Below are 57,671 nucleotides of genomic sequence, written 5' to 3'. Positions count from 1 at the left end.
TGGCGGTATGCTAATGGCTCCGTGGTTTGACAGACCGCTTTCGGTTGCTGGAAGAGTTGTTGTTAGTGAGGAATGTGACGAGGCAGGAGGCCAGGTTAGACTAAGCACTAAGCTTGTCAACATCGACCGTGATCTCCTTATGATTCCAAATCTTGCAATCCACATGAACCGTAAAGCAAACGACGGAATCGCGTTCAACGTGCAAAATGATATGTTACCGCTTTTTTCTCAGATGGGATCAAAGGGTGAGTTCATGGAGCTAGTAGCGGATTCTGCCGGTGTATGTAAGGATAATATTGTCGGAAGTGATCTGTTTCTGTATAGCAGGACGAAGCCGACTTTCTGGGGAGCGAAGAACGAATTCTTCTCAGCTCCGCACATCGATGATCTGCAGTGCGTTTACTCTGCTCTGCAGGCAATCTTAACCGCGGAGAGCAAGGATTCTATCCCGATGCTGGCGGCCTTTGATAATGAGGAGGTCGGAAGTGAAACCAAGCAGGGAGCAGGGTCAACCTTCCTAAGCGATACTATAAGCAGGATAGGTGAAGCTTTCGGAAAGAGTGTTTCGGAGATTGCAAAGCTTGTGGCTTCTAGCATGATGGTCTCAGCGGACAACGCGCATGCGGTACATCCAAATGCCTCATCAAAGGCTGACCCTATAAACAGACCGGAGATGAATAAGGGCATAGTGATAAAGCACAGTGCTAACCAGAAATATACGACGGACGCAGTTTCAGCTGCTATGTTCAAACAGATTTGTAAAAGGGCAGAGGTTCCCTACCAAGAGTTTGCAAATCGCTCAGATATGGCGGGCGGTTCGACACTCGGAAATATATCTAGCGCTCAGGTATCATTAAATACAGTCGACATAGGACTGGCACAGCTTGCGATGCATTCGCCATACGAAACGGCAGGCAGTGAGGATACAGATTATTTGATCAAAGCGCTAAAATGCTTCTACGAGACCAGTGTGGTCTTTGAAGGAGCAGGAAGTTATTCACTAAGTTTTTAACTAAGATACTTAACTCGGATATAGGAGGAAACAAATGGAAACCTACGGACTGGAAACATCCGGCATTATTAATACAAAGGCAATTTATCGCAATCTATCACCTGCCAAGCTCACTGAGCATGCTTTGAGAAGAGGCGAGGGTAAGCTCTCAAATACGGGAGCACTAGTTGTAAAAACTGGTAAATATACAGGAAGAAGTGCAAATGACAAATTCATCGTTGACACGCCAGCAGTTCACGATGAAATCGCTTGGGGAAAGGTTAATCGCCCAATCGAGGAATCAAAATTCAATGCGCTAAAAGCTAAGATAGTAGCATACTTGCAGAACAAAGAAGTGTTCATCTTTGATGGATTTGCAGGTGGAGACGAAAGATATAGACAGTCATTTAGAATCATAAATGAGCTTGCTTCACAGAACCTATTCATTCATCAACTTTTGATGAGACCTACTGCTGAGCAACTTGAGAGCTTTAAGCAGGACTATACAATCTATGTAGCACCTGGATTCAAGTGCGTCCCTGAGGTTGACGGAACAAACTCAGAAGCTGCTATCATAGTAAACTATGAATCGCATGAGGTTTTAATCTGCGGAACATACTACTCAGGAGAAATCAAGAAATCTGTCTTCTCAATCATGAACTACGATCTTCCTAAGATGGATGTTTTCCCAATGCACTGCTCGGCAAATGTCGGAAAAGATAATGACAGCGCAGTGTTCTTTGGTCTTTCAGGAACAGGAAAGACGACGCTTTCAGCAGATCCTAATCGCAAGCTTATCGGTGATGATGAGCACGGCTGGTCCGATGATTCAATATTCAACTTTGAGGGTGGATGTTACGCGAAGTGCATCAATCTTTCTGTAGAGACCGAACCGGAAATCTATAACGCTATTAAGGCTGGCGCTTTGGTGGAGAATGTTGTTATGGACGAGGAGACAAGAGAGTTTGACTTCTTTGATGATTCCCTAGCAGTAAACACAAGAGTTGGATATCCTATTGAGCATATACCAAATGCAGAGCTTTCGGGAATATCTAAGAGCGTGCCTAAGACTGTAATCTTCCTTACAGCAGATGCTTACGGAGTACTTCCTCCAATTTCTAAGCTAGATAGAAATCAGGCTATGTACTATTTCGTTTCGGGCTTTACATCAAAGGTGGCTGGTACGGAAATCGGCATAATCGAGCCCGTTCCAACATTCTCAACATGTTTTGGAGAGCCGTTCCTACCGCTAGATCCTTCTGTTTATGCTAGAATGCTAGCCGAAAAGGTAGAAAAGTCAGGTGCTAATGTTTACCTAATAAACACAGGATGGAATGGTACTGGCAAGAGAATGAAGCTATCATATACAAGAGCAATGGTAACAGCTGCTCTTACAGGAGAGATAGAGAAGTCTGAGTTTGTTAAAGACGAGACCTTTGGTGTATCAGTTCCTACGAGCATAGAAGGAGTTCCTTCAGAGCTTCTAATTCCTGCAAATACATGGGAAGATAAGAATGCTTATGAGGAGAGATGTCAGAAGCTGGCTTCAAGCTTTGTTGAAAACTTCAAGAAGTACAAAAAGATGGATGCAGAGGTTGTAGCTGCAGGACCTAAGCTAAAATAAAATGTAAGAGTGTATGAGATTCTCATGCACTCTTTTTGATGAAAAAGCCCTGCATTTGATGCAGGGCTAAGTTTATTTTTCTGTGATTATCTTTGGAAGCGCAATGTCATGTGGCTGAGCAAGTATTCTCTCTAGCCTCTGGCAATCAAAGGCAACTCCTACGACCTTTGCTAATCCAGCTTTCGCAAGAAATCTATCGTAGTATCCACCGCCCATTCCTATGCGATTTCCAGCTTCATCAAAGCCAGCCAGCGGACATATTATGAGGTCTAGCTCGCTCGGTTTAGCTTCGCTAGATCCGTCTTCACTAGGCTCTGATATTCCGAAAGAACCCTCTTTCCAAACTGTATCTTGACCTGGTTTTAGGGCTAGCATTTCACCCTTACTTTTGCAGAGTGGGTAATATATCTCCTTACCAAGGGACAATGCTTTTTCTATCAAATCATCAAGCCTTACCTCACAAGCTACAGCCTTGTAAACGAATATCTTCTTAGCGCTTTGAAAGTCATCGCTAGAGATAAGCTTTTCGCAGATTGCATGAGATGCCTTCTCTATATAGTCACTGCTGAGTGAGTTTCTTGCAGCTAGAGCTTCTTTTCTTTGCTTTTTCTGAAGTACTTTTGCAGCGCTTTTTCTAAGTTCTCCTGCAAGGTATAGTGATCCGAATGCCATTACAGGCTGTTCACCTGCAGTATCTAAAACTTCAGATAGGCAATCTTCGCTTGAAGCGTATGCCTTAGCGTTTAATCCTTTTGACCTAATCAAACCTGCAAGTTCGCCAGCTGCCATTGCTCTATCGCTATCTGGCGCAAGGCAGTAGAACTCGCTTACCTTAGGTGCAATTATATCTATGACCTCGCTGACGTTTTTGTCTGCAAGCATTCCAATCACAAGTTTAAGCTTCTGCTCAGGAAGATAGTCTGAGATTGCCTTAGCAATGGAACTGGCGCACTGTGGATTATGCCCTCCGTCTAAAATGAATATAGGGTCAAGTGACAGTATCTCAAATCTTGCTGGCCATTTAGCGTCGCGGAGGCCTTGCTTTAGGGACTCGTCAGAGACTGTCCATCCTCTTGAGCGGAGCGCTTTAATTACCTCTATTGCGACAGAGGCGTTTTTGCACTGGTGCTCGCCGAGAAGGGATATTGAGTATTCTATGCCATCGTAGCTAAAGGATTGAGATTTCAGGCTTTGGTTTAGATACTTTAGGCTATCAAACTTTGATATATGAAGAGGAGTGTTTAGCTCCTTGCATCTGTTTTCTATGACTGATAGCGCCTCGCTAGCCATTTCGTAGCAAACTACCTCGCAACCGGGCTTAATAATGCCTGCTTTGTTTTCTGCTATTTCGGCAAGAGTGTTTCCGAGGAAATCTGTGTGGTCTAGGCCGATGTTACAGATTACGGCAACTTCTGGAGCATTTATAACATTGGTGCTGTCTAGGCTTCCCCCCATGCCAACTTCGAGAACGACGATGTCACAGCCCTGAGTCTTGAAGTAGAGAAAGGCTATGGCGGTCGAAATTTCAAACTGACTAGGATGGTCGTCTAGGCTGTCCGCAGCGGCTGCAACCTTCCTTGTTATATCTATGAAATCCTCTTCAGCGATTTGTCTTCCATTTATCTGAAAACGCTCGCAGAAACTGAAAAGGTGAGGGGACAGATAGAAACCTGTCTTAAATCCAGCCTTTGACAGTATCGATGAGAGCATTGCGCAGGTACTTCCTTTACCGTTGCTTCCGGCTACGTGGACAAATTTAAGTGAATCCTGTGGGTTTCCGAGCGCATCAAGTAGCTCGTAGGTTCTCGAAAGACCTAGGCGAGTCTTGCTCCATGTGTAGTTTTCGATGTAGTTTAACGCATCATCGTAGGTGAGGATTTGCTCAGCCTTCATTCTTTTGTTTGTGTTTTCCATTTTACTCTAATCTTACTTTGATATTTTCTGAAGTGGCTTCACTATCTGAGGTGCGATTACTGAGAATGCGATTCCCTTTGCAACGCAGAGTCCAAGTCTAGGAAGCAGAAGTCCTAAAATCAAAGCAGGAGTGTAGTAGCCGTAGATGTGGCTATCTATATAGAGTGAAATAGTGTTGATTACTGTAATCAGAAGCTCTCCTGACATTATGATGAAGAATGTTTGCTTAGTGCTTAGCTTGAAGCCGTGACGCTTTGCATATAATCCCACATACAGTCCGTAGAGAGTGTATGGTAGAATCCAAAGTGGTGTTGTGAATGTGATGCCGAATTTGAGCAGCTGGTAGATTACGGTACCTAGTGTACCGATGGCAACTCCGCTTAGCGGTCCGAATAACAATGCGCCGATGAGAACGGGGAAACTCTCAAAGGTGATCTTCATTCCCTGCGTTGAGATTGCAAGGAAGGCTAGAGTTGCGCAAATAGCGGCTAGAACTGAATTCAGCGTCATTTGTTTTGTGTTTGTTTTCATTAAAAAAACTCCTTTCATGGCTATGCCACAAAAGAAGAATCTAAAGTGGCAGCGGATGCGGAATTGGCACCGCAGGAATAAATTCCTTTCGTTCGCAGACAACTCCCATCCTGCGACACTTAACGCGCCAAATCCTACTCTGACATTAAACTTATTAAACTAGTACAAATTATTGTTCTATCTAGTGCACGCTTGTTTAGCTGCGGCTTCAACAACATGCTTAACTAGTATGGTTGATGTGACGCCACCAACACCACCAGGTACTGGGGTTATGGAAGCGACCTTATCTGAGACTGCATCAAAATCTACATCTCCGCAAAGCTTTTGCTTAGCTTCACTATAGCTGACGCCTACGTCTATTATACACTGATTTGGATTAACATACTCAGGTCCTACACTCTCTGGCTGGCCTGTGCATGCGATAAGGATATCCGCTGAGCGTGAAAGCTCCTCTATATTCTTGGTTCTGCTGTGGCAGATTGTTACGCTGGCATTCTTTCTGAGAAGCATCATTGCAACAGGCTTTCCGATAACTAGAGAGCGGCCTAGTACAACTGCATTCCTGCCACTTAGCTCAACTCCATAGAAATCTAGTATTTCCATTGCTGCAGAAGCGGTGCAAGGCGGAAATCCTACATCGCTATCAGTGAAGATGCCTGCAAGAGAAGCATCGGTTGATCCGTCTACATCCTTTGATGCCGCAATCAAATTGCGAGCCTTCTCACCATCTATATGTGATGGAAGAGGTCTAAACATCAGTATGCCATGGACATTGCAGTCAGCGTTTAAATTCTCTAGTTCAGCGTAAAAATCCTCTGCAGGGATGTCCTCTGCAAGCACTACCTGTTTTGCTACTACGCCAATCTTTTCACAGCGCTTAAGAATTGTGTTTTCATAGCTTATGTCATTAGGCTTTGCACCAACTCTAACTATGGCAAGGCAAGGCTTGATGTTTTGCTTTGATAGCTCCTTAACCTTAGCGATTAGCTCAGAACAGAGCTTATCAACGAGGGGTGCTCCCTTTAATATATCTGTCATTTAAAATCTCTCCAATATGTTATAGAAAATCTCCTCTGAAAGCTTGCAGTACTGTTCAGCAAGGGCATCTGCCTCCGCATTAATCATATCTGCATAGCATCTATCCTTCATGAGCTTGGTGTTTACCTTCACATTAACCAGTGCACCCATAAGTGAGGCGCGGCAAAGTGCGACGCCTGTTGCAGCATCTGAGATGACAAGTGGGCTTCCGACAATTGCGAACTCTCTCTGAATCTCTATAGCCTGAGCTGCTAATTGCATGATGCGTAATGGAACTGATGCAGCTTGCTGAAGGCAGCCCTCCATAATCTGATCTCTACCAGGTGTCTCTTTTGGCAATGAATAGCACCTTGCTAGTGGAGCAAAGGCATCAGCGTCCTTTTGGATGCAGTCCGTAAGACTTTTACTTAAATCATCTGCATGCTTAAGCAAGAGGTCTATCTCGCCTTGAACATGTTCGTATTTTTTCTTACCACTGGTTAGGGCTCCAACCATGTGACCTAGTGAAACACCAATTGCGCCTACTAGAGCGCTGGCACCCCCGCCACCTGGAGTCGGACTTGATGAAGATAAAACTTCTAGAAATTCTTCTATGTTATGTGATTTTGTCATTATTATACCCCTAAATCTGAGAAGGCAGAGCTTCTTCAGATAGCATATACTGAAACTGCTAAGCTTTGAAAATCATCTCTGAAAACTAGAATAGTCCAGTGATCTTGCCATCGTTATCGATATCGATTCTCTCAGCTGCTGGTCTCTTTGGAAGTCCCGGCATGGTCATGATATCTCCTGTAAGGGCAACGATAAATCCTGCGCCGGCAGAAACCTTGAGATTTCTGACAGAGATACTGAAGTTCTTAGGTGCTCCGAGCAAATCTGGATTATCTGAGAAGGAATACTGTGTCTTTGCCATGCAGACAGGAAGATTTCCGAAGCCAAGAGCCTCAAGTTCCTCAAGCTGCTTAGGTGCCTTCTCGACAAAGTTCACTGAATCAGCGTGATATATCTTCTTAGCTATTGCTTCGATCTTTTCTTTGATTGAGAGTGAGTCATCGTAAGCAAATTGGAATTCGTTTGGCTTTTCACAGAGCTTGATTACTTCTTCAGCTAGCTCTCTTCCGCCAGCGCCACCCTTTGCCCAAACTTCGCTAAGGGCAACGTTTACGCCTAGCTCTTCACACTTTGTTCTGATGAGGTTTAGCTCAGCTTCTGTGTCTGTAGGGAAAGCATTTATTGCAACTACTGCAGGAAGCTTGTAAACGCCAGTGATGTTTGATACGTGCTGTAGAAGGTTAGGAAGTCCTTTCTCTAGAGCTTCTAGGTTCTCGTTGTTAAGCTGATTCTTTGGAACTCCACCGTTGAACTTAAGCGCTCTTACGGTAGCTACGATTACAACTGCATCTGGCTTTAGGCCTGCTATACGGCATTTGATATCTAGGAACTTCTCTGCACCTAGGTCTGCACCAAAGCCTGCCTCGGTAACTGTGTAATCGCTGAGAGCAAGCGCCATGCGAGTAGCTGTGATAGAGTTGCAGCCGTGAGCAATGTTAGCAAATGGTCCGCAGTGAACAAAGGCTGGTGTGCCCTCGAGTGATTGAACAAGGTTAGGCTTGAGTGCATCCTTTAGGAGTGCAGACATTGCGCCCTGAGCATTGAGGTCGCCTGCAGTTACTGGCTTGTTGTCGTATGAATATCCAACGATTATTCTTGCGAGTCTATTCTTTAGGTCTTCGATATCGCTTGATAGGCAAAGAACTGCCATTATCTCACTTGCAACTGTTATATCAAAGCCATCTTCTCTAGGTGTTCCGTTAGCCTTGCCACCTAGTCCAATTACGATGTTTCTGAGCTGACGATCGTTCATGTCTACGGCTCTGCGCCATGTGATACGGCGTGGATCTATGTTTAGCTCGTTGCCCTGCTGGATGTGGTTATCAAGCATAGCTGCAAGCAGGTTATTAGCTGCACCAATAGCGTGGAAATCACCAGTAAAATGTAGGTTGATGTCCTCCATAGGTACTATCTGAGCATATCCGCCACCTGCGGCACCACCCTTGACTCCGAAAACAGGTCCTAGGGAAGGCTCTCTGATAGCCATCATTGAGTTCTTGCCTAGCTTGCGAAGAGCGTCTGCAAGACCGACTGTAGTTGTGGTTTTTCCTTCACCCGCTGGTGTAGGATTTATAGCTGTAACAAGAACTAGCTTACCCTGTTTTTGGTCAGCGTCCTTGAGCAATTTATAGTTTATCTTTGCTTTGTAATTACCATATAGCTCTAGATATTCCTCGTTGATTCCGGCAAGCTTTGCTATCTCGGTTATCTTCTGCATTTCACATGCTTGAGCAATCTCAATATCAGATTTGAAAGTCATCTAAATCCTCCGTATTTTTCACTGGCTATAACATTACTAAAGTATATCACATATTATATGTTAATTAAACAGAAACTGTGTATCAAAAGAATATAATAAATGGTATAATCAAAGCGTAGTAATGCACGATAATTAATGGAACTTTTTTATAAAATTTTTCGAGGTGGAAATATGGATATTACAAAGCTAAAGGTATTGTATCCGGTAGTTGCAGATATGGCAGATGCTAAGGAAGTTTTCTGGTTAAATGAGAGAGCTGACGAGGATAGAAAGCTCGAGTTTGGAATGAGCGATATCGAAGATGCAGAGGCGAGATTAGCTCGCTTTGCTGCGTACATACAGGCCGCTTTTCCAGAGACCGAAAAATCAAAGGGAATAATCGAGTCACCACTCAGAGAGATACCTGAGATGAAGAAGGAACTCGAGAAGATGACAGGCTGTGATTTTGAGGGAAGACTATTCCTCAAGATGGACTCGCACCTACCTGTTTCTGGCTCTATCAAAGCCAGAGGAGGCATATACGAGGTTCTAAAGTTCGCCGAGAAGGTAGCTATGGAGCACGGACTCCTAAAGGAAGATGATGACTACTCAAAGCTTATGAGCGATGAGTGCATGAAGCTATTTTCTGATTACAGCGTTGCAGTGGGTTCAACTGGTAACTTAGGGCTTTCGATAGGAATAATCAGCGCTAAGCTTGGTTTTAAGGTGACTGTTCATATGTCAGCTGATGCGAGAGAGTGGAAGAAGGCTCTTTTAAGGTCTAAGGGAGTTACGGTTGTTGAATATGAGGATGACTACCAGAAGGCTGTTGCAGAGGGTCGTAAGATTGCAGCAGGTGACGACAAGTGCCACTTCGTTGACGATGAGGGCTCGCTTGATCTATTCATGGGATATTCTGTTGCAGCAAAGAGAATCGTAAAGCAGTTTGAGGATGCAGGAATAGTTTGTGATGATGAGCATCCAGTCTTTGTTTACATACCTTGCGGAGTTGGTGGTGCACCTGGCGGAGTTACCTTTGGACTTAAGGAAATCTATGGAAAGAACATGCATGTTCTCTTTGCAGAGCCTACTCATGCACCTTGTATGACTCTAGGTCTTGCTACGGGACTGAACGATGGCATAGCTTGCTCAGATATAGGCTTGGATGGAAAAACGGCTGCCGATGGACTTGCTGTAGGTAGAGCATCTAGACTAGTTGGAGATATAATGTCAACCTTGCTAGAAGCGTGCTTTACAATAGAAGATGATAAGCTTTATCCATTCCTAACAAAGCTTGCTGACTCTGAGGGCATATTTATCGAGCCTTCTGCATGCGCTTCCTTCACAGGCCCTATGCACGTGACTGAGAATCTAGAAAGACTTAGCGATAAGAATCTGAAATCAAAGATGAAGAACGCAACTCACATCCTTTGGGCTACAGGCGGAAGCATGGTTCCAGAAGCTGAGATGAGAAGCTACTACAATCAGGGCAAATAGATTTATGAAAATACTTGTTATTAGCGATACACATGGCGATATCAAAAGGGCTATCAATCTGGTGAATAGTATCAAGGGGATAGACATGATAATTCACTGCGGAGACAATAAGAGGGATGCAGAAAAACTAGCAGATAGATTTTCTGATATTGAGGTCGTAGCAGTAAGCGGCAATTGCGACATGCATATGGGCGTGGACTTTACGATTGTTGAAACCGAGGCTGGGGATATTTTTGTGACCCACGGCCATGACTATGGAGTGAACTATGGGCTTAGCGACATAGTCGAAGCGGCGAAGGACTACGATTGCAGTGCTATTTGTTTTGGGCATACGCATAAGCCGCTGTGCATGGAGCACGATGGTGTTTTGATTGTAAATCCTGGTAGCCTAAGTGAGCCTAGGGGCGGAAGTGAAAATTCCTGCGCTGTGATTACGACAGAGGGTGATAAGCTCTATGCGAATATTGTTCTTTACGGAACTGTTTGCGGGGCGAGGAGCGAGGCGAAAAAAAGCGGCAAGCTTAGGGATATGCTTAACTATAGCGACGGATTTTAAGAACTTGATGCTTAGCTTGATTTTGTGGCTATTTGATTTGATGGATATAAGTGATTAATTGATTAAGAAGAAGGAGTTTAGGGTGAAAAGACTACTCGAAAACAAACATGCAAGGCTGATGTTTATGATTTTTATCGTCGGGGCGCTTTTGATTATTTTCAATCAAATCGTGGGAAACTACGAGTCCTTTAGCGAGGGTGTTGGCACGATAAAGACCATAATCTCACCATTTATCTATGGTTTTGTAATGGCATATCTACTTAGTCCGATATATAATGCGACGGTTAGGGGGCTATATAAGCTACTTGGAAAATATTTTAAGAATAAGCAGAGGCTCTTTTCTTTCTGCAAGTTAGTAGCTTCAGTTGTTGCTGTGGTTTGCCTAATTGGCGCTGTTGCAGGGCTGATTGCTTTGATAGTTCCGCAAGTTATAGAGAGTCTTACGGGTATTTTGAAGAGCCTTCCTCAGAGATTGACACAGCTAAGCGCTTTGTTTAATGACATCACAAGCAAGATGGATAACAAAAGGCTAGCTATGAAGATGAGCGAAATCTATGCTCAGGTCCAGACTAATTTGATAGAGCTTGCTCAGACCAAGCTACTTCCTGGCATGGGCACGCTTGTTGGTCAGGTCTCTACACAGGTGATTTTGACTCTGAAAACAATGATGAATGTTATGATTGGAGTCATGGCATGTGTGTATATGTTAAATAGCAAGGAACGCTTCCAAGGACAGTTCAAAAAGGTAATTCTAGCAACGCTTCCTAAGGAAAAGGCAGAGGCTGTATTTGATTTTGCGAAGTTTACAAACAGGACCTTTGGTGGATTTATCAACGGTAAGATAATCGATTCTATAATCATCGGAATCATTTGCTTTATACTTATGAAAATCTTTGGCTTCCCATATCCGATTTTAATAAGTGCCATTATAGGAATAACTAATGTAATTCCTTTCTTTGGACCTTTTATCGGAGCGATTCCGGCGGCAATAATAATTCTGCTCGTGAGCCCTATCCATGCGCTGTACTTCCTGGTTTTAATCTTCGTTCTTCAGCAGGTTGACGGAAATATCATAGGACCTGCAATACTAGGAAACACTACAGGCATTGCAAGCTTTTGGGTGCTTTTCTCCATCGTAATCGGTGGCGGACTCTTTGGATTCATTGGTATGGTTCTTGGAGTTCCAGTGTTTGCAATTATCTACTACTATTTCTCGCGCAGCATAAACAAGAGACTTGAAGCAAAGGGACTTGAATTTAGAACTGATAGCTATGAGGATCTCAATAAATATAAAATCGACAAGGAGGAACTCCGTTAATGGAAATATTGAACAACGCGCCTATGTCAAAGTATACAAGCTTCAGATGTGGTGGCAGTGCAAAGAGACTTGTAATCTGTGAGACGGTTTCTGAACTCAAAGATATTATGAATGAGATTACAGAATCAAAGGAAAACTATCTCTTTCTTGGAAACGGAAGCAACACTCTGTTTTTAGATAGTGGGTACGATGGCACTGTGGTTACTCTTGGAAAGGGCTTTGATGATGTAGAACTCATCGAAGAGGAGGATGGGCCTCGTCTAAAGTGCATGGCGGCAAGTCTTTTATCAAAGATTGCCAAGAAGGCGCTCGCAGAGAGCCTTGCTGGTTTTGAATTTGCATCAGGGATCCCAGGAAGTATAGGCGGTGCAGTTTTCATGAATGCTGGAGCCTATGGCGGAGAAATCGTAGATGTGCTTGAATCCGTAGAACTTCTTTCCCCTAACTCTGAGGGCAAATGGGAGCTAAAGACTGTACCTGCAGAGGAATTAGAGCTAACATATAGACACAGCAGGCTTCAGGAAACAAAGGAACTTGTCGTTTCGGCAACCCTAAAACTTCCAAGAGGCGATAAGGCTGAGATTGAGGAAAAGCTAGCTGAGCTAACAAAGAAGAGAACCTCCAAACAACCGCTAGAATTTCCAAGTGCTGGAAGCTTCTTCAAAAGGCCTGATGGCTACTTTGCGGCAAAGCTGATAGAGGATGCTGGCCTTAAGGGCGTAAGTGTAGGTGGCGCTCAGATTTCAAGCAAGCACTGCGGATTTATGATTAACACAGGTGGAGCAAGGGCAGATGATATAGTAGATCTAATGCACCTAGTTCAAAATACTGTCTTTGATAAGTTCGGTGTAAAACTCGAACCGGAGGTGAGGATAATTGGCTTATAGTTTAAGTGATTTAGAAAATAAGGTATCGCAGTATCGCATGACCTTTGATTATCATACGCACACGACATTCTCGCACGGAAAGGGCTCCATTGAGGACAATGTCAAGGTTGCAATATCAAAGGGGTTAAAGGCACTTGCGATTTCCGACCACGGGCCAGGACATCTGACCTACGGAGTGAAGAGGTCTGCAATCCCTGTGATGAGGGCTGAGATAGATAGACTCAAGGAAGTATATCCTGAGATTGACCTCTACCTTAGTGTGGAGGCAAATGTTTTAAACTGTGGAAATCATGTAGATGTAAATGCTGAGGATCTAAAGTACCTCGACTTTCTGCACGCAGGCTATCACTACGGTGTTTTACATGGCTACTGCGTTGGAAACTGGCTAGATTTTAGGCATGCTTACCCAGAAAGCTGGGGTAAGAAGATGCTTGTAAAGAACACGGATATGTGTGTTAAGTGCATATATGAAAACGACCTGAAGATATTCACACATCCTGGAGACAAGGGAAGGTTCGACATTGCCGAGATTGCAAGGGCATGTGAGGACAAGGGAACATGGCTTGAGATAAATATGAAGCACCCCTTCCTAGACTACGAGGGAATTAAGACAGCATCAAAGTACGATGTAAGCTTCGTTATCAGCAGCGACGCTCATAGACCTGAGAATGTGGGGCTATATGAGGGCGGGCTTGGCAGAGCCTATATCGCTGGACTTGATTTTGATAGAATTGTAAATATAGAGCATATTTAAGAGGTTGTTTAAATGGAAAAAATGAAGGTTGTAGTTGTAACTGGCCTTTCTGGAGCAGGAAAGACCAATGCTATGGACTGGTTTGAAGACAGGGGATTCTATTGTGTTGACAATATGCCTCCTGCTTTGATTGCGAACTTTATCGAGCTTACGAAGTCGTCTAAGAAACAGATTGAAAAAGCGGCTTTTGTTTTCGATGCGCGTGGCGGTGCTTATTTTTCTGACATGAAGGAGTATATAAATCTCCTAAAGTCCGATGAGAATATCGACTGCAGAATCCTATTTATCGAGGCGTCGGAGAGAACTTTGATAAAGCGCTTTAATGAGACAAGAAGGGCCCACCCTCTAGCAACGGGAAGTACAACAAAGGAGGTCATCGCAGCAGAAAGAGAAGAGCTCAAAGAGATCAGAGACCTTTCAGACTACATCATAGATACTACAAACCTAAAGGTTGCTGAACTTAAGCAGGAGATTAGCAAAATCTTTGAAGAGGGAAGCGGCAAGTCGTCATTTTTGATAAATATAAAATCATTCGGATATAAGAGGGGTATTCCTATCGAAGCTGACCTAGTGCTAGATATGAGATTTATTCCTAACCCCTATTATCTACCGAGTCTAAAGAGACTCACGGGTAACAATAAGAAGGTATCCTCATATGTTCTCAGACAGAAGATTACTCAGGACTTTATTAAGGCTGAACTAGAGATGTTAGAAATGCTTATTCCAGCATACATCAAAGAGGGTAAATACCACCTAAATATAGCCTTTGGATGCACTGGAGGACAACATAGATCTGTGGCTACAGCAGATGAGGTTGCAAAGGAACTAAGGGCAAAAGGTTATAGAGTAACTCTTGAACATAGAGACATTTGATGTTATAATGAATCTATAAAAACAAGTGAACCAAAATCGAATCACTTTTATGATATCAGGTTTAATTCGGTAGATTTAAGGAGAGAGAAATGGAAAAACTAATTATCAGCGCTTGTATCTGCGGTGCAGAGGTTACTAAAGAACAGAATCCAGCGGTTCCTTACACTGTAGAGGAAATCGTTAGAGAGGCTAAGTCAGCTTACGATGCAGGAGCTGCTTTAATTCACCTTCACGTTAGAGAAGATGATGGTACACCTACACAGAGCAAGGAGAGATTCCAGGTATGTGTAGACGCTATCCGTAAGGAGTGTCCAGATGCAATCATTCAGCCTTCAACAGGTGGTGCAGTTGGAATGACAGACCTTGAGAGACTTCAGTCAACAGAGATCGTTCCTACACCAGAGATGGCTACACTAGACTGTGGTACTGTTAACTTCGGTGGAGATGAGGTTTTCACAAATACAAACACAACAATCGAGAACTTCGCTAAGATCCTTAAGGAGAGAGGAATCAAGCCTGAGCTTGAGGTATTCGATAAGGGTATGATCGACCTAGCTCTAAGAGTTGCTGATCGTAAGGGACTTCTCGTTCATCCGCTTCACTGGGACTTCGTTTTAGGTGTTCAGATGGAGGCATCAGTTAGAGACCTAGTATACATGGCAACATCAATTCCTGCAGGTTCAACATGGACAGCTACAGGTCTTGGTAAGAATGCATGGCACATCGCAGCAGCTACAATCTCAATGGGTGGACACGTAAGAGTAGGCTTTGAGGACAACCTATACCTAGAGAAGGGTGTTCTAGCAAAGAGCAATGGTGAGATGGTAGAGAAGGCTGTTAAACTAGCAAAGCTACTCGGAAGAGAGATTGCTACACCAGACGAAGCAAGAGAAATTCTTGGTCTTCCTAAGAGAACTTGGTAATATATAAACTTAAATACATGTGGATAAAAAAGTGGTGCTTGGGGATTTTCCGAGCACCACTTTTGCTTTAGGATTTCTCTTGCGTAAATTTTGTGCTCCAAGTATAATATATTTGTGAATATGTGCAGCAAAACAGAACTTCTGGGAATACGGTGAGAATCCGTAGCAGTCTGCGCTACTGTATGGGGGACGAGAATGCAAGATGCCACTATTTAAGGCTTGCTGATAGGTAGGATGATTAGATGGGAAGGCGCATTTGAGGACGAACCTTAGTCAGGATACCAGATGTTTTGCATTTAGATATTCAAAGCTTCGACAGTAAGGTTTTGATATTGCGCCACATGATATTTGGATGCAATTGAGAAGAAACACTTATCAGATAACGGTCGAAGCACCGTTATTTTAATTTAGGGCAATAATATATGCGATGCTCGATTTAAGAAAAGGAGAAAATAGGTGAGAGATTTTAAAAAGGTATTTAGAAGACTAGCCGTTACAGCGGTATTAGCTGTTTTCGTAATGGCTAGCGCGATTCCGTCGCTTGCGGCGACATATCAGGATGGAACATACAGCGTTCCAGTAAGTTTGAGCGAAGGAAGAATGTCACATAATGCTATAGTTTCGCCGTGTTCTGTGACAATATCTGGGGGTCAGATTTATGCAACAATAGTGTTTAAAAGAGTTTCAGATGACGGGATTCCCCAGTACTCATACTTTACAACAACGGCTGGAACGGTTTATCCTCAGCAATATGGGGCACATGCACAGATATTTAACAGTGCACCACTTCCAAGCCTCGGAAGTGTCAATGTAACAATGGAAACAACGGCAATGTCAACCCCACATACTCTAAACTATACATTATACTTTGATGACTCTGCAATTCCAACGGTAGGTGGAGGAAGCACTGGTGATAATAGTGCAGCATCAAATAGTGCTAGTGGAGATGCAAAGGCATCCGAGAAGAATGACGATAAGAAGGATGATAAGGCTAAGGAAGATTCTAAGGACGATAAGAACTCCAAAGCAAGCGATAAGTCAAAGAAGGCTGATAAGAAAGCAGCAAAGAAAGCTGATGATAAGAAACAGACTTCTGCAAAGGCTTCGGAGCCAAAGAATAGTAAGCTACCTTTATACATCGGAGGCCTCGTTGTTTCACTAGGAGTAGCAGGAGTAGGTATATTAATGATACTTAAGATAGGAAAGAAAAAATAATATGGCAAAGAAAAACAAAGCTATTTTAATAGGCGTGGTTGGACTAGCTATTGCGATAGCAATAGGCTTTATGGTTCTGATATTTGCAGACCTAGGTTCTAGTGGATCAAATGAAAGCGGCGCGCCTGCTTTTGAAGGACTAAAGTTTAAGGAAAAGGTTAAACTTAAATACGCTAACCAATTTTCTATATATAAGTACGAAGGTGGTTATGCCTATCTTGAGATTGTCGATGGGGATAAGCTTCTCGTTGTGCCTAAGGGCAAAGAAGCTCCAAAGAATCTAGATAAGGACATCATAGTTGTAAAACAGCCACTTAAGAATATATATCTTGTTTCTACTGCGGTTATGGCGCTATTTGATTCGCTCGATTCACTAGATAACATTAAGTTCGTAGGTACCGACCACTGGTACATAGAAAACGCTAGAAAGGCAATTGAAGAGAAGAAGTGGATTAATGCAGGTAAGTATAATGCGCCTGACTATGAGACTTTGATTAATGGAAAGTGTGAGCTTGCTATCCAAAACACTATGATTCTTCATAATCCTGAGGTAAAAGAAAAACTTATTGAGCTCGGAATCAAGACCATGATAGAAAAGTCAAGCTATGAGTCGCATCCGCTTGGAAGAACGGAGTGGATTAAGTTCTTTGGCGTGCTTTTGGACAAGGAGGAGCTTGCTAACAAGATCTTTGATGAGCAGGCAGAAAAAATAGAAAAACTCAAGGATACAAAATCAACTGGCAAGAAGGTAATATTCTTTTATGTGAACACTAGAGGAAATGTCGTAACATATAAGTCAAATGGATATGTCCCAGAGATGATAAAGATTGCAGGGGGCGAATATGCTTTCTCTGACTTAGGGACAGGTGAAGACAGCAAACTTAGCACGATAAACATGAGCATGGAAGAGTTTTACAAAACAGCAAAGGATGCAGATATCCTAATATATAACTGCAGTATCGTTGAACAGATTTATACGCTAGATGAGCTTCTCGATAAGAGCCCTGTTCTCAAGGATTTTAAGGCAGTCAAAGAGGGAAATGCTTGGTGCACAAGCAGAAGCATGTTTCAGCAGACCAACAAAATGGGAAGCATCATACAGGAGATGAACGCAATATTCTCAGGTGATAAGGAAGCTCAGAAGAAGATGGAGTACCTGTTTAAGCTTAAATAAAGAGGAAGAATATGACACTTCAGCAAAATCATAAAATCAGCGACAGATGGAGATACCTTGCGGTCTTCATCTGTCTCATAATTGCCTTTTTCGTTTTGATTGTATGGAATATCAATTCAGGCGCTGTGGATATTTCCTTTACGGAAATCATGAAGATAATATTCACTAAAAAGGGCGATCAAACAAATGTAAATATCATATGGCAGATTAGACTGCCTAGAATCATAACAGCTGCGATACTCGGTGGAGGTCTTGCGGTTTCGGGATTTCTGATGCAAACCTTTTTCAACAACCCTATCGCAGGGCCTTATGTTTTAGGTATATCTTCAGGATCAAAGCTCTTTGTTGCAGTTGCGATGATTGTAGCATTAAAGTACGTTCATCACACCAATTCATGGATGATAGTCATGGCTGCTTTCGTGGGTGCTTTGATAGCAATGGGCTTTGTACTTCTTGCGGCAAGAGCGATAAAGCAGATGTCTATGCTTCTCGTTGCGGGAATCATGATAAGCTATATTTGTTCTGCAATAACGGAGTTTTTGATTACCTTTGCTCAGGACTCAGATATAGTTAACTTGCACAACTGGTCGCAAGGAAGCTTTTCAGGAGTAAGCTGGAGCGACGTTAGTCTTTCTAGCAAAATTGTGCTAGTTTGCTTTGCTATAGTATTTGCAATGTCAAAGCCTATTGGAGCGTATCAGATGGGCGAATCATACGCACAGAGCATGGGCGTAAACGTAAAGCGCTTTAGGGTGTATCTAATCATGATGTCAAGCCTTCTGGCTGGATGCGTAACTGCCTTTGTTGGACCGATTTCCTTTGTTGGAATCGCAGTTCCTCATGTTGTAAAAATAGGGCTTAAGACGGCAAAGCCAATTCTTGTAATTCCATGCTCATTCATGGCAGGAAGCGTATTCTGTATGTTCTGCGACTATGTTGCAAGAACGGCATTTGCGCCAGTGGAACTTTCGATAAGCACTGTAACAGCAATGTTTGGTGCACCTATAGTTATTGGAATGCTCGTTAAGAGACACGGTACTAAGTACTAGAGAGATCAAATGGAAAACATTTATTTTAGAACATCGGACTTAACGGTCGGATACAATAAAAAACCGCTGATTAAGGATATAAATATAGACGTAGACTTTGGCGAAATCGTGACCATGATAGGACCAAACGGTGCAGGAAAGTCGACCATACTTAAGAGCATAACCAAGCATCTTGAAATGGTTGGTGGAGAGGTTTTTATCGCAGATGCTTCGCTTGCAAACCTAAGTTTTAAGGCGCTCGCTCAGCAGATGTCTGTGGTTTTGACAGAGAAGATTAAGGGAGAGCTCCTAACATGCTTTGATGTTGTTGCAACGGGAAGATATCCGTATACAAACTCGCTTGGAGTTCTTGATGAAAAGGATAGAGTCAAGGTTTCTGAGGCGATGAAAAAGGCTCATGTGGAAGAACTTGCTGGTAGGGATTTCAGCGCTATAAGTGATGGACAGAGGCAGAGAGTCTTGCTTGCAAGGGCGATTTGCCAGGAGCCAAAGATTATAGTTTTGGACGAACCGACATCCTTTCTTGATGTAAAGCATAAGCTTGAGCTTTTGAACATCCTTCACACCATGGCAAAGAAGGCGAATATTGCTGTTTTGATGTCGCTTCACGAAATAGATCTTGCCCAAAAAATCTCGGACAAGGTTATATGCGTTCACGGCGACTCTATTGAGCACTTCGGAAGACCTAATGATATATTTACTGATGAAATCATTAGAGAACTTTACAGCATAGAGAAGGGTTCCTACAACATTACATTTGGTAGCGTCGAGCTTCCTAAGCCAGTGGGAGAGCCAGAGGTGTTTGTAATTGCGGGAAATGGCAAGGGCATTCCTGTTTTTAGGGAGATGACAAGGCTTGGAATTCCGTTCTGTACAGGCATATTACACGAAAATGATGTGGATTTTTATGTAGCAAAGAACCTAGCGAGCGACTTAATATCGGTGCCAGCTTTTGAAGAAATAAGCGAAGAGAGCCTAGAGAAGGCACTTGAAGCCATCAAAAAATGTAGACGCGTAATCCTTGCTAATGATAAAATAGGTTTATCGAATAAACGCGTTGCAACTCTTATAGAGGAGGCGCAAGCGCAGGGTAAACTTGAGAGGGCCTAGATGGACGATAGAATGCGTAAGCAGATTGAATTTGCACTGCTTATGGACAAGCAAAAGAATATCTTCAGGCAAAACCACCTTGCAGATAATTCTCGCAAGGAAAATGATGCTGAGCACGCATGGCATATGGCTGTTATGGCCTATCTTTTTAGAGAGTATGCAAACGAGGATATAGATATATCAAAGGTAATTCTCATGTGCCTGATTCACGATGTCGTTGAAATCGAGGCAGGCGATACCTATGCCTATGATGAGGAGGCAAAGAAGTCCCAAAGGGAGCGTGAGGAAATTGCAAAGAAGCATATCTTCGGAATGCTACCTAGCGACCAGGGGCAGAAGCTAGAGGCTCTGTTTGACGAGTTTGAAGCCCAGGAAACTGCAGAGGCAAGGTTTGCAAAGGCTATGGACAATCTTCAGCCTGTACTTCTCCACGAAGCAAATGGCGGTGGCGACTGGAAGGAACACGGAGTCACCAAGGAGCAAATCATGCGTAGGCAAGAGAAGACGAGACATGGTTCTGAGGATCTCTTTGCAATCATCAAAGATATAATCGATAAACATATTGCAGAGGGCAATATCAAGGAATAATTTCTTAGTTGTGAAATTCTTGCGGATAAGAAGGACTGAGCATAAGATATTGGCGCAAGAGTCGTGCTAATAAAATTGACAGCAGGGGGTAAGGTCTATGAGCTTCTCAACGGAAGTAAAGAATGAACTTGCTAGAACAGAAATAGAAAAAAAGTGCTGCCAGCTTGCCGAGCTGGCAGGTTTTTTACGTGTTTCTGGAAGTCTTCGTCTTGCTGGTGCGGGAAAGTTTAAGATAGTTGTCACCACTGAAATACCAGCGGTAGCACGACATTATAAGCGCCTGATCAAAGAGTATTTTAAGGTTGATGCAAAGTTAGAAATCGGAGAAGGCTCAGGCTTTAATAAGCAGAGGAGCTATCTTCTTACCATAGGACCTGAGGAAAGGTCTGAGCAGATTCTGCGTGAAACAGGAATACTGCTTGTAAGAGAGGGAAATAACTTTATTTCCGATGGTATTTACGACGATGTTGTAAGAACAAAGTGCTGTCGTAAATCATATATCAGAGGAGTTTTCCTCGCTTGTGGTTCTGTAAACAATCCTGACAAAACCTACCACCTCGAATTCGTCTGCAACAGCGAGAGGTTTGCTCTTGACCTAAAGAAGTTAATCAATGGTTTTGTCGACATGACGGCAAAGACGATGGAGAGGCGAGGGAAATACATTGTGTATGTCAAGAGCCTTTCAAACATAAGGGATATGCTCGCAATAATCGGGGCGCACAGCCACGTTTTGAGCTTTGACAACACGGTAATTAAGAAGCAGATGAGGAACCGCACTGTGCGCATTACAAATTGCGATAATGCGAACATGGATAGGGCTCTTGACGCGGCGCAGCGGCAGCTTTCTGCCATCCGCGCCATCGAATCCCGCGGGCTCTTCGACAAGCTGCCGCCGAGGCTGCGCGAAACCGCAAGGCTCCGCGCGGAAAACCCCGACGCCAGCCTCACACAGCTCGGAGAGCTGTGTGCGCCGCCGCTCAAGAAAGCAGGAATCAATAGCAGACTTCAGAAGATACTTTCTTTCGCGGAAGAGCACGGGTGCATAGAAAAAGAAAACTAGATCTACTTGAAATAGTTCAGGAGAAGGCCATGAAAAGAAATACGTGGAAAGCAGTAACCATTGCTTTTATAGCGATACTAGTTATGACATTACTTGCAGCTTGTGGAGAACGAAAAAATTACGATACTCAAAGCGATAATAAAGCAAGGTCAAATACAGCAATTGACAAAAAGCAGGGAACAAAGGCAGGAGAAACATTTAATTTAAAGCAAGGTAGTTTTGTGATTCCTGAGGGATGGAAGCTTCACGAAGGTGATTCAACAGATGAAAAACCATTTGTTGTTCCAGTAAGCCATAGTGGCGAAGGAAAGCTAGACAATATCTCGGTTCAGTATGGAACAAATCCATATTCTAAGGATGATATTGATAGCTTCTCACATGCCATACTTTTACAATTAAATCAGCAGATCTCTGGACATGAAGCTAGTCAAATACTTGCATCAGGATTCACATCAAAGCAGGGCTATCCAGTTTTGAAATATGAATTCACAGTGGATGGCGATAGGATTGTGCAGTATTACATAGCCTCCGATCACGGACATATCTTTGTTTATGAGAGCAACTACTCAGGTAGCGAAGAGCCTGACAAAGCATCTCAGAGCATAGTAGATTCGTTTAAGTGGAAATAGCTTGTATTAATTTTCATACAAAAATCTAAAATTTATGTATTTTTTTGCATACATAATCAAAATGCCACTGTTTGAAGCAGTGGCATTTTTGTGTCCGAAAGATTGTGTAAAATTGTTTTAAAGGGGTATAATGATATTATCTTATCCAAATGATAAAAAGTATTCAAGAGTCAAAGTAATAATTATTCATATTTATTTGATAATTGTATGCATGTACGATATAATTTGGGTATGATTCAGTTAATTTAGGAGGACAAGAAATGGTTAGCGAGACAATCAAAGCAATCCATGAAGTCGAACTGGAGGCTGATAAAATCATTGCTGATGGAAAAGCTTCCGAGTTAGAACTGATTGAAAGAACGAAGAGCGAAAGCAGCTTGCAGTGTGAGCAGGAGATTTCGCGAGCAAAATCCGAGGCCGATGAGAGGATTAAAGCCGCTCAACAGGAGGCTGAGGAACACAGACAGGAGGCGCTTAAGGGACTAGAGTCTGAACTCGAAGAGCTCAGAGAAGATGCTAAGCGCAAAGAAAAAGATGCAATTCAAAAGATAATCGACGCAGTAGTAAGTTAAATAAGTGCATGTGAATCGAGGATGTGGCCGCAAAGAGTTTGGCAGTAATGGTAAGTCCGCGGAACCCAGAAACTCGTTTCATTGTAAGCACTTAATTTGGCTTTGTACGGTCGATTATATTTATTTGAAAATATGTTTTCAGAAGGGAGAATGTAGTATGGCAGTATTGCAGATGCAAAAAATCGGTATCTGCGCATTGAAAAAAGATAGGCAAGAAATCCTAGAAAAAATCCAGACGCTCGGAACCATAGAACTGAGCGATGACAAGTCCCTTAAAGAGCTTGATGGCTTTGTAACGACAGATACGAAGGAAGTCAGCAGAGAATTTAGCAAGAAGCTAAGCCTTACTGAGCAGGCACTTGAGGTGATGGATACTTTCTCTCCGGAGACAAAGGGGATGTTCAGCTCACTTGAAGGCAAGCCTTTGATAGATAAGGAAAAGCTGACGCAGGAAATGCAGAATGCTAAAACCATTAAAGAGCTTGCAGATCAGGTGATTAGCTGGTCTAAGGAATATAGCGAAAACAAAGCTCTCGTAGCAAAGATTAACGAGAAAATTGAAGGACTAAAACCTTGGCAGGAGCTAGATATACCATTTGATTTAACAGAGACGAAGAAAACTAAGGTTTTGATAGGAACCATGCCGCCTGATATGGACGAGGCGAAAATACACGAGTTAGTACAGAAGAAGTGTGATGAAGAAGTAGACATCGATTTAGAAGTCGTCTGTATGGACTCCGATGCTGCATACATTGTGGTAATCGCTAAGAAGGATGTTTCAGGTAAGGTAGAAGATGCGCTAAGAAGCGGAGGTTTTGCAAAGAGCTCGCTAGGCTATGACAAGACGCCAAGGGAGCAAATCGAAAAGCTTGAAGCTGATATAGAATCGATAAATCAGACAAGCGAGGAGCTTGAGAAGAAGATTACAGAGGCAGCAGAAAGCAGAGATAAACTCAGAGAGGCTTGCGACTACTTCAGAATGAGGCTAAAAAACGTTGAAGTTACCGGAGAGCTAAGGCAATCTGAGAGAACCTTCGTAATGACAGGCTTCATACCTAAGGATAAGGCTTCAAGAGTTAAGGAACTGTTAGAAGGAAGTTTTGATTGTGTAATCGAGCTTGCAGATGTGACAGATGAGGACGAGGCGCCAACGGTGCTAAAGAACAATTCCTTCTCATCAAGTGCCGAGGGCGTACTAGAATCCTACGGACTTCCAAAGCTTAGAGATATAGATCCAACAAAGGTGATGTCCTACTTCTACGTGTTCTTCTTTGGAATGATGCTCTCAGATGCAGCCTACGGACTTTTGATGTCAATCGGTTGCTTCATAGTACTGAAGAAGTTCCCAAAGATGGAAGAAGGAATGAAGAAGATGCTCAAGCTATTTGGCTTCTGCGGACTCTCAACACTCTTCTGGGGCGTGATGTTCGGAGGATATTTCGGAGACGCACCAACAGTCATAGCAAAGACCTTCTTTGGCAAGGAGTTCGCAATCAAGCCACTGTGGTTTGCACCGCTTGATAATCCGATGAGACTTTTGATCTGGTGTATGCTATTTGGTGTAATTCACCTCTTCGCAGGACTAGCAATCAAAGGCTTCCAAGAGCTCAAGGAGGGCAAGGTCATCGACTGTATCTGCGACGTAGTATTCTGGTATATGTTCCTAATTGGACTTATCCTCTTGCTACTACCAACAGATATTTTCGCATCAATCTCGCAGATGACAATCAAGTTCCCTGCATCAGTAGTGATGTTATCAAAGGTACTCACTATCGCAGGAATGCTAGGAATTCTATTGATGTCAGGAAGAGGTCACAAGAATGTAGCTCTGAGAATTGCACTAGGTGCCTACGATATCTACGGAGTTACAGGATGGCTCAGCGATGTGCTATCGTATTCAAGACTTCTTGCGTTAGGACTTGCAACTGGTGTAATCGCCAGCGTTATCAATATGATGGGAAGCATGGTCGGAGGCGGAGTCCTTGGAGCAATCATCTTTACAATAGTGTTCATATTTGGACATACAATGAATATGGCAATCAATGTGCTCGGAGCATATGTTCACACGAACAGACTTCAGTTTGTCGAATTCTTCGGCAAGTTCTACGAGGGCGGCGGAAAGCCATTTGAACCGTTAACAACAGAAAGTAAGTATATAGAGATAAAATAATTCTAGGAGGAAAAAATCATGGAAATTAGTATGGGTTTTGCAATTGCAATCTTTGGAGCAGCGCTCGCAACAATTTTGGCAGGTATGGGATCAGCTTGGGGCGTAGGTAAAGCAGGTCAGGCAGCAGCAGGAGTAGTAAGCGAAGATCCTAATCAGTTCGCTAAGGTACTTATCCTTCAGCTACTTCCAGGTACACAGGGTATTTACGGACTTCTCGTAACATTTATCACACTATCAAAGATTGGTATTCTCGGCGGAACAGCTGTAACAAGCATGAGCGTAGGCACAGGACTTACAATCTTTGCTGCATGCATGCCAATCGCAATCGTAGGTTTAGTATCAGCATTCCACCAGGGCAAGACATCAGTTGCTTCAATCGGAATCGTTGCTAAGAAGCCAGATCAGTTCGGTAAGGCTATGCTATTCCCTGCAATGGTAGAGACATATGCAATCCTTGCACTTCTTATCTCAATCCTATCAGTATCAAATATCAAGCTATAGTATATTTGTTAGCATAGGTTAAGGAGAGAGAAAATGACCGGATTAGATAAAATTAAACAGAACATTCTCGATGAAGCTGCCGAAGCTGCGAAAGCATCCATGGATGAAGCAAAGGCTAAGGCAAGTCAAATCGAAGAACAAAATAAGGCGGACGCCGAAAAGAAATGTGCGGAAATCTCTCAAAAAACTGAAGCTCAGCTTGTACAGATCAAAGAAAGAGCAAAGTCATCTATGGAGCTAGAGCGTAGTCGCAAGATACTCGAGACTAAGCAAGCTTTGATTGCTGAGGTAATAGATAACGCGAAGGCGCAGATTAGAGAATTGCCAGATGAGGAATACTTTGCACTGCTTCTCAAAATAGCAGATAAGGCTATACATGAGGGCGAGGGAGTTATCTCACTATCATCAAAAGACCTAGCTAGAATGCCTAAGGACTTTGAGGATAAGATTAAGGCAATCGCAGAAGGCAGACAGGCTAATATGAGTGTATCAAAAGATGCCATAGATGTAGAAGACGGATTTGTTCTATCATACGGTGGCATCGAAGAGAACTGCACACTCGAAGCTATCTTCGCAGACAAAAAGGAAGAGCTTTCCGACCTTGTTCAGAAATTACTATTTTAGTGAGAATAGGCTATAAGGAGAAAATATGGGAGAAAATTATGTTTACGAGGTCGCGAGAATTCGTGCGCTAGAGACATCCCTCCTGAAGGATACAGATATCGAGCAGCTTATCTCACTCGGCACTTATGAGCAGTGCATTCAATTTCTTGAGGAAAAGTCCTGGGGAAACTCGGACTCAAAGGGTGACGGCGAGAGAATCCTCGCAGCAGAAGAAGATAAGATTTGGGCTCTAATCAAAGAGTTTAAAATCGATATGAAACACTTCGCTGTTTTGAGCATTCCGAAGCTCTATCACAATCTAAAGGCTGCGATAAAGGCAGCTGTAAGTAGACCAAAGGGCATAAGCATCTACTACGACACGAATCCAAGTGGCGAAGAGATGAGAGCTGCAATCCAGGAGGGCAACTACAAGCTACTTCCTGAGGATATGCAGGATGCCGCAAAGGAAGCCTACGAAAGTCTTGTTCACACAGGCGACGGACAGCTTTGCGATATCGTAATCGATAGAGCCTGCATGGAAGCGATATACCTTGCAGGACACAGATCAAAGGTTGATATCATCAAAGATTACACAGAGTCTATCGTCGCAGTAGCGAACATCAAGATTGCTGTAAGAGCTCAGCTGACAAGTAAAAGTGCCGACTTCATGAAGAGGGCGATGTCAAGCTGTGATTCGATAAACACAGATGCACTCATAAAGGCTGCGATAGCAGGCAAGGATGAAATAGCTGCATATCTTGCAACAACACCGTATAGAGATGGCGTTGATGCACTGAAAAGCTCGCAATCCATATTTGAGTGCTGGTGTGATAACCGCATAATAAGAGCGATAAAACCGCAAAAGTACAATGCGTTTACAGTAGGTCCAATATTTGCCTATGTAATTGCAAGACTAAACGAAATAAAGACAGTTAGAATTGTACTCACAGGAAAGCAAAATGACCTTTCCGAAGAGGCGATTAGAGAAAGAGTAAGGGAAATGTATGCGTGATATTGCTGTAATAGGAGATTATGACAGCATTTACGGCTTTGCTGCTTTGGGCTTTGATACCATACCGGTAACAGAGCCTGCTGAGGCAAAACATAAGCTGTCAGAGCTTGCCGAGCAGGGATATGGAATAATCTATATTACGGAATTCTTGGCGGCAGATTTAAGAGATGAAATTGCAAAATATCAGGACAAGATTGTGCCGGCCATCATTGAGATACCAGGCACACACGGAAACACTGGAGCAGGAATAGCCGAAGTTAAAAAATCCGTTGAAAGAGCGGTAGGATCGGATATTTTGTTTTCACACGATAACTGATATCAGGAGGCAGTATAGTACATGAATAGTAAAGGTACGATTAAAAAAGTAGCAGGCCCCTTAGTAATAGCTACAGGCATGCGCGATGCAAACATGTTTGACGTTGTGCATGTTAGCGACCAGATGCTAACGGGTGAAATTATAGAGATGCACGGTGACGAGGCATCAATTCAGGTATACGAGGAGACTTCAGGTCTTGGACCAGGAGAACCAGTAGTTTCGACTGGTGTACCTATGTCGGTTGAACTTGGACCTGGACTCATAACAAGTATCTACGACGGTATTCAAAGACCTCTAGACGCTATTATGAAGGTCTGTGGTAACAACCTAAAGAGAGGAATCCACGTTGATTCACTTGATAGAGAGAAGAAGTGGAACTTTGTTCCTACAGCTGAAATCGGTGAAGAGGTAAGCGGCGGAGATGTTCTTGGAACAGTTCAGGAGACTGAAGTTGTTGAACAGAAAATCATGGTTCCACCTGATGTAAAGGGTAAGGTTAAAGAGCTTAAGTCAGGTGAGTTCACAGTTACAGAGACAATTGCTGTAATCGAAACAGAAAAGGGCGATAGAGAAATCCAGCTCATGCAGAGATGGCCAGTTAGAAAGAGCAGGCCTTATACTGAGAAGCTGAGACCAGACAAACCACTTATTACAGGACAGCGTGTTGTTGATGCTTTCTTCCCTATCGCAAAGGGTGGTACAGCAGCAGTTCCTGGACCTTTCGGTTCAGGTAAGACGGTTATCCAGCATCAGCTAGCAAAGTGGGCTGAGGCTGACATCGTCGTATATATCGGATGCGGAGAGCGTGGAAACGAGATGACAGACGTACTTAACGAGTTCCCAGCCCTCGTCGATCCAAAGACAGGTCGTTCTTTGATGGAAAGAACGGTTCTCATTGCAAACACATCGGATATGCCGGTTGCTGCGCGTGAGGCGTCAATTTATACAGGTATTACTATCGCTGAGTACTTCAGAGATATGGGATACTCAGTAGCTTTGATGGCTGACTCAACATCAAGATGGGCAGAGGCTCTTCGTGAGATGTCTGGAAGACTTGAGGAAATGCCTGGTGAAGAAGGTTACCCTGCATACCTAGGAAGCCGTCTTGCTCAGTTCTATGAGAGAGCTGGTCACGTTATCGCACTAGGTAAGGATGGAAGAGATGGTGCTCTTTCAGTAATCGGTGCGGTTTCACCACAGGGCGGAGATATCTCTGAGCCAGTATCACAGGCAACGCTTAGAATTGTAAAGGTGTTCTGGGGTCTTGATTCAAACCTTGCATACCAGAGACACTTCCCTGCAATCAACTGGCTGACAAGTTACTCACTATACCTAGACAGCATGGAGAAATGGTTTAACGAAGAGGTTGAGCCAGGTTGGATGAGTGCTCGTCAGGAAATGATGTCACTTCTTCAGGACGAATCAAAGCTTAATGAAATCGTTCAGATGGTAGGTATGGATGCGCTTTCACCTGCTGACAGACTCAAGATGGAAGCTGCTAAGTCTATCAGAGAAGACTTCCTAAACCAGAACAGCTTTGATGAGGTTGATACATATTCATCACTTCGCAAGCAGTATCTCATGATGAGACTGGTTATGAGCTTCTACGAAAAGGCTAAGGCTGCACTTGAAAAGGGTGCAAATGTAGAGGATCTTATCGCAATGCCTTCAAGAGAGCCTATCGGAAGATTTAAATACACACCTGAAGATAAGATAGAAGATGAATTTACAAGAATCATCGACTTGCTCGACGGAGAAGTTGCTGAAGCACTGAATAAGGAGGACTAAGTAATGCCAAAGGAATATAGAACTATTCAAGAGGTCGCAGGTCCTTTGATGATGGTCCGCGGCGTTGAGAATGTAAAGTACGACGAACTAGGTGAAATCGAGCTTGCAGACGGCGAAAAGCGTCGCTGTAAGGTTCTCGAAATCAACGACGATACAGCGGTAGTTCAGCTCTTTGAGAACTCCGCAGGTATAAACCTTAGCGACAGCAAGGTTAGATTTTTAGGAAAGAGCCTCGAGCTTGGCGTATCTGAGGATATGCTAGGCAGAGTCTTTGACGGAATGGGAAGACCAAAGGACGGAGGCCCGGAAATTCTTCCTGTAGAGAGAAGAGATATCAATGGACTTCCAATGAACCCTGCAGCGCGTATCTACCCTGCTGAGTTCATCCAGACTGGTGTATCTGCTATCGACGGTCTTAATACTCTAGTTAGAGGACAGAAGCTACCTATTTTCTCAGCTTCAGGTCTTCCACACGCAAATCTTGCAGCTCAGATTGCAAAGCAGGCTAAGGTTCGTGGAACTGATGAAAAGTTTGCGGTAGTATTTGCGGCTATGGGTATCACATTTGAGGAATCAAACTTCTTTGTTGAATCCTTCAAAGAAACTGGTGCGATAGATAGAACCGTAATGTTTGTAAATCTTGCAAACGACCCTGCGGTTGAAAGAATTTCGACACCAAGAATGGCGCTTACAGCAGCTGAATATCTAGCATTTGACTGCGATATGCACGTTCTAGTAATTTTGACAGATATCACAAACTATGCGGATGCTTTGAGAGAGGTATCTGCTGCGCGTAAGGAAGTTGCAGCAAGAAGAGGATATCCTGGATATATGTACACTGACTTTGCTACGATATATGAGAGAGCAGGAAGACAGTATGGCAAGAACGGTTCAATCACTATGATTCCAATTCTTTCAATGCCTGAGGATGACAAGACTCACCCAATTCCTGACCTTACTGGATATATCACAGAGGGACAGATTATTCTTTCCAGAGACCTTTACCGTAAGGGTGTTAAGCCACCTATCAACGTTCTTCCATCACTATCAAGACTTAAGGATAAGGGTATAGGCGAAGGCAAGACAAGAGGCGACCACGCTAATACAATGAACCAGCTATTTGCCGCTTATGCTAGAGGTAAGGACGCTAAGGAGCTTATGACCATCCTTGGTGAAGCTGCTTTGACAGAAATCGATCTTAAGTATGCTAAGTTTGCAGACGAGTTTGAAGACAAGTATGTAAACCAGGGTTATAACACTGATAGAACTATTGAGGAGACTCTAGATATCGGCTGGGAGCTTTTGAGAATCCTTCCAAGAAGTGAACTCAAGAGAATTAATGACAAGTGGCTCGATATGTATTATGAGGCGAAGTAAGGATAAGGAGGCGTGATATGGCATCAAGTCAAATAATTCCTACTCGTATGGAGCTCTCTAGGATCAAAGATAAGCTGGCCGTTGCCCGCAAGGGTCACAAGCTTCTCAAAGATAAGAGAGACGAGCTGATGCGTCAATTCCTCATCATGGTTCGTGAGAACATGGAGCTCAGAAAGCATGTCGAAGAGGGTATCCGTCAGGCTAATATCAACTTCATTGTTGCCAAAGCTGGCATGGATGCCGAAACTCTTAATACCGCTTTGATGGCTGCTAAGCAAAAGGTGACGCTTGGCGTCAGCACAAAGAACGTCATGAGTGTTAACATTCCTGTCTTTGATGTAAGGACGAAGACCGCAAGTGAGACGGATATCTATTCATATGGATATGCCTTTACTTCTTCGGATTTAGACGGAGCGATTAAATCGCTTGCCGATATCAGGGACGACATGATTTTGCTCGCCGAAAAGGAAAAGGCCTGCAAGCTCATGGCTGCTGAGATTGAGAAGACTAGAAGACGTGTAAATGCTCTTGAGCATGTAATCATCCCTGAAGCTCAGAAGAATATCAAATATATTTCGATGAAGCTTGAGGAGACTGCAAGAGACAACACGATCAGGCTTATCAAGGTTAAGGACATGGTTCTTGAGGATGCACACCGCTACAGCGAAAGAAAGTAGTACCATAGGTGTAGAAAATTTAAAAACTAGGAGATAGCTTAGGCTATCTCCTTTTGCTATTTCAGTAAATAAAATGTATAATATTTGGGACGATAAAATAAGGAATTTTTACAAAGGAGATAGATATATGGAAGCTTTAGAATGCATAAAATCAAGAAGAAGTGTTCGTAAGTACAAGGATGAGAAGATATCAAAGGAGACTATCGAAAAGATTATCGAGTCTGCAGCATATGCTCCATCATGGAAGAACACTCAGATTACAAGATACACAATTGTAGAAAATGAGGAAATCAAAGCGAAGATTGCTGAAGAGGCAGTTCTTGGCTTCACTTTTAATGAGAAGACAATCAAGCGCGCTCCTGCAATTGCAGTGCAGTCAATTGTAAAGGGAAAGAGCGGCTTTGAGCCAGATGGCAGCTATTCAACGCCCAAAAATGATGGCTGGGAGATGTTTGATGCAGGTGTATCTGCAGAGGCCTTCTGCCTAGCTGCGCACACATACGGTGTTGGAACAGTAATCCTAGGATATGCTGACTACGATATGATTAAAGAGCTTATTGGCCTTCCTGAGGACCAGGAGGTTGTAGCTATAATCGCAATGGGATATCACGAAACAAATAACCCTGCACCAGCTAGGCTTTCCGTCGATGAACTTGTGAATTTCGTGGAATAACAAATGGAAAAGAATCAATTAATTGAACTTACAATCAAAGATCAAAGCAAGGACGGTAGAGGCATCGGAAGTTACGATGGCCTCATCGTTTTTGCCGACGGCTGCGTTCTTGGAGATAAAGTCAGTGCAAGAGTGACAAAGGTAAAAAAGCGCTATGCACTCGCTAATGTTGAGGAAATCCTTGAACCTTCAGAGCACAGACTTGAGGATGTCTGTCCATACATAGATGAATGCGGAGGATGTGCCTTTGGAAAGCTGAAATACGAGAAGCAGCTTGAGCTCAAGGAAAGACATGTCCGCGACGTCCTTGAGCGTATAGGTGGCGTGGAAGCTCCTGAGCTAGAACTGATAATTTCGATGTCTGAGCCATATAACTATAGAAATAAGGCAACGCTAGCGATACACCCTAAAACACAATCAGTAGGCTTTTTAGAGCGTCTCAGCCATAAGGTTGTTGACTGCCGTGAGTGCAGGCTCCAAAGCGAACCAGTAGTGGCGGTAGCAGATGCGCTTAGAGCTAGCTTTGATGGGTGCGAGGATGCGAAAAAGATAAAAAATCTGGTCGTAAAAACCTCGTTCACAAGTGGCGAAGTTATGCTTGTGCCGACAGTCGAGGAAAAGGATGTTGATCTAGAGGAGTTTATCTATTTGGCAGAAGAAAGCATAGACAGGATACCTAGCTTTGATGACGGATTTGAATACTATCTTTCGTCGGTGGCCCTAGACATATCCGATAACAAGCCATCAAAGCAGCACAAAAACCGTGCAGAAATCATTGCCGGAAGGCATGTGATAGAAGACGAGATGTTAGGTCTTAGATTTGAAATCTCGCCATACTCCTTCTATCAAGTAAATCCGGTGCAAGCAGAGCGCCTCTACGAAAAGGCAGTCGAATACGCAGGAATAAAGGGTGGAGAAACAGTCCTAGACCTTTACTGCGGAGTTGGAACCCTAGGACTCTTTATGGCAAAGGCAGGAGCAGGCAAGGTAGTTGGAATCGAGCTAGTCAAAGAAGCAGTGCTAAATGCAAACAGAAACGCGGTTATAAACGGAATTGTAAATGCCATCTACTACACAGGTAAGGCTGAAGAAGAGCTGCCAAGACTAAGAGAAGAAGGCGAGATCGAAAAGGCGGATGTCGTAATCCTTGATCCACCAAGAAAAGGCTGCGATGAAGCCCTGCTAAAAGCAGTAGTAGAAACCGAAGCAGACAGAATCGTTTATGTATCGTGTGATCCAGCAACACTGAGCAGAGATATTAAATATCTAAGCGAAAACGGCTATGAGTATGTAAAAGGAACCCCAGTGGATATGTTCCCACATACGGGACATACGGAATGCGTAACACTGCTTGTACGAGCTACAAAGTAGCGTAGTAGAAGCAGATGTACGTCCTATGCAAGGCACGCCCAAGAAAACGAGCAAGGCGAAGTTTGATTGGCTACGTGCTACTGCAAATTGAAGTCCTAACACTACTCATAAGGATTACACCCACTAAGTAAATAAAGTATATGAAATAAAGGCTTATGTATCATAGAGATGGACTATGTAATGCACGGATCATATAATTGGACACCAAGAGCTAATAATAATGAAGAACCCTTAGCAGCTGCACTTAATCATGAACTTGTAGCAAAGTTTGCTAAAGAGCTTATGGATTTATACAATGGGAATTATTTTTATACGAAGACAAATTTCAATTTATAGGGAGAGAACTATGCGAGATTGTATCGTACTTTTAGGTAGAGCTGGTCTCGAATATCACGATGAACAAGGAATAAAATATTTTGTGGATTCGGAATTATGTATGGGAGATGAATATGATTATGCTATATATGTTGACAGTATAAAACATATGGATTCAGATATAAGCTTAAACAGTAAAGAAAAAATTCAAATCGCAGAAAAAGTATTGCTTCTGTGCAAGAAGAATGGAATTAAACCTCAGCTATTTTACGACAATTTAAATTCCAGTTTGTCGAGGTAATACCTTTTAACGATAACCTTATGCTATCGTTAAATAGTTTAGTGTATATGTTCCCACATACGAACGCAACTACTTGACATACTTGGTGTTCACTCGTTCCATACTGAGGCAGTTACCCTTTTAGTTAAGTCAGGTACTGACGCAAACTAAAAGATGGTACTGCCCACGCGACAGCTGTCCAAGAGCTAGGAGCAAAGCGACATGGCGATTGGAAACAGCGAACCGGGGAATGCGTAACACTGCTTGTACGAGCAACGAAGTAGCGTAGTAGATGTAACCTCTCTTGTAAAAATTTCCTACAATCAGAGAGTGGTGTGAAATAGTCTACTGAAACTTGGCTAGATAAACTTCTTTAGAAACAGAGTAAAAGAATTAGGTGGATTTACAGAAGAAATTGTTTGCAAAGAAGTTGCAAAAGAAGAAGATATTCTAAAGCTTGAAGAAGAATTAGGTTACAGTCTACCAATAGAATTTAGACAGGCATTGAAAGAAATTTCATCACATCTAGAGTTTTTTTGGGATATTTATATTGAAGGCAAAGAAATACTACCATTACCGAGTGAGTTGGTGGAATTTTCTGCGGGTAATTTGCATTTTGGAATAGATTTAATTCCCATTTTTGAAGAAAGTAGAAAAGGTTTGGTAGATATTTGCTATCCTAATTATGATAATCCGTATGACAAGATTTTTCACAATAAGCTGGTATTTCAGGAGCTTGACAATGGTGATTTATTAGCTATAGATTTAGAAAAAGAGTCTTATGGGAAAGTAGTCTACTTAAGTCACGACGGAAGCGACTTACATGGTTATGTAATGGCAAATTCTTTTGCAGAATTTCTTGAAGAATACACGAAATTAGGCTGTATTGGAGGAGAGGATTGGCAGTGGGAAGTGTTTACAAACAATCATACAACACCTATTGATAGTACTTGTGAAAACGCAAAAAAGTGGCTTGAACTCATGCGTTAGTTAAATATATAGTATAGAACCAAATTAGAATTTATAGGGTAGTTTAATTTAGAATTGCATAAGGAGTGAATGCTGTGAAATTGCCATTTGGAGCAACCAAAGAAGATTTTGAAAGATGTAAAAAAATCTTATCAAAACTAGTAAATGATAAAATAGACCTCAATGAATTAACGTTGACTATAATGAATATTTCGTATTCTACTGGTGGCAATTATTCAGATGAAATCATTTTAAAATATGCAATGTCATATTTAAAAAACTTGACTTGACAATTCAAGAGGATAAATAGGAAAAGAGTATGGCATCAAGTAAGGAATATTTAAATTTCATTTTAGAGCAGTTATCAGAATTGGAAGATATTACTTATCGTACAATGATGGGCGAATATATCATTTATTATCATGGAAAAATCGTAGGTGGAATTTATGATGATAGATTGTTAGTGAAGCCTGTTAAATCTGCAATAGAATATATGCCGAATGCAGAATACGAATTGCCGTATGAAGGGGCAAAGGAAATGCTATTGGTAGATGATGTTGACAATAAAGAATATTTAACCGGCTTATTTAATTCAATGTTTGATGAGTTACCTGCACCAAAACCAAAGAAAAAGAAATAATAAAATCCAAGTTTGTCCAGGTAATACTTTTTAACGATAACCACAATCTATCGTTAAAAGGTTATAGATATGTTCACACATACGAACGCAACTATTTGACATACCTAGTGTTAAAAGAGATATATTCAAGGACATATCAAAGCTAGAAAAAACCTTCAAAGCAAGTGAGGGTTCATTTGAAATAGATGACCTTGAGATATTTGAAAATGTAGCCTACATCATGGCTTACCATGCAGATAGAAGTATTGCTGGAAATATTGATGATTGGCTTGATCAGTTTGAGATGTTTTCCATTTATGAGATTCTACCTGAAATACTTGAACTTAGGGGAGTAAACCTTGAGACGGAAGTTCAGTCTAAAAAAACTTCCAAAAAGTAGCAGGGAAATGACAACAGCCCTATTTTTATTAAGATGCGTGGAAATAGGGATAAACATTTCTGAACTTGATTTACTTACAATCGGTATGGTACTGGATATCTGGACTGAAAAATCAAATGATGGTGTTAAATATAGCAAGGCGGCTGGACAGGCGGAGTTTGATAGGTTCTAATATTATTGGGTATAATATAGAAAATAAAAATATAGTAAATTGACTGTGAGTGAGACATGATGGACTTTGAAATAGATATTGATGGAATTAAAATAGAATTACAAATACGAGACTACAAGTCACCTAAAAATGATGATGATAAATATGATTCATGGTGTGAATTAGATTACAGTTTCACTTCTGGGGAATGGTTGAATTTTAATAAAAAGAATGATCCAATGCTACTATCTTTTGAAATTGATGATTTAGTAGAAGGGTTGACTCAGCTGCTAGATAACAAGATAACAAATATTTGTGAAATTTCTTTTTTGGAACCAGATTTTGAATTCATATTATACCCAGTAAGTGATTTAAGAGATAACCCTGATGTCATTTATGTTAAACCAGGACATGAAATGATAGATATTTCACTTGAGTGGAGAGTGTTTTTTTACCATCAAGGTGTTACTGCAAATTTTCTTACAGTAACATTAGATCGAGATGAGATTAAACAATTTCTAGATTATTTAATATCAGTACAAAATAAATAGTAGTATTCAAAGTTAATGTAAGTTAAACCAGCATCTAAAATTTGTAGGTGCTTTTTTCTTTGTATTGCTTTAGCAGTGATTCATCGAACGAATGTGAGATGAATAATAAAGCACCGGCTATGCCGGTGAGGTTAAAGGGCTTTAGCGAAAAGATACCTCCTATGTTAAGATAAATGTGGTCACCAACCGTATATCAAAACAAGGAGGTAATCCAAAATGGATAAGAATAGTTTATCACATACATCGTGGAATTGTAAGTATCACATAGTGCTTGCACAAAAGTACAGAAGAAAAGTCATTTACGGAAAGATAAGAGTAGAGATAGGGAAAATATTAAGGCTTCTGTGTGAAAGGAAAGGAATACAAATAATCGAAGCAGAATGTTGTCCTGATCATATACATATGCTTGTAGAGATACCACCAAAATACAGTGTGTCCCAAATTGTTGGTTATCTCAAAGGGAAAAGCTCATTGATGATTTTCGATAAACATGCAAATTTAAAATATAAATATGGAAATAGACATTTCTGGTGTCGAGGCTATTTTGTGGATACAGTAGGGAAGAATAAGAAAAGAATAGAGGAATACATACGTACACAACTTCAAGAAGATATAGCAGAGGACCAGATAAGCTTGAAAGAGTATATAGATCCGTTCACAGGAAAGAAAAATAAATAGCCCTTGACGAATAGGGATTTGAGGAAAATTCAAAAATGTTAAAATGGGGATTCAAGGCATATTGCGCTTTATGTAAATGGGGATTTGGGGTAAAATCATTATAGTGAAGTGATTTAGGGAATTAGAAATGCAAAATTTATAATTTGGGCAGTAGCTGCATGGTTTTCCGATGAAGCTATCTATCAAGGGTTATTAGCGAAAAAGAAGCAAGGATTAAATATAAGAATAATAGTTTCACAGGAAGACTCAAATACAAATATGATTTCAAAACTAAAAGAAAATTAGAAGTTTGAGGTAAGTAGTTGAAAGAAAATCGACCAGATTTTAACAATATAAAATCATTTGAGGAATTTAACAGATACTATTGGTATCGAGAAGAGCTTTCGCAAATTTGTAAGTCTCTTGGATTAGAATACAGAAGTACAAAACAGGAGCTAAATTATATTATAGAACAATATTTCAAGGGAAATAGAATAGAAAAGTCTGTAAGGAAAGTAAAGAAAAAACAAGCTGAAGCGATAACATTAAATACGCCATTGCTTGAATGTGGCTTTTCCTTTAATCAAAAATTTCGAGAGTATTTTTCGGTTGCAACAGGTGTTGAACCATTCAAATTTAATGCTGACATGGCTACAGCTTGGCGAAAAGTGAAAGCTGGGAATGACTTAAACTTTACAATTCAAGATATGCTGAAAGTATACTATGGCGAATCAGACTATGCTAAGTATGACCACTCAGTTTGTCAATGGAATCAATTCCTAAAGGACTTTTGCTCAGACGAATTTAGCGACTTTTATTCTAATAAGTTAAAAGTTGCTGCTATTCTATGGAAAGAAGTCAGAGATTCAACAAACGAAAAAATCTATTCAAGACAACTTTTGGATGAGTATAGATACAAAATAGAGGAGTGTCAAAAATAAACAAATCCAGTATATCGAGGTAATATCTTTTAACGATAACCTTATATTATCGTTAAAAGTTTGCTAAGAGCTTATGGATTTATATAATGGGAATTATTTTATACGAAGACAAATTAGAATTTGTTAGGGGGATTTATGGAAGAAAATAAAATTTCAACTCGAAAAGTTGTACTAGGAATTTTTTTGTCGATTTGTTGCTTAGCAATATCACAGGGGATGGCATTAGGGATAGGATCAACTATTGCAAAAAATGGTATTCCAGCATGGGCCGCAAATATTGTGTCAGCGGTTATCTATATATCAGTCAGCCTTCTAGGGATTAAGATACTTACAAAAAAAGTATTAAGAGGAAATTTATCAACTTTCAGGATAACACCAGTTAGAATGAATTTTAAATATTTCATAGTTGCACTTACTATGACTGGCTTTGTTATGATCTGTTTAATACTATCTGGAGGAAATTTAACAGCGGGAAACGAGGGGCATAAATTGGTAATAGTAACCTCCTCGTTGTTATTCTACGGTGTGGCTACGGGAATTGTTGAGGAAAGTGTCTTTAGAGGAGTAATTTTAGGCTTGCTTGAAAAAAAATGGAATCGAGCGATAGCAATATTTATACCATCAATATTATTTGGAATTTTGCATATAATAGGTAATAATTTAAGTCTAATTAGTACAATACAGTTGATATTTGCCGGTACGTTGGTAGGGATACTATTCTCACTAGTTACAATAGAGTCCAATAGCATTTGGAATAGTACAATTGTTCACGGTGTTTGGAATATGGTGTTTGTTGGCACTGTTTTTCATTTCGGAACAAAAAGTGATGGTGATTCTATTTATAATTTTGTATTATCTTCAGGTAATAGACTGATTACAGGTGGCGATTTTGGCGTAGAAGCATCTGTTTTTGCAATTATCGCTTATGCCTTCTTTGCACTTTTGGTTTTTACGTGGATTAAGAGAAAACATCGATAATTTAAATCCCAGTTTGTCGAGCTAATACCTTTTAACGATAACCTTAAGCTATCGTTAAAAGGTTTATAGATATGTTCCCACATACGGGACATACGGAGTGCATAGCGTTGATACAAAGAGTGAAATCGTGAAAATCCTGCATTTTAAGCAGTTTTACAAGCATTATGTATTTGTAGAAGATGGCGAAGGTGGACGAAAAAAAGTCCTAAAAAATTATATAGATGTGAATGTTTGCATTGATATGGTGTGTGGAGATACAAAGTATGAATTGGGAAGTGATGAATAAAAAATGATTAGGTGGATAACGAAAATAATACTGTTTCCAATCAGCTTGCTGCTTAGTATCATCACTGCATTTCTAACATTACTGCTCGGCATAGGAACGGCATTGCTATATTTGCTGATGATGTTTTGCATATTTGGAGCAATAGCATCTTTTTTACAAAAAGAAGTTACCATCGGAATCTCACAACAAACCATATCGACTATTGATGCATCACTTATAAGAAGTTCAGCAGCAAAGTGATTAGCTTCATCCTCGTATCTGTTACTCATATTTGAGATGAAATTAAAACTCCCTAGTCCTTTTTTCTTCATAAGAAATCTGTGAAGCTGATCGTGACCAAGTTCATGTGCTATTACAGAACGTTCTTTATAGTCTAATTCACTTGATATGTAGATAAACCTTCCATTAAGCACCTTAGTATACATTCCTAGCAGTGAAGTGGTAGGAGAAGGAAAGTAATGTAATCGAATATTTAGGTAATCTAGTAGTTGGTATGGATCATTAGTTTTATATTTACTCTTAAGCCTTTTACCTTTTTACGAATTTCTTCAACATTCATATTTAGTCACCTGTTTTGTTTGAGTATTTCGCTTTGTTTTCTAATTTCATCTTCCAATAAGCTTCTTGAATCATCTTAAAAACTACATCGGCATCTTCTTCAGGAAGTTCACCACCTGCAAACATACCAGATAGATTTTTTGCAAGTTCTCTGGCTTGCTTCTTACCGTTATATCCGTATTGTTTTTGAGCATTGTAGTAGAAAGCTTCTTCTTCGCCTACAAGGTCTGACATACCTACATTAAATACCTCTGATAACTTATAGTATACATCAATATTCCTAGGTCTTTTACCTTTAGTTTCATAGTTGTTTATAGTTTTCTCAGTGACGCCTATTTTAGCACCAAGTTGGGCCTGGGTTAAGCCCTTTTCTTTTCTTAAATTTTTTAAAATCATTCCAAAATCCATGAATTTAATACACCGCCTTTTCTAAAAGAATCTAATTTCTGTTTATAGTAATATGTAGGTGTGATAAGACAATAATTAAAATTTATAATGAAAAAATTCTAATTTGCACTTGATATTTATAAGTTTGAAAAAACAGAAAAGTGTGATGACAAAGACGCGTTTATATGGTATAACATAGACGATATCAATATTAGCCGAAGTACGTTTTATAAGATTAAGAATGGTGAAAATGTCACAACAGATGTGTTGTTAAGGATGTGTAATTGTTTAGACTGTGATGTCTCATAAATTATGGAGAGGGTTGAGTCAAAAAACACAAAAAATTGGAAAATATGAAAGCGGATTCGGTGTAAAATCTTTAGACGGTCTTTGTACGGTATAGCTTAAAGAATGAAGAAAGGAGAAGTGTGATTTTATTCGTAATAATCATACGAGAATGAGATGGAAATTTTTAAAGAATTTTTACCTTTTTTAATACCTCTTGTTATAATTGAATTGATACTATTGGTATATGTTATTCGTCATATTCTTACGCATAAAAATTATAAACATGGAAATCGACTTATGTGGATGATTATTGTGATTGTTGGAATGAATTTTATTGGACCAATTCTATATCTTGCTTTAGGAAAAGAGGAATCATAGAATGAATATTCTTTCAGTCAAAAACCTTAAAAAGAGATATGGCAATAAAGAGGTGTTGAAAGGATTAGATTTAACTGTGCCTGAGAACAGCGTGTTCGGACTGGTTGGCAAGAATGGTGCTGGAAAAACTACAGTTATGAAAGCAGTACTTGGGCTGCTCATGCCAGATGAAGGAGAAGTGTATGTTTGCGGTAGAAAAGTATCGTTCGGGCAGACAGAAACAAATAAATTTATCGGGTATTTACCAGATGTACCAGAATTTTATTCTTTCATGACGTCATTAGAATATCTTCAGTTTTGTGGAAGATTGAGCGGATTGGATGAGAGAAGTATAAAAGAAAGAAGCAGTAGATTGCTAAGGTTGGTCGGAATGAACGATTCTACTCATAGGATAGGTGGCTTTTCGAGAGGAATGAAACAGCGACTTGGAATAGCGCAAGCATTGATGAATTCACCGAAACTCCTCATATGTGATGAACCAACATCAGCTCTTGATCCTATTGGACGTAAGGAAATACTGGACGTTTTATATGCTGCTAAAGAAGAAACAACTATTGTTTTTTCTACTCATATATTGTCAGATGTCGAACGTATTTGTACGAATGTGGCATTTATGAATGATGGTGTTATTGCTTTGCAGGGAGAAATATCTACTGTGAGAGAAAAATTTTCGGGAAATGAATACGTGTTTGAAATGAATTTTGACAGCGATGCTGATTTGCTTGCTCAAAAATTCTCTGAACTTGAGTTTGTGAATCGAAATACTCTTATCCTTAGAGAAAATAACGGAAAGTTTACAGAGATATTAAAGTATATGATTGAAAATGAGATGTTTTTTCAGAAAATAGAGCGTGAAACCCCTTCGTTGGAAAGCGTATTTATGAAAGTGATTAGATGATGAGAAGTTTATTTATTTTTATGAAAAAGGAATGGAGCGAGGGTTTAAGAAGCGGCAAAGTGATTATCCTTACTATAATATTTGTGTTTATGGGGTTTCTTAATCCAGTAACCGCAAAAATTATTCCTTGGATGATAGAAACAATGAGTGACTCTTTTGAACAGCTAGGAATGACTGTATCTAACATGACGGTTGATGCAATGACTTCTTGGACACAGTTTTTTAAAAATATTCCGATGGCTCTTATTGCATTTTTACTGGTAATGAGCAACACATTTGTTAAGGAATATCAGTCCGGGACACTTATATTAGTTTTGACCAAGGGGTTACCCAGAAGCGTTGTTGTATTAGCTAAGAGCTTATTTATTATGCTTTTGTGGAGCATAGGATATTGGCTATGTTTTGGAATTACTTATGGTTATAATGCCTATTTTTGGGACAATAGCATTGCAAATAATCTTTTTTTTGCGGCGGTAATATGGTATTTGTTCGGCTTATTAATTAATTGTTTGTTTGTTTTGTTTTCGGTAATTCAGAATAATAGCGGTTTTATTCTAATAGAATTGGGTTTATGTGTGGTTATTGGCTATGTGATTAAGCTTATGCCTGATATCAAAAAGTACTCAATGCTCAAATTAACTGATACAGCAGAGCTTCTTGTCGGAAATGCGAAGCCTGTAGATTATATAGCTGTTATTATTTTATCATTATTGTTGGGAATGTTAGCTATTTGGATGAGCGTTCTATGTATGAACAAAAAACAATTGTAAAATTTTGGCAAGGCAATGTTGTGAACGGATGTAGATTTTTTACATACATTTCGAGTAGCTTTTAAGCTATATGAGGAAAGGAGGTAACGATGAACAAGATTACTTGTATTTGTTTAGGCGTTAAAGATATGGAAAGGTCAATCAAGTTTTATAGAGATGGCTTAGGCTATAAGACTGATTGCATAGAAAATAATCCGCCGGTATGCTTTTTTGATACTCCGGGAACAAAGTTTGAACTATTTCCTTTGGAACAATTAGCAAAAGATATTGATGAAAATAATCCACCAAAAGGAAATGGATTTTCAGGAATTACATTAGCGTACAATGTTGAACATAAAGAAGATGTTGATGCTGTAATTGCATTAGTAAGAAAAGCAGGTGGAAAAATTGTAAAAGAGCCACAGGAAGTTTTTTGGGGTGGATATCACGCATATTTTTCGGATTTAGATGGATACTATTGGGAAGTTTCATGGGGTCCAAATTTTAAGTTTGACGAAAACGGACTATTGAAATTTTAGTAATTAAGAGAGATAGAAAAAATGGCTTCAAGTAAAGAATATTTAAATTTCATTTCAGAACAACTATCCGATTTGGAAGAAATAACATATAGATCAATGATGGGCGAATATATTGTTTATTATCGCGGAAAAATTATAGGTGGAATTTATGATGATAGATTTTTAGTGAAGCCTGTTAAATCTGCAATAGCATACATGCCAAATGCAAAGTACGAGGTACCATATGATGGAGCAAAGGAAATGCTGTTGGTAGATGATGTTGACAACAAAGATTTTTTAACTGGCTTATTCAATTCAATGTATGATGAATTACCTGCACCCAAACCAAAGAAAAAGAAATAATCGAATTTGAATTTGAGGGGGAGTGAAGATGGATTTTAATAAGATGATTCCGGAATTATCGGTTTTTGATATTGATAAAACAAAAAAATTCTATAGCAGATTAGGATTCAAAATAGAATACGAACGAAATGATGAAAGGTTTGTTTTCATGTCTTTTCAAGGTAGTCAGTTTATGTTTGAACAAATTCATGATGATGGGTGGAACACAGGCGAATTAAGTTATCCCTTGGGAAGAGGTATAAATTTTTCAATAGCAGTCGAAGATGTTGAAGGAATTTATAAATTAGTAAAAACTCTAAATCTTGAAATATATAGAGAACTAACAATAAATCAATATAAAGTTAATGGTGCAGAAGAAACACAAATTGAGTTCTTAATACAAGATCCCAATGGATATTTATTAAGATTTACAAATTGATAAATGCCAATTTAATCCGTCAGTTGGATTGCACTGAAAATTGAAATTTAGGTAATAGGCATTTACCCTATTTGCCTATACGAGCAATAGGGCAATTCAACACTCGTATCGGTTTGACATACCCATTTTAAGGCGAAAATTGGTGTTCCACCATTCCCTTGTACAGTAGGTGTTGAATAGGTTGTTCATTGGAGAACTGAGCCATGTGGAGTGCATAGCGTTGATACAAAGAGTGAAATCGTGGGCTATAGGACAAAAAGTGTTGATAAAAATCGCTATATACATTGAACTTTCAATGTGTATGGCGATTTAATCTTTTTTGAAAGAAGATTAAGGGTTGACAAAAAGTGTTGATAAAAACTTCTAAACACATTCAAATTTCAACGTTAAAACGTGGTATATCTTCCTTGGAATTAGTGTTCTTGGAGGATTGTAAAGCATAAGCATTTTTTGAGCGAGCTACATCATTCAAGCAACTATCCAGTTTACTGGGATTAGTCACGCACACTTTTTGTCCTATAGCCTCCTTTTTCGTATGTGATTTGGGGACTCGGAAGATTCTTCACCCTTTTCTATTCACATTTTGAGTTATGTATAGTATTATACATATGTTGGTGTATATACACATATATATCTACAAACCAAACAAGTCTTATATGTTGAGGAGAATATATGGAAAGAGAAATCGAAATTTTAAAAGAGAAAATTTTACGCTTGAAAGAGGAGAAGGACGTCTTGATCCTAGCTCATTTTTATGCTAATAGTGAGGTTCAGGACATAGCTGACAAGGTTGGAGATTCCTTCCAGCTAGCTAAGGATGCCCAGAATGCAAAAAATAAGATTATTTGCTTTTGTGGTGTCAATTTTATGGGTGAGAGTGCTAAGCTCTTGAATCCCGATAAAAAAATATTGATTCCAGACATAGGGGCAGGCTGTCCTATGGCAGACATGGTAAACCTAGATGATTTAGACGGCATCAAGGAAAGGTATGATGATGTAGCTATAGTCGCTTACATCAATACAACAGCAGATGTAAAGTCTAGGAGTGATGTCTGTGTTACTTCTTCAAATGCTATGAAGATAGTATCGGCCATACCGAACAAGAATATATATTTCTTGCCAGATAAAAATTTGGGATCCTATATAGCAAACCAGATAGAGGACAAAAACTTTATATTCCATGAGGGCTACTGCAAGTACCATAACTTTGTGGAATATGAGGAGGTTGAGGACTTAAAGAATAGGTATGGCTACGATGTCCTTGTACATCCAGAATGTACAAGTCGAGTAGTTGAGCTTGGAGACTGCGTAGGATCTACTAAGGCACTCTTAGACTATGTTGGAAGGACTAAGAAGAAGGGATATATTGTCTGTACAGAAGAGGGCATTTTATACCAGATGAATAAGCTATCACCGGATAGTGAATTTATTATACCTTCATCTATGAAGCCTTGTGAGGATATGAAAAAGAATACCTTGGAAAATCTATACAGGGTATTGGTAGATGAAGGACCAGAAATTATACTTGACGAGGCCTTAATGGAGAGGGCCAGCCTACCTCTCAAAAAGATGATGGAGATGAGTTAAATGAGAGATTTTTATGATATTGTAATAGTTGGTAGTGGTGCGGCAGGTCTTTCTTGTGCCTTAAAATTAGACCCTATTTACCAAGTATGTTTAATATCTAAAAAGAGTATGGATGAGGCTAATTCATACCTAGCTCAAGGAGGTATATCGGCTAGGCTAGCAGATGAAAATCTAGATGACTATATAGAGGATACCTTAAAGGCAGGCCACTATGAGAATGATGTGGATGTCGTTAGGAATATTTTAGATAAATCTCTGGATGTGGTAGAAGAATTAATAGGTTATGGTGTCAACTTTGACAAGATTGACCAGGATACCTATAGTCTCCATAAGGAAGGTGGACATAGGCTGGCCAGAATCTACCATGCTGGAGACTTTACTGGCAGGTCTATGTGTGAGGTTATGGCAGAAAGGGTGAAGGGCAGGCCTAATATAGATATTTGTGAAAATACGACTTTTTACGACCTGATAATTGAAGATAATAAAGCTGTAGGCATAAGGGTCTTTGTTGGTGGCCAATATAGGAATATATATGCCCGGGCAGTAGTCCTGGCAACAGGTGGCATAGGGGGTATATTTAATTCATCTACCAACTATAAGTCGGTATCTGGTGATGCCCTGGCTATAGCTATGGAGCATGGGCTAGAGATATCAAATTTGGAATATATCCAGATACATCCAACAGTCCTATATGATGAATCCATGGGTAGACATAGCTTGATAACTGAAGCCTTGAGGGGAGAGGGAGGCATCCTGCTTGGCATTAATGGAGACAGGTTTATCGATGAATTGCTTCCCAGGGATGTAGTCAGCAAGGCCATAAGACAAAAGATGGAGGAGGACCACAGTGACCATGTTTACCTATCTCTTGAGAATATAAGGGATAGGGAAAGGATTGATAAACGGTTTCCGACAGTTTTCCAGGACTGTATGGACAAGGGTATAGATATTAGGAAGGATATGATACCTGTATGCCCGGGCCAGCACTACCATATGGGTGGCATCAAGGCCAAGATAGATGGTAGGACTAGCCTAACAGGCCTATATGCTATAGGTGAGACATCTTGCACAGGTCTACATGGTAGAAATAGGCTGGCATCAAACTCACTTTTAGAGGCCTGCTTCTGTGGTATGAAGTGTGGTGAAACCCTGAATACTTTATTACCAGACTTTAGGGCCCATATGGAAGAAAACACAGAAACTAGAAAGATAGAGGATATAGTTGATGGCTACCATAAGATTTTGGTAGATACAATAAAGGAAAGGAACCATGATTTTTATGAATACTGGCTTAAAAATTAGGATGCTTGATAAGATTAAAGAGAGCCTTATGGAGGATATCAACTACAAGGATATTAGTGCCGATGCCATAATAGATGAGGATAGGATGGCCAGGGCAGACTTGATAGCCAAGGAAGACGGTATAATTTGTGGACTAGAGGTATTTTACCAGACCTTTAAAATCTTGGATGAAGGCGTAAGATTTACTTGTTCCTACAAGGATGGAGATAGGGTATGCAAGGGCGATAAGATAGCCATAGTTGAATCTAAGGCTCAGGCCATGCTCTTGGCTGAGAGGACTGGGCTAAACTTCCTTCAGAGGATGAGCGGTATAGCTAGTATGACCAGGTATATGGTGGATGCCCTGGGAGATGAATCCGTTAGTCTGGCTGACACCAGGAAGACTGCCCCAGGACTCAGGGTATTTGACAAGTATTCCGTAGAAGTTGGGGGTGGAAAAAACCACAGGTACAACCTATCTGATATGGTCATGTTAAAAGACAACCACATAGGTGTTGCAGGTGGCATCAGGCAGGCAGTTGAAAAGACAAGAGCCAAGATATCCTTCTCAAAAAAGATAGAATTGGAAGTGGAAAGCTTGGACCAGGTTAAGGAAGCCCTTAATGTAGGTTGTGACATAATAATGTTGGACAACATGTCTATAGACCAGATTAGAGAAGCTGTAGACATTATAGCTGGCAGGGCCCTTATTGAGGTATCTGGAAATATAAGTCCAGAAAATATAGGTGACTATAGGGGACTAGGCATAGATATTATATCTTGTGGTGCCTTGACTCATTCGGTAAAGGCCCTGGATATTAGTTTGAAAAATATGGATATAATTTAGTTACAAACTTAGAACTTCTTTTAGCAAATTGGATAAATTGCTATGAGGGGTTCTTTTGTGAAGGACAAGGTATTTTTTCACATAGATGTAAATTCTGCTATGGGCATCAGAAATTGAGCCGGTGGATATTATAACTTTTGGAAGTCCCTGTCAGGATATGTCAATAGCAGGGAAAAGAGCGGGACTTAACAGTTCTCGCTCTAATTTATTTTATGAGGCAATAAGAATTATTAAAGAAATGAGGGAGAAGACGAATGGAACAAAACCAAGATACACGCTATGGGAAAATGTCCCAGGGGCATTCTCCTCAAACAAAGGAGAAGATTTTAAAAAAGTACTTAAAGAAATCTGTACTTAGAAAATATGGGATTTACCGTAGTTCCTTTTGGACAGGGATTTAAGGATATGAGTCCACCAACCAAGGAACTTATGAAGTTGACACTAGAGCAAAAAATAGCTCATGGTGGACATCCGGTTCTAAGGTGGAATATGTAGGATATCATTCCGAAAAGTGCCTGTATAATATTCCGTTATAATTAAGGTTATTCCGTATATATCGTTCCGATAAAACGCATGATATTATTCCGATGTCATTGTTATTATTCCGATAAAATGGTACAATAAGATAATTGGAGGGATAATTTATGTTTATGACTGTAAAACAAGCCTCAGAGAAATGGGGTATTTCTGATAGAAGAGTAAGAATTTTATGTGCTGAAGGTAAAATACCTGGGGCATATCAAGAAGGAAGGGCTTGGAAAATACCAATTGATGCCATCAAACCTGCAGATGGACGCTATAAAACAAAAGAAAGTCTTTTATCTCAAATAGATCGTAAAAAAAAGGAACTTGATGGAAAGAGACCTCTCACAGAGGGAGAGTTGGCAAGACTGAATGAAGAATTTACTGTTGAATATACTTATAATTCAAACGCTATTGAGGGAAATACATTAACATTAAGAGAAACCGATTTAGTGTTAAGAGGTCTTACTATAGATCAAAAGCCGTTAAAAGATCATATGGAGGCAGTTGGACATAAGGAGGCATTTGATTTCGTAACTGAACTTGTAAAGGAAAAATGTGAAATTAATGAAAGAGTGATTAAACAAATCCATTATTTAGTTCTTGCTGATAAGAAAGATGATAGAGGTGTCTACCGAAGATTGCCTGTTCGCATCATGGGTGCTGCACACGAGCCCGTGCAACCTTATTTGATTGTTCCTAAAATGGAAGAACTTTTAAGGAATTATTTAGCTAGTGAGGAACATATTGTTACAAAGCTGGCTAGATTTCATATAGAGTTTGAAGGAATCCATCCATTTATTGATGGAAACGGAAGAACGGGAAGACTTCTTGTCAATCTTGAGTTAATGAAAGCAGGGTATCCGCCTATCGATATAAAATTTACAGATAGGATTGCCTATTATAATGCTTTTGATGAATATCATGTGAAACATAATTTAAAAGCAATGGAGTCTTTATTTGCCAAGTATATCAATGAAAGATTAGATATATATTTGAAAATGTTACAAAATTAAAACGCAAATTATAATTTCGAGTTGAACACTTGAAGTAATAAATTAAGCTACATGCACTTTGATAACTGAATACACCTGATCCAAGAACTCATCAAAGAGTTCCGTCGGCGTTGAATAGCAGAGCTGCCTCCTGGGCAAATCATTTTAATGTATTTTTATAAAGGCAGATGTTACAAAAGTAAGACTATTAAATGGGGATTTGAGGAAAATTCATGAATATTTAAATGGGGATTTAAGGCATACTTAGTGTTCGCTCGTTTCATACGGAGTGCGTGGTTCTGTTGACTAAAGTACATAAGTGATAGTGTGAAAATACTTGAAAAATAAGTTTTTTGATATTATGATTACAAAAAACAAGTCCAGAAAAAGCAGTGCCCCCACGGTAAATCTATTCAATTTTTATAGTTGGGTGATGATAGTATTGAGAATAGGTTGGGCAGACAAAAATATTGAATGGTAGGTGATTCAAATGGCGTACGGAAAATCGATAGAGTTGTTTCTTGTAAATGGAACGGCTGATAGTTTGATTATTGCAGAGTTATCAAACTGGAATGGAAAGGCAATAAAAATACCTCGTATTGAGGTCTCTTCTTGTAATCGTGATGATATTCCCCAGGCAGGTGTATACTTCTTGTTTTGTAAAGAAGATGACGGCTCTGACTCAGTATATATTGGAGAAGCAGAAAATGTTAAGGATAGACTTGTTCAGCATTTGAGAGATTATCAGTCTGAAAAGGAAAAGTATTACTGGAGTACTGCTGTTGTCTTTATTGGCAGAGATCTCAATAAAGCTTTGATTAGATATCTTGAAAATCGTTTTGTAGAGATTGCTAGAGCCAGTAAAAGATATCTTGTGCTTACAAAGAATACCTATCGAAATACAGTTATGAAAGAATCGCAGATAGCTGTAATGGAGGAATTTGTAGATAATGTAAAGGTACTTATTAATGCACTTGGCTACAAGGTACTTGAGCCTTTTGCTCAGGCTGACCCATCAAATGATACGGTAGATGATAAATTGCTTTATATCACATCGGGATCAGTGAATGCGACTGGCAAAGTGACTGCGGAGGGGTTTGTGGTATTTGCCGGAGCAACACTAAATGAGAAAATGTCTGTGAAGTCATTAAGTGTTGGTATGCAGAAACAAAGGCAGAAGTTGTTTGACTCATCAAAAGTAAATAACTTGGTGACAACGGAGGATATTCTTTTTTCAAGTTCATCGGCAGCAGCTGATTTTATTCTAGGATATAGTGTGAGTGGACCTAGAACCTGGAAAACTAAAGGTGGAAGAACCTTGAAAGAACTTGAAGGTAAACAAGTCGATTAACAATTATGTGAGGGATTTGGATAGAATCCAACCCTCATTTTTTGTGTCTATATGTTTTTCTATAGGCAACTTGACAAATATTGAATTGCAATTTATTATTAAATATATATTCAGTATTGGGATAGAAAGAGGTGTGCTATGGCACAAGTATTAAAAGAAGAAGTTAGAAATAGAATACTCGAGGCAGCAGAAAAAGTATTTTATAAAAAGGATTATAGAGGTGCCAAATTAACAGAGATTGCAAAAGAAGCAGATATCCCTGTGGCACTAATTTATACCTATTTCAAGAATAAAGAAGTTTTGTTTGATGCAGTAGTAAGTTCTGTTTATATAAATTTCGAGTCAGCTTTTGATGAGGAGGAGTCTTTGGAAAAAGGTTCTGCTTCTGAAAGATTTGATGAAGTTGGAGAAAACTATATTCATGAACTTTTAAAAGAGCGTAAGAAGTTAATTATTTTAATGGATAAAAGCTCAGGCACGAAGCATACAGAAGCCAAACACAAACTTATATCACAAATGCAGGTTCATATTGAAGTAAGTTTAAAAAGGCAATCAAAAGAGGAATATGATCCAATGCTTGCTCATATTTTAGCTAGTAACTTTACAGAGGGGCTTCTCGAAATAGCAAGGCACTATCAAAGTGAAAAGTGGGCAAAAGACATGTTAAAACTTATTGCAAGGTGCTACTACAAGGGAGTGGAATCCCTATAATTAGCACTAAAAAATAGACTTTGCGTAATCAGCAAAGTCTTACTTTAAACCTTAATATTGAATTAAAATTCAATATTATTCAATTTTGAAAGGAGTGTTGTTCATGCCAGAAAAAGAATTAAGAAAAAAAGTGATTGGAAAAAATGGCTTATCCAATTTACTTCTTGCTTTAAAAATAGTATGTGATTTGATACCACAAATCTTACTTGTATATTTGATTAGTTCTTTAATTACAAACAATATTAGCGAAAATAATTTGAAATATATTTTCTTAGGAATCTTTATATCATTTACATTAAAAGGTGTGTTTTATTATTTTGCAACAAAGGTTGCCCATGAAAAAGCTTATGAAAAATTGACAGAACTTAGGTTAGACATTATCGGTCATTTAAAAAAACTAAGTTTAGGATTTTTTAAAGAACATAATACAGGAGAGCTTACCAATATCGTTCAACATGATGTAGAGCAAGTGGAAGTATACCTTGCCCATGGACTTCCTGAAATAATGTCAGTTACGCTTTTGCCTACCATTATTTTCATAGTCATGATTTTTGTGGATTGGCGTCTTGCACTTGGTATGATTGTCGGAGTTCCACTCATGTATTTGGTAAAAGTTCTTTCACAGAAAACAATGGATAAAAACTTTGCTATTTACTTTAACCATGAAAACAAGATGAGAGAAGAGCTAATGGAATATGTAAAAAATATTTCTGTTATTAAGGCTTTTGCTAAAGAAGAGGAAATTAGTGAAAGAACATTAAAAACGGCAAGAGAATATATTTACTGGGTTAAAAAGAGCATGGGAGCAATTACAATTCCAATGGGACTCATTGACATATTTATGGAAATTGGAGTAGTTATTGTCATGATTTTGGGAAGTATATTTCTTTATTATGGAGAAATAACAACGCCTAATTTTATCCTTGCAATTATTTTATCATCTGCGTTTACTGCATCTATAAGTAAGACAGCTACATTGCAACATTTTTCTATTGTGTTTAGGGAGGCATTAAATGCGATTGGAAAAGTTTTAACAGTTCCACTTCCAAATAAAAAGACAGAACAAGATTTAGAATTTGGAAACATAGAATTTAAAGATGTGAATTTTGCATACGGAAAAGATGGCTTTGAGCTTAAAAATATCAATTTGACTTTTAAGAAAAACAGCTTAAATGCTTTTGTTGGAGCAAGTGGTTGTGGGAAAAGTACGGTATCCAATTTGCTTATGGGTTTTTGGGATGCAGACAAAGGACAAATACTGATAAATGGGAAAGACATAAAAGAATATAGTCAAGAAAATATATCAATGCTGATTGGTAGTGTCGGGCAAGAAGTTATCCTTTTCGATTTAAGTATTTTTGAAAATATATCAATCGGAAAACTAAATGCAACAAAAGAAGAAGTTATAGAGGCAGCTAAAAAAGCAAGATGTCATGATTTTATTTCTGCTTTGCCAAATGGATATGAAACTCGAGTAGGTGAAATGGGAGTTAAGTTATCTGGTGGAGAAAAACAAAGAATCTCCATAGCAAGAATGATACTTAAAAATGCACCGATTTTGATATTAGATGAAGCAATGGCAGCTGTTGATAGTGAGAATGAAAAACTCATTAGTGAAGCAATTGATGATTTAAGCAAGGACAAAACGGTTATTACAATCGCTCATCACTTAAATACAATTAGAAATTCAGATCAAATTATTGTTATGGACAAAGGACTTGTTCTTGATACAGGAAGCCAAGAAGAGCTGATGAAAAGATGTGATTTTTATCGTGATATGGTAGAAGCACAGAACAAGGTTGACAGATGGAATTTAAAAGATGAAAGTCTTTCACGAGCAAGCAGCAAAGCGAATTGCGAGTGTACGGAGGTGGTAACAGAAAATGTTTAGAGAAATGTTAAAACTACTTACAAAAACCGGCAAGAGAGATTTGATTATATCAAGTGTATTCTTTGCCCTTTATGGGCTAAGCTCCATAGCCATGATTGTTATCGTATTTTCTACACTGTTCCAAATCTTTGATGGAACGAGCTTAGCAAGCCTATATAAATATTTTATTGCGATTGGATTACTTGTAGTCTTCAAAGGTATTTGTAACATGGTTGCGGATATGAAAAAGCATAGTGCCGGTTTTGATATTGTTCAGCAAATCAGAGAACGCATGATTATCAAATTAAAGAAATTTAGTTTAGGTTTTTATACAAATGAAAGATTGGGAGAAATCAATACAATTTTACACAAAGATGTTGATAATATGTCCCTTGTTGTAGGACACATGTGGTCAAGAATGTTTGGTGATTTTTTGGTAGGTGCAGTCGTATTTGTTGGTCTTGCAAGTATTGATTTTAAACTTGCCATTATGATGGCTGTATCTGTTCCGATTGCACTTATCTTTCTATATCTAACAATCAAGCAATCTGAAAGAATTGAAAATCAAAACAACTCAGCACTTCTTGATATGGTTAGCTTATTTGTTGAATATGTTAGAGGAATACCTGTACTAAAGAGTTTTTCAAACAATAAGAGCTTGGATAATGAGCTTATGAATAAGACAAAAAAGTTTGGAGAAACAAGTAAAGCAGCTTCAAGATTCAAGGCAAAACAGTTATCTATATTTGGGTTTTTACTGGATATTGGATATTTGGTTCTTTTAATTGCAGGAACAATATTTGTTGTAAAGAGAAATCTTGATGTACTTAATTTTATTATCTTTGCAGTAATTTCAAAAGAGTTTTATAAGCCATTCGCTTCTATGGAACAACACTATATGTACTATGTTTCGGCGGTAGATAGTTACGAAAGACTCTCAAGAATTTTATATGCAGATGTAATCTCGGATAAAGTGAATGGAATCGTTTGGGAAGATTTGTCAAGGACATAAACAAAATTTTTTTGATAAATTTATATCTTCTCTGTTTCTCTCTTGATTAGCTTTAGTATTTTATCCTTGTATGTTTCCCCTGTACCTTGCTTGAAATGTAGGTTTACGGTGTATTTTGTTTTTCCAATATCCATTATTAACTGTTTATGTTGTGGTTCTTTTATTACTCTTTTTTCTTCTTCCATGTGTCCTCCTTTCCGTTTTTAAGCAAAGAAAAAACAGCAAACCTTTTTGATTTACTGCTTTCGTGTTAGCTTTTATTGAATTGTTAGTTTAGCAAGCTAAAAATATCCTACTTGCAATACTCTTTTATTTTATCGGCATATTCAGTCAAAAGATTCTTTGAATAAATTTTTTCATTTCTTGAATTTCTGACTTCTTTCCAAAGAATAGAAGCTACTTTTAATTTTTTTGAGTAGTTGCAACTATTTTCGTCTGCACAGAAATCCTTTAAAAATTGATTCCATTGACAAACCGAATTATCATACTTTGCATAATCTGATTTCCCATAATAAACTTTTAGCATATCTTGAATTGTAAAACTCAAATCATTTTCTCTTTTTACTTTTCTCCAAACTGTTGCCATATCAGCAGTAAATTTAAATGGTGAGATACCTGTTAAAACAGCGAAATATTCTCTGAACTTTGCATTAAAAGAAAAACCACATTCAAGTAATGGTGTATCTAAAGTAATATTTTCCACTTGCTTCTTTTCATTTTTTATTGATGATTTTTTAATCAAATTGCCCTTAAAGTATTGCTCAATAATATAATTGAGTTCCTGTTTTGTGCCTCTGTATTCTAATCCTAATGACTTGCATATCTGTGAAAGTTCTTCACGATACCAATAGTATTTAGTAAATTCATCAAACGATGTAATTTTGTCAAACTCAGGTCTACTTTCCATCAATATTTTATCTCCTCAAAACCAATTTACTTTTTCATCTCTAAATAATGGTGTTTCACTCTCTTTGTAAGGATTGTAGTTGTTACAATTACAACCAAACTCTTTCAACGCTTTTATCTTATTATCGGCTGTCCAAACAATCAAAGAGATACCGTCAAATTCTTCAACTTTCCCCTCATTCATTTTATTTTTGAAGTGCCATTCTACAATAGTTTGATTATCCTTATGAAAAAATTGCTTTATATCCCACGCAAGAACTTTTCCTCTTGTATTCCACTCATTAAACCAGTGCTTTACTGTTTGCCGATTTTCATACTTAGGACACCAACTCTCAATATAAATCACATCATCCAAAAAAATATCATCTATTCCTAAGTCTTGTTGTGTAAGCCACATATCAAACCATAAACGAATGATTTTCTCTCTTTCATCCATGAATTTAAGCACCTCCAAAATCAAATACTTGTCTAATATTATACCATTTTTTCGCTTGATTTTATAGGTCTAACTCGTTCCGTTTTACCTGTGTTAGTTGCTTTGAATGTTCCTGTAACTGTTCAATACAAGTCTTAACTTTTTCAGCCTGTTCTACTTCCTCTCGTATCTCTAATATTTGATTGTATAGGCTATTTTTCTCTTTCTTCATATTGGCAGCTTCCGATTTCCATTTGGATATATTTAAGGTCTTGCTTTCTCCTAAATGTTCTTTCAGATATTTCTTGGCACTTTCAAACAAAATAATCTCTGCGGTATGCTCATTGTAGAAAGTATCTTGTTTGTTTTTCTTTAGCTTGGTATAAGCTGTATAGGTATCTTTATGCTTCAAATATTTTTCGGCGTGGTCGATAAGTTGTACTTTATTGTCAATCCGCTTTTCGGTATCTTTAATAGCTCTTGTGGTCTTGTAGTTCTTATCTCTTAAAGTAACTATGTTTTCTTTCAGTTCAGATACGGAAATGATATTTTTCTCTTTTAAGAATTGATAGCTTCCGATGTATTGTTCTAAATCTGTATTATGGTTATCTGCATTTTTACGGATAAGATTTTCAAAAACGGATAGCAAATTTTCTTTGAATGGGAGGGTAGATTTGAGATTATCAGTTTCTGCCTTTTCTTCTTTTCCTATTCCTCTTATCCAATTTAGTAAGGCTTTTATTCTTCTTGCAATCTCTTTTAATATCTTATTCTGATGTTTGATTTCTCGGTTGATATTTCCCCTGTCGGTAGTTATGCCTTTCTTTTCCATTTGGGTGGCTGATACGCCTAAATGAATGGTCGGTATTTGTTCTATGCCCTGTCTTTGATAGGAACGATGGTCTACTTTGTCCTGTATGTTATTTTCTTCCAAATATTTATTTGTAATGTCTGCCCATGCCTTTCGCCAATGTTCCGCTTTGTCTTGTTCGTTCCAATCCACTGTATTGATTTTTCTTGTTTTGTAGTTGCCATTTTTAAGTTTTACTTTCTCTCCGTTTTCATCAAGGATATATTCCTTTTTTGATTTTGCTCCCCATGTTTTATCTTCGTTTAGCGGTCGCATAGTTAATAGGATATGTGCGTGTGGGTTTCCGTCATCTTTATCGTGTAGAGCAATATCGGCACACATACCGATCTTTACAAAATTTTCTTTTACATACTCTCGTACAAGCTCTATCTGTTTTTCCCTGTCTAATTCTTTAGGTAATGCAATTTCTATTTCTCTTGCAAGCTGTGAGTTTTTACTTTTTTCTATTTTCTCTACACTGTTCCATAATGTTCCTCTATCTAAAAATTCCTGTGGTGCATTTTGTGGTAAGAGAATTTCTGTATGTGCTATCCCTCCTTTTCTTGTAAAGTCGTGAACTACTCCGTCATATTCATTTTTTATCTTTTCGCCACTTCGATAGGCAGAAGCTGCAACTGCACTTTTTCCTTTTCCTCTTGAGACAATCTTTATACTAAGATGATATATTGCCATAAGGGAAAACCTCCTCTCTTTTTCTAATATGGATATGGTGGCGATGGATAAGACTTCCTAAAAAAATCGGATAGCTTTTATCCGATTTCTTTTGGGAAGTACACAAGGGGTAGGAAATTTATTTCCGTAGGGGAGTGTAGCTCCCCTGTATCAGCGTTAGCTGATATGCCCTCTGCTAAGAGCCTTCGGAGAACGCACACACCCTTTAGGGTGTATAAGTGCGCCCTTGTAAACAAGGGACTATTCCTCTATGTCCGTTTCTTCCTCTTTCATTTCTGTATTTTGATTTCCACTTTCTTCTCGCATTGCCATGATTTTCTTGATTTTTTGATTGATTACTTCTTTGATATTCGGAAATGTAATGAGTTGATAAAATTCATCTTTGGTAAAATCCTTACTCTCGGTAAAGATACTTTCAAAGACTGCTCCTTTTTCATAAAGCCGTCTATCTCTTTTCTTTCGTTCTTCCTGTTTCTGCTGACTGATGAGCTTTTTTCTTTTGTTTTGTAACTGCTTGATTTCTTCTTCTGTAATTAAGATTTTTTCATCTATGTTTTTCATCTTCTGTTTTCCTTTCTTTATGTTTTGAGCAAAGAAAAAACAGTAAACCGATTTGATTTACTGTTTCGTAAGCTGCTATACTATTGTTTCTATTTAATTATTTCATTTCGACAAACTGGAATTTGATTATTAGGAAAATGTATTCATTAGTTCTCCGAAATAACTTGCCTTTCCTGTTGAAAAGTAGTTGTACCATGCTTCTATGGTTTCAGAAGAATATATTTC

60 protein-coding genes and 4 pseudogenes (2 of these 64 cut by a window edge) are annotated in these 57,671 nt (G+C 39.5%); 51 read left to right on the top strand and 13 right to left on the bottom strand.

Annotated elements, in window-relative coordinates; genetic code table 11:
* Together ADJ67_07275 and ADJ67_07270 are read left to right on the top strand one after the other, a co-directional pair.
* On the top strand, nucleotides 1-1,012 hold the 3' portion of the coding sequence (locus ADJ67_07275) for an aminopeptidase (GenBank protein AKT47449.1). Its footprint begins 326 nt before the window's first position; 1,012 of the gene's 1,338 nt are visible here — the last part of the coding sequence; its start codon lies beyond the left edge, outside the window; its stop codon occupies nucleotides 1,010-1,012.
* Between the two features lie 34 nt (nucleotides 1,013-1,046).
* Nucleotides 1,047-2,615 (top strand): phosphoenolpyruvate carboxykinase, encoded by a 1,569-nt coding sequence (locus ADJ67_07270; protein AKT47448.1) that lies wholly within the window; start codon nucleotides 1,047-1,049, stop codon nucleotides 2,613-2,615.
* A gap of 609 nt (nucleotides 2,616-3,224) precedes the next feature.
* Here ADJ67_07270 and ADJ67_07265 read toward each other — a convergent pair.
* The 5 genes and pseudogenes from ADJ67_07265 to ADJ67_07245 form a co-directional block, all read right to left on the bottom strand.
* A pseudogene (locus ADJ67_07265) lies at nucleotides 3,225-4,508 on the bottom strand (hypothetical protein).
* A gap of 33 nt (nucleotides 4,509-4,541) precedes the next feature.
* Nucleotides 4,542-5,060 carry a hypothetical protein gene (locus tag ADJ67_07260; GenBank protein ID AKT47447.1) on the bottom strand — a complete coding sequence of 173 codons (519 nt, stop codon included), beginning with the start codon at nucleotides 5,058-5,060 and terminating at the stop codon, nucleotides 4,542-4,544.
* Nucleotides 5,061-5,237: 177 nt separating this feature from the next.
* Complete coding sequence (locus ADJ67_07255; GenBank protein ID AKT47446.1) at nucleotides 5,238-6,098, bottom strand: methenyltetrahydrofolate cyclohydrolase; 861 nt, start codon at nucleotides 6,096-6,098, stop codon at nucleotides 5,238-5,240.
* Complete coding sequence (locus ADJ67_07250; protein AKT47445.1) at nucleotides 6,099-6,710, bottom strand: hypothetical protein; 612 nt, start codon at nucleotides 6,708-6,710, stop codon at nucleotides 6,099-6,101.
* Nucleotides 6,711-6,795: 85 nt separating this feature from the next.
* Entirely contained in the window at nucleotides 6,796-8,469 is a 1,674-nt protein-coding gene (locus ADJ67_07245; GenBank protein ID AKT47444.1) for a formate--tetrahydrofolate ligase, read from the bottom strand.
* Between the two features lie 171 nt (nucleotides 8,470-8,640).
* Between ADJ67_07245 and ADJ67_07240 the strand changes: the two genes are divergently transcribed.
* The 34 genes and pseudogenes from ADJ67_07240 to ADJ67_07075 all read left to right on the top strand — a co-directional run bounded on the left by ADJ67_07240 (nucleotide 8,641) and on the right by ADJ67_07075 (nucleotide 39,002).
* Complete coding sequence (locus tag ADJ67_07240) at nucleotides 8,641-9,945, top strand: serine ammonia-lyase (protein AKT47443.1); 1,305 nt, start codon at nucleotides 8,641-8,643, stop codon at nucleotides 9,943-9,945.
* Nucleotides 9,946-9,949: 4 nt separating this feature from the next.
* Nucleotides 9,950-10,357 (top strand): annotated as a pseudogene (locus ADJ67_07235) (hypothetical protein).
* 262 nt (nucleotides 10,358-10,619) lie between these two features.
* Nucleotides 10,620-11,819, top strand: coding sequence for a hypothetical protein (locus ADJ67_07230; GenBank protein ID AKT47714.1), 1,200 nt, complete (start codon nucleotides 10,620-10,622; stop codon nucleotides 11,817-11,819).
* Nucleotides 11,819-12,706: a hypothetical protein gene (locus ADJ67_07225; GenBank protein ID AKT47442.1), complete on the top strand. Its 888-nt coding sequence runs from the start codon at nucleotides 11,819-11,821 to the stop codon at nucleotides 12,704-12,706. The genes ADJ67_07230 and ADJ67_07225 overlap by 1 nt, the downstream gene beginning before the upstream one ends.
* A 37-nt stretch (nucleotides 12,707-12,743) precedes the next feature.
* The gene (locus tag ADJ67_07220; protein ID AKT47713.1) at nucleotides 12,744-13,460 is read left to right on the top strand and encodes a hypothetical protein; all 717 of its coding nucleotides are present in this window, start codon (nucleotides 12,744-12,746) and stop codon (nucleotides 13,458-13,460) included.
* 21 nt (nucleotides 13,461-13,481) lie between these two features.
* On the top strand, nucleotides 13,482-14,333 hold the full coding sequence (locus tag ADJ67_07215; protein ID AKT47712.1) for a glmZ(sRNA)-inactivating NTPase: 852 nt from the start codon (nucleotides 13,482-13,484) through the stop codon (nucleotides 14,331-14,333).
* 89 nt (nucleotides 14,334-14,422) lie between these two features.
* Nucleotides 14,423-15,256, top strand: coding sequence for a 3-keto-5-aminohexanoate cleavage protein (locus ADJ67_07210; protein AKT47441.1), 834 nt, complete (start codon nucleotides 14,423-14,425; stop codon nucleotides 15,254-15,256).
* A 456-nt stretch (nucleotides 15,257-15,712) separates the two neighbouring features.
* Nucleotides 15,713-16,471 carry a hypothetical protein gene (locus tag ADJ67_07205; protein ID AKT47440.1) on the top strand — a complete coding sequence of 253 codons (759 nt, stop codon included), beginning with the start codon at nucleotides 15,713-15,715 and terminating at the stop codon, nucleotides 16,469-16,471.
* A 1-nt stretch (nucleotide 16,472) separates the two neighbouring features.
* Entirely contained in the window at nucleotides 16,473-17,645 is a 1,173-nt protein-coding gene (locus tag ADJ67_07200) for an iron ABC transporter substrate-binding protein (protein AKT47439.1), read from the top strand.
* 11 nt (nucleotides 17,646-17,656) lie between these two features.
* Nucleotides 17,657-18,694 (top strand): iron ABC transporter permease, encoded by a 1,038-nt coding sequence (locus ADJ67_07195; protein ID AKT47438.1) that lies wholly within the window; start codon nucleotides 17,657-17,659, stop codon nucleotides 18,692-18,694.
* 9 nt (nucleotides 18,695-18,703) lie between these two features.
* On the top strand, nucleotides 18,704-19,804 hold the full coding sequence (locus ADJ67_07190; GenBank protein ID AKT47437.1) for an iron ABC transporter ATP-binding protein: 1,101 nt from the start codon (nucleotides 18,704-18,706) through the stop codon (nucleotides 19,802-19,804).
* A complete protein-coding gene (locus ADJ67_07185; protein ID AKT47436.1) occupies nucleotides 19,805-20,392 on the top strand; it encodes a hydrolase in 588 nt (195 codons plus the stop codon). It abuts the gene before it with no gap.
* Between the two features lie 97 nt (nucleotides 20,393-20,489).
* Entirely contained in the window at nucleotides 20,490-21,452 is a 963-nt protein-coding gene (locus ADJ67_07180) for a hypothetical protein (protein ID AKT47435.1), read from the top strand.
* Nucleotides 21,431-22,081: a hypothetical protein gene (locus ADJ67_07175; protein AKT47434.1), complete on the top strand. Its 651-nt coding sequence runs from the start codon at nucleotides 21,431-21,433 to the stop codon at nucleotides 22,079-22,081. Before ADJ67_07180 ends, ADJ67_07175 begins: the two co-directional genes overlap by 22 nt.
* A gap of 260 nt (nucleotides 22,082-22,341) precedes the next feature.
* Nucleotides 22,342-22,653 (top strand): hypothetical protein, encoded by a 312-nt coding sequence (locus ADJ67_07170; protein ID AKT47433.1) that lies wholly within the window; start codon nucleotides 22,342-22,344, stop codon nucleotides 22,651-22,653.
* A 157-nt stretch (nucleotides 22,654-22,810) separates the two neighbouring features.
* The gene (locus ADJ67_07165) at nucleotides 22,811-24,823 is read left to right on the top strand and encodes an ATP synthase subunit I (protein ID AKT47432.1); all 2,013 of its coding nucleotides are present in this window, start codon (nucleotides 22,811-22,813) and stop codon (nucleotides 24,821-24,823) included.
* Nucleotides 24,824-24,841: 18 nt separating this feature from the next.
* Complete coding sequence (locus ADJ67_07160; GenBank protein AKT47431.1) at nucleotides 24,842-25,324, top strand: permease; 483 nt, start codon at nucleotides 24,842-24,844, stop codon at nucleotides 25,322-25,324.
* A 33-nt stretch (nucleotides 25,325-25,357) separates the two neighbouring features.
* Nucleotides 25,358-25,948, top strand: coding sequence for a hypothetical protein (locus tag ADJ67_07155; GenBank protein ID AKT47430.1), 591 nt, complete (start codon nucleotides 25,358-25,360; stop codon nucleotides 25,946-25,948).
* 25 nt (nucleotides 25,949-25,973) lie between these two features.
* Nucleotides 25,974-26,939 (top strand): ATP synthase, encoded by a 966-nt coding sequence (locus tag ADJ67_07150; GenBank protein ID AKT47429.1) that lies wholly within the window; start codon nucleotides 25,974-25,976, stop codon nucleotides 26,937-26,939.
* On the top strand, nucleotides 26,932-27,255 hold the full coding sequence (locus ADJ67_07145) for an ATP synthase subunit F (GenBank protein ID AKT47428.1): 324 nt from the start codon (nucleotides 26,932-26,934) through the stop codon (nucleotides 27,253-27,255). The genes ADJ67_07150 and ADJ67_07145 overlap by 8 nt, the downstream gene beginning before the upstream one ends.
* Before the next feature lie 21 nt (nucleotides 27,256-27,276).
* Nucleotides 27,277-29,043, top strand: coding sequence for an ATP synthase subunit A (locus ADJ67_07140; GenBank protein AKT47427.1), 1,767 nt, complete (start codon nucleotides 27,277-27,279; stop codon nucleotides 29,041-29,043).
* A 3-nt stretch (nucleotides 29,044-29,046) separates the two neighbouring features.
* Entirely contained in the window at nucleotides 29,047-30,420 is a 1,374-nt protein-coding gene (locus tag ADJ67_07135; GenBank protein ID AKT47426.1) for an ATP synthase subunit B, read from the top strand.
* A gap of 17 nt (nucleotides 30,421-30,437) precedes the next feature.
* Nucleotides 30,438-31,097, top strand: coding sequence for an ATP synthase subunit D (locus ADJ67_07130; GenBank protein ID AKT47425.1), 660 nt, complete (start codon nucleotides 30,438-30,440; stop codon nucleotides 31,095-31,097).
* Between the two features lie 127 nt (nucleotides 31,098-31,224).
* Entirely contained in the window at nucleotides 31,225-31,770 is a 546-nt protein-coding gene (locus ADJ67_07125; GenBank protein ID AKT47424.1) for a nitroreductase, read from the top strand.
* Between the two features lie 3 nt (nucleotides 31,771-31,773).
* On the top strand, nucleotides 31,774-33,141 hold the full coding sequence (locus ADJ67_07120; protein ID AKT47423.1) for a hypothetical protein: 1,368 nt from the start codon (nucleotides 31,774-31,776) through the stop codon (nucleotides 33,139-33,141).
* A 346-nt stretch (nucleotides 33,142-33,487) separates the two neighbouring features.
* Nucleotides 33,488-33,757, top strand: a complete 270-nt coding sequence (locus ADJ67_07115; protein AKT47422.1) for a hypothetical protein — start codon at nucleotides 33,488-33,490, stop codon at nucleotides 33,755-33,757.
* A gap of 342 nt (nucleotides 33,758-34,099) precedes the next feature.
* A complete protein-coding gene (locus tag ADJ67_07110; protein ID AKT47421.1) occupies nucleotides 34,100-34,726 on the top strand; it encodes a 1,3-beta-glucan synthase regulator in 627 nt (208 codons plus the stop codon).
* 74 nt (nucleotides 34,727-34,800) lie between these two features.
* Entirely contained in the window at nucleotides 34,801-34,995 is a 195-nt protein-coding gene (locus ADJ67_07105) for a hypothetical protein (protein ID AKT47420.1), read from the top strand.
* 29 nt (nucleotides 34,996-35,024) lie between these two features.
* Nucleotides 35,025-35,345, top strand: coding sequence for a competence protein TfoX (locus tag ADJ67_07100; protein ID AKT47419.1), 321 nt, complete (start codon nucleotides 35,025-35,027; stop codon nucleotides 35,343-35,345).
* A gap of 338 nt (nucleotides 35,346-35,683) precedes the next feature.
* Nucleotides 35,684-35,896 (top strand): hypothetical protein, encoded by a 213-nt coding sequence (locus ADJ67_07095; GenBank protein ID AKT47418.1) that lies wholly within the window; start codon nucleotides 35,684-35,686, stop codon nucleotides 35,894-35,896.
* Nucleotides 35,897-35,955: 59 nt separating this feature from the next.
* The gene (locus ADJ67_07090; protein ID AKT47417.1) at nucleotides 35,956-36,426 is read left to right on the top strand and encodes a hypothetical protein; all 471 of its coding nucleotides are present in this window, start codon (nucleotides 35,956-35,958) and stop codon (nucleotides 36,424-36,426) included.
* 216 nt (nucleotides 36,427-36,642) lie between these two features.
* The gene (locus tag ADJ67_07085) at nucleotides 36,643-37,104 is read left to right on the top strand and encodes a transposase (GenBank protein ID AKT47416.1); all 462 of its coding nucleotides are present in this window, start codon (nucleotides 36,643-36,645) and stop codon (nucleotides 37,102-37,104) included.
* A 302-nt stretch (nucleotides 37,105-37,406) separates the two neighbouring features.
* Nucleotides 37,407-38,024 carry a hypothetical protein gene (locus ADJ67_07080; GenBank protein AKT47415.1) on the top strand — a complete coding sequence of 206 codons (618 nt, stop codon included), beginning with the start codon at nucleotides 37,407-37,409 and terminating at the stop codon, nucleotides 38,022-38,024.
* A gap of 135 nt (nucleotides 38,025-38,159) precedes the next feature.
* Nucleotides 38,160-39,002: a hypothetical protein gene (locus ADJ67_07075; protein AKT47414.1), complete on the top strand. Its 843-nt coding sequence runs from the start codon at nucleotides 38,160-38,162 to the stop codon at nucleotides 39,000-39,002.
* 474 nt (nucleotides 39,003-39,476) lie between these two features.
* Here ADJ67_07075 and ADJ67_07070 read toward each other — a convergent pair.
* Both ADJ67_07070 and ADJ67_07065 read right to left on the bottom strand, forming a co-directional pair.
* Nucleotides 39,477-39,815, bottom strand: a pseudogene (locus tag ADJ67_07070) (hypothetical protein).
* A 34-nt stretch (nucleotides 39,816-39,849) separates the two neighbouring features.
* The gene (locus ADJ67_07065) at nucleotides 39,850-40,254 is read right to left on the bottom strand and encodes an XRE family transcriptional regulator (GenBank protein ID AKT47413.1); all 405 of its coding nucleotides are present in this window, start codon (nucleotides 40,252-40,254) and stop codon (nucleotides 39,850-39,852) included.
* 441 nt (nucleotides 40,255-40,695) lie between these two features.
* On the opposite strand from ADJ67_07065, the gene ADJ67_07060 reads away from it, so the two are divergent.
* The 15 genes and pseudogenes from ADJ67_07060 (at nucleotide 40,696) to ADJ67_06990 (ending at nucleotide 54,012) form a co-directional block, all read left to right on the top strand.
* Nucleotides 40,696-40,899 (top strand): membrane protein, encoded by a 204-nt coding sequence (locus tag ADJ67_07060; protein ID AKT47412.1) that lies wholly within the window; start codon nucleotides 40,696-40,698, stop codon nucleotides 40,897-40,899.
* Nucleotide 40,900: 1 nt separating this feature from the next.
* Nucleotides 40,901-41,797 (top strand): ABC transporter ATP-binding protein, encoded by an 897-nt coding sequence (locus ADJ67_07055; GenBank protein ID AKT47411.1) that lies wholly within the window; start codon nucleotides 40,901-40,903, stop codon nucleotides 41,795-41,797.
* A complete protein-coding gene (locus tag ADJ67_07050; GenBank protein ID AKT47711.1) occupies nucleotides 41,797-42,567 on the top strand; it encodes a hypothetical protein in 771 nt (256 codons plus the stop codon). Before ADJ67_07055 ends, ADJ67_07050 begins: the two co-directional genes overlap by 1 nt.
* 89 nt (nucleotides 42,568-42,656) lie before the next feature.
* Nucleotides 42,657-43,085, top strand: a complete 429-nt coding sequence (locus ADJ67_07045; protein AKT47410.1) for a glyoxalase — start codon at nucleotides 42,657-42,659, stop codon at nucleotides 43,083-43,085.
* Between the two features lie 21 nt (nucleotides 43,086-43,106).
* Nucleotides 43,107-43,427 carry a competence protein TfoX gene (locus tag ADJ67_07040; GenBank protein AKT47409.1) on the top strand — a complete coding sequence of 107 codons (321 nt, stop codon included), beginning with the start codon at nucleotides 43,107-43,109 and terminating at the stop codon, nucleotides 43,425-43,427.
* A 28-nt stretch (nucleotides 43,428-43,455) separates the two neighbouring features.
* Nucleotides 43,456-43,845: an aldoketomutase gene (locus tag ADJ67_07035; protein ID AKT47408.1), complete on the top strand. Its 390-nt coding sequence runs from the start codon at nucleotides 43,456-43,458 to the stop codon at nucleotides 43,843-43,845.
* 672 nt (nucleotides 43,846-44,517) lie between these two features.
* Nucleotides 44,518-45,432 (top strand): quinolinate synthetase, encoded by a 915-nt coding sequence (locus ADJ67_07030; GenBank protein ID AKT47407.1) that lies wholly within the window; start codon nucleotides 44,518-44,520, stop codon nucleotides 45,430-45,432.
* On the top strand, nucleotides 45,433-46,734 hold the full coding sequence (locus ADJ67_07025; GenBank protein AKT47406.1) for an L-aspartate oxidase: 1,302 nt from the start codon (nucleotides 45,433-45,435) through the stop codon (nucleotides 46,732-46,734).
* On the top strand, nucleotides 46,712-47,560 hold the full coding sequence (locus ADJ67_07020; protein ID AKT47710.1) for a nicotinate-nucleotide pyrophosphorylase: 849 nt from the start codon (nucleotides 46,712-46,714) through the stop codon (nucleotides 47,558-47,560). The genes ADJ67_07025 and ADJ67_07020 overlap by 23 nt, the downstream gene beginning before the upstream one ends.
* Nucleotides 47,561-47,717: 157 nt before the next feature.
* The gene (locus ADJ67_07015) at nucleotides 47,718-47,918 is read left to right on the top strand and encodes a hypothetical protein (protein ID AKT47405.1); all 201 of its coding nucleotides are present in this window, start codon (nucleotides 47,718-47,720) and stop codon (nucleotides 47,916-47,918) included.
* Nucleotides 47,919-48,204: 286 nt separating this feature from the next.
* A complete protein-coding gene (locus ADJ67_07010; GenBank protein AKT47404.1) occupies nucleotides 48,205-49,098 on the top strand; it encodes a hypothetical protein in 894 nt (297 codons plus the stop codon).
* Between the two features lie 469 nt (nucleotides 49,099-49,567).
* Nucleotides 49,568-50,428: a hypothetical protein gene (locus tag ADJ67_07005; protein AKT47403.1), complete on the top strand. Its 861-nt coding sequence runs from the start codon at nucleotides 49,568-49,570 to the stop codon at nucleotides 50,426-50,428.
* A 138-nt stretch (nucleotides 50,429-50,566) separates the two neighbouring features.
* Entirely contained in the window at nucleotides 50,567-51,139 is a 573-nt protein-coding gene (locus ADJ67_07000; GenBank protein AKT47402.1) for a TetR family transcriptional regulator, read from the top strand.
* A 103-nt stretch (nucleotides 51,140-51,242) separates the two neighbouring features.
* Nucleotides 51,243-53,030, top strand: coding sequence for an ABC transporter ATP-binding protein (locus ADJ67_06995; protein AKT47401.1), 1,788 nt, complete (start codon nucleotides 51,243-51,245; stop codon nucleotides 53,028-53,030).
* Nucleotides 53,023-54,012 (top strand): annotated as a pseudogene (locus ADJ67_06990) (ABC transporter). Before ADJ67_06995 ends, ADJ67_06990 begins: the two are co-directional and overlap by 8 nt.
* A gap of 29 nt (nucleotides 54,013-54,041) precedes the next feature.
* Here ADJ67_06990 and ADJ67_06985 read toward each other — a convergent pair.
* The 6 genes from ADJ67_06985 to ADJ67_06960 form a co-directional block, all read right to left on the bottom strand.
* Nucleotides 54,042-54,206, bottom strand: coding sequence for a transposase (locus tag ADJ67_06985; GenBank protein ID AKT47400.1), 165 nt, complete (start codon nucleotides 54,204-54,206; stop codon nucleotides 54,042-54,044).
* 107 nt (nucleotides 54,207-54,313) lie between these two features.
* A complete protein-coding gene (locus tag ADJ67_06980; protein AKT47399.1) occupies nucleotides 54,314-54,928 on the bottom strand; it encodes a hypothetical protein in 615 nt (204 codons plus the stop codon).
* Between the two features lie 15 nt (nucleotides 54,929-54,943).
* Entirely contained in the window at nucleotides 54,944-55,363 is a 420-nt protein-coding gene (locus ADJ67_06975; GenBank protein ID AKT47398.1) for a conjugal transfer protein, read from the bottom strand.
* 61 nt (nucleotides 55,364-55,424) lie between these two features.
* Nucleotides 55,425-56,885, bottom strand: coding sequence for a conjugal transfer protein TraA (locus ADJ67_06970; GenBank protein AKT47397.1), 1,461 nt, complete (start codon nucleotides 56,883-56,885; stop codon nucleotides 55,425-55,427).
* Nucleotides 56,886-57,125: 240 nt separating this feature from the next.
* Nucleotides 57,126-57,446 (bottom strand): hypothetical protein, encoded by a 321-nt coding sequence (locus ADJ67_06965; protein AKT47396.1) that lies wholly within the window; start codon nucleotides 57,444-57,446, stop codon nucleotides 57,126-57,128.
* Between the two features lie 129 nt (nucleotides 57,447-57,575).
* On the bottom strand, nucleotides 57,576-57,671 hold the 3' portion of the coding sequence (locus tag ADJ67_06960; GenBank protein ID AKT47395.1) for a glutamine amidotransferase. The gene runs 522 nt beyond the window's last position; 96 of the gene's 618 nt are visible here — the last part of the coding sequence; the start codon falls outside the window, past its right edge; the stop codon is at nucleotides 57,576-57,578.

This window comes from Eubacterium sulci ATCC 35585 (assembly GCA_001189495.1).
Classification (GTDB): domain Bacteria; phylum Bacillota; class Clostridia; order Peptostreptococcales; family Anaerovoracaceae; genus Eubacterium_B; species Eubacterium_B sulci.
This window is presented reverse-complemented; position numbering and strand designations above follow the sequence as displayed.

What these genes read in the sequence shown, in the direction of transcription:
- ADJ67_07270 (AKT47448.1), top strand. Translation starts at nt 1,047, where the DNA reads ATGGAAACCTACGGACTGGAAACATCCGGCATTATTAATACAAAGGCA.
- ADJ67_07260 (AKT47447.1), bottom strand. Translation starts at nt 5,060, where the DNA reads ATGAAAACAAACACAAAACAAATGACGCTGAATTCAGTTCTAGCCGCT.
- ADJ67_07255 (AKT47446.1), bottom strand. Translation starts at nt 6,098, where the DNA reads ATGACAGATATATTAAAGGGAGCACCCCTCGTTGATAAGCTCTGTTCT.
- ADJ67_07250 (AKT47445.1), bottom strand. Translation starts at nt 6,710, where the DNA reads ATGACAAAATCACATAACATAGAAGAATTTCTAGAAGTTTTATCTTCA.
- ADJ67_07245 (AKT47444.1), bottom strand. Translation starts at nt 8,469, where the DNA reads ATGACTTTCAAATCTGATATTGAGATTGCTCAAGCATGTGAAATGCAG.
- ADJ67_07240 (AKT47443.1), top strand. Translation starts at nt 8,641, where the DNA reads ATGGATATTACAAAGCTAAAGGTATTGTATCCGGTAGTTGCAGATATG.
- ADJ67_07230 (AKT47714.1), top strand. Translation starts at nt 10,620, where the DNA reads ATGTTTATGATTTTTATCGTCGGGGCGCTTTTGATTATTTTCAATCAA.
- ADJ67_07225 (AKT47442.1), top strand. Translation starts at nt 11,819, where the DNA reads ATGGAAATATTGAACAACGCGCCTATGTCAAAGTATACAAGCTTCAGA.
- ADJ67_07220 (AKT47713.1), top strand. Translation starts at nt 12,744, where the DNA reads ATGACCTTTGATTATCATACGCACACGACATTCTCGCACGGAAAGGGC.
- ADJ67_07215 (AKT47712.1), top strand. Translation starts at nt 13,482, where the DNA reads ATGAAGGTTGTAGTTGTAACTGGCCTTTCTGGAGCAGGAAAGACCAAT.
- ADJ67_07210 (AKT47441.1), top strand. Translation starts at nt 14,423, where the DNA reads ATGGAAAAACTAATTATCAGCGCTTGTATCTGCGGTGCAGAGGTTACT.
- ADJ67_07200 (AKT47439.1), top strand. Translation starts at nt 16,473, where the DNA reads ATGGCAAAGAAAAACAAAGCTATTTTAATAGGCGTGGTTGGACTAGCT.
- ADJ67_07195 (AKT47438.1), top strand. Translation starts at nt 17,657, where the DNA reads ATGACACTTCAGCAAAATCATAAAATCAGCGACAGATGGAGATACCTT.
- ADJ67_07190 (AKT47437.1), top strand. Translation starts at nt 18,704, where the DNA reads ATGGAAAACATTTATTTTAGAACATCGGACTTAACGGTCGGATACAAT.
- ADJ67_07185 (AKT47436.1), top strand. Translation starts at nt 19,805, where the DNA reads ATGGACGATAGAATGCGTAAGCAGATTGAATTTGCACTGCTTATGGAC.
- ADJ67_07180 (AKT47435.1), top strand. Translation starts at nt 20,490, where the DNA reads ATGAGCTTCTCAACGGAAGTAAAGAATGAACTTGCTAGAACAGAAATA.
- ADJ67_07170 (AKT47433.1), top strand. Translation starts at nt 22,342, where the DNA reads ATGGTTAGCGAGACAATCAAAGCAATCCATGAAGTCGAACTGGAGGCT.
- ADJ67_07165 (AKT47432.1), top strand. Translation starts at nt 22,811, where the DNA reads ATGGCAGTATTGCAGATGCAAAAAATCGGTATCTGCGCATTGAAAAAA.
- ADJ67_07160 (AKT47431.1), top strand. Translation starts at nt 24,842, where the DNA reads ATGGAAATTAGTATGGGTTTTGCAATTGCAATCTTTGGAGCAGCGCTC.
- ADJ67_07155 (AKT47430.1), top strand. Translation starts at nt 25,358, where the DNA reads ATGACCGGATTAGATAAAATTAAACAGAACATTCTCGATGAAGCTGCC.
- ADJ67_07150 (AKT47429.1), top strand. Translation starts at nt 25,974, where the DNA reads ATGGGAGAAAATTATGTTTACGAGGTCGCGAGAATTCGTGCGCTAGAG.
- ADJ67_07145 (AKT47428.1), top strand. Translation starts at nt 26,932, where the DNA reads ATGCGTGATATTGCTGTAATAGGAGATTATGACAGCATTTACGGCTTT.
- ADJ67_07140 (AKT47427.1), top strand. Translation starts at nt 27,277, where the DNA reads ATGAATAGTAAAGGTACGATTAAAAAAGTAGCAGGCCCCTTAGTAATA.
- ADJ67_07135 (AKT47426.1), top strand. Translation starts at nt 29,047, where the DNA reads ATGCCAAAGGAATATAGAACTATTCAAGAGGTCGCAGGTCCTTTGATG.
- ADJ67_07130 (AKT47425.1), top strand. Translation starts at nt 30,438, where the DNA reads ATGGCATCAAGTCAAATAATTCCTACTCGTATGGAGCTCTCTAGGATC.
- ADJ67_07125 (AKT47424.1), top strand. Translation starts at nt 31,225, where the DNA reads ATGGAAGCTTTAGAATGCATAAAATCAAGAAGAAGTGTTCGTAAGTAC.
- ADJ67_07120 (AKT47423.1), top strand. Translation starts at nt 31,774, where the DNA reads ATGGAAAAGAATCAATTAATTGAACTTACAATCAAAGATCAAAGCAAG.
- ADJ67_07115 (AKT47422.1), top strand. Translation starts at nt 33,488, where the DNA reads ATGCGAGATTGTATCGTACTTTTAGGTAGAGCTGGTCTCGAATATCAC.
- ADJ67_07100 (AKT47419.1), top strand. Translation starts at nt 35,025, where the DNA reads ATGGCATCAAGTAAGGAATATTTAAATTTCATTTTAGAGCAGTTATCA.
- ADJ67_07090 (AKT47417.1), top strand. Translation starts at nt 35,956, where the DNA reads ATGGACTTTGAAATAGATATTGATGGAATTAAAATAGAATTACAAATA.
- ADJ67_07085 (AKT47416.1), top strand. Translation starts at nt 36,643, where the DNA reads ATGGATAAGAATAGTTTATCACATACATCGTGGAATTGTAAGTATCAC.
- ADJ67_07075 (AKT47414.1), top strand. Translation starts at nt 38,160, where the DNA reads ATGGAAGAAAATAAAATTTCAACTCGAAAAGTTGTACTAGGAATTTTT.
- ADJ67_07065 (AKT47413.1), bottom strand. Translation starts at nt 40,254, where the DNA reads ATGGATTTTGGAATGATTTTAAAAAATTTAAGAAAAGAAAAGGGCTTA.
- ADJ67_07060 (AKT47412.1), top strand. Translation starts at nt 40,696, where the DNA reads ATGGAAATTTTTAAAGAATTTTTACCTTTTTTAATACCTCTTGTTATA.
- ADJ67_07055 (AKT47411.1), top strand. Translation starts at nt 40,901, where the DNA reads ATGAATATTCTTTCAGTCAAAAACCTTAAAAAGAGATATGGCAATAAA.
- ADJ67_07050 (AKT47711.1), top strand. Translation starts at nt 41,797, where the DNA reads ATGAGAAGTTTATTTATTTTTATGAAAAAGGAATGGAGCGAGGGTTTA.
- ADJ67_07045 (AKT47410.1), top strand. Translation starts at nt 42,657, where the DNA reads ATGAACAAGATTACTTGTATTTGTTTAGGCGTTAAAGATATGGAAAGG.
- ADJ67_07040 (AKT47409.1), top strand. Translation starts at nt 43,107, where the DNA reads ATGGCTTCAAGTAAAGAATATTTAAATTTCATTTCAGAACAACTATCC.
- ADJ67_07035 (AKT47408.1), top strand. Translation starts at nt 43,456, where the DNA reads ATGGATTTTAATAAGATGATTCCGGAATTATCGGTTTTTGATATTGAT.
- ADJ67_07030 (AKT47407.1), top strand. Translation starts at nt 44,518, where the DNA reads ATGGAAAGAGAAATCGAAATTTTAAAAGAGAAAATTTTACGCTTGAAA.
- ADJ67_07025 (AKT47406.1), top strand. Translation starts at nt 45,433, where the DNA reads ATGAGAGATTTTTATGATATTGTAATAGTTGGTAGTGGTGCGGCAGGT.
- ADJ67_07020 (AKT47710.1), top strand. Translation starts at nt 46,712, where the DNA reads ATGAATACTGGCTTAAAAATTAGGATGCTTGATAAGATTAAAGAGAGC.
- ADJ67_07015 (AKT47405.1), top strand. Translation starts at nt 47,718, where the DNA reads ATGTCAATAGCAGGGAAAAGAGCGGGACTTAACAGTTCTCGCTCTAAT.
- ADJ67_07010 (AKT47404.1), top strand. Translation starts at nt 48,205, where the DNA reads ATGTTTATGACTGTAAAACAAGCCTCAGAGAAATGGGGTATTTCTGAT.
- ADJ67_07005 (AKT47403.1), top strand. Translation starts at nt 49,568, where the DNA reads ATGGCGTACGGAAAATCGATAGAGTTGTTTCTTGTAAATGGAACGGCT.
- ADJ67_07000 (AKT47402.1), top strand. Translation starts at nt 50,567, where the DNA reads ATGGCACAAGTATTAAAAGAAGAAGTTAGAAATAGAATACTCGAGGCA.
- ADJ67_06995 (AKT47401.1), top strand. Translation starts at nt 51,243, where the DNA reads ATGCCAGAAAAAGAATTAAGAAAAAAAGTGATTGGAAAAAATGGCTTA.
- ADJ67_06985 (AKT47400.1), bottom strand. Translation starts at nt 54,206, where the DNA reads ATGGAAGAAGAAAAAAGAGTAATAAAAGAACCACAACATAAACAGTTA.
- ADJ67_06980 (AKT47399.1), bottom strand. Translation starts at nt 54,928, where the DNA reads ATGGAAAGTAGACCTGAGTTTGACAAAATTACATCGTTTGATGAATTT.
- ADJ67_06975 (AKT47398.1), bottom strand. Translation starts at nt 55,363, where the DNA reads ATGGATGAAAGAGAGAAAATCATTCGTTTATGGTTTGATATGTGGCTT.
- ADJ67_06970 (AKT47397.1), bottom strand. Translation starts at nt 56,885, where the DNA reads ATGGCAATATATCATCTTAGTATAAAGATTGTCTCAAGAGGAAAAGGA.
- ADJ67_06965 (AKT47396.1), bottom strand. Translation starts at nt 57,446, where the DNA reads ATGAAAAACATAGATGAAAAAATCTTAATTACAGAAGAAGAAATCAAG.